Raw genomic sequence first — 57,360 nt, 5'->3', positions numbered from 1 at the left:
CGGCTCGACCTCGTCGATCGGGACCGGCTCGCGGACGCCGTCCCTGAACTTGAACAGGCCGCGCAGCGTCATCAGCTTCTCGGCCTGGGAGTCCACCAGGCCGGTGTACTCCTTGAAGATCTCGTAGCGGCGCGAGCGGGTGGCGTGCTGCAGCTTGAACACGGTCTCGGGGTTGAACAGGTGCGGTTCGCCCTCGCGGCGCCACTGGTACTCCCCGCCGACCTCCAGGCGGCGGTGGGCGTTCTCGGCCCGGGGGTAGGCCCGGCCGTGGCGGAGCGCGACCTCCTGGGCCAGGACGTCGAAGCCGACGCCGCCCAGGCGGGAGGTCGTCCCGGCGAAGCAGGAGTCGATGACGTCCTTGCCGAGCCCCAGCGCCTCGAAGATCTGCGCACCGGTGTAGGAGGCGACGGTGGACACCCCCATCTTGGACATGACCTTCAGCACGCCCTTGCCGTACGCCTTGATGAGGTTGCGCACGGCCTTGTGCTTGTCGATCCCCAGGGCACCGGAGTCGACCATGTCCTCGACGGTCTCGATGGCGAGGTAGGGGTTGACCGCGCCCGCGCCGTAGCCGACGAGGAGCGCCATGTGGTGGGCCTCGCGGGCCTCGCCGGTCTCGATGACCAGGCCGGCCCGGGTGCGGGTCTTCTCGGCGATGAGGTGGTGGTGGACCGCTCCGGTGAGCATCAGCGACGGGATCGGCGCCAGGACGCCGGAGGAGCCCCGGTCGGAGAGCACGATGATCCGCGCCCCGCCCTCGATCGCGGCCGAGACCTCGGCGCGGATCTCCTCGATGCGGCGCAGCAGCGCCTCCCCGCCGCCGGCGACCTCGTACAGGCCGGAGACGACATACGGATGGAAGCCCGGGAGCGCGCCCTCGTCGTTGATATGGATGATCTTCGCGAGCTCGTCGTTGTCGATCACCGGATACGGCAGCACGAGCTGGCGGCAGGAGGCCGGGCCCGGGTCCAGCAGGTTGCCCTCGGGGCCGAGCGTACTGGCCAGGGAGGTGACGAGTTCCTCGCGGATGGCGTCCAGCGGCGGATTGGTGACCTGCGCGAACAGCTGGCTGAAGTAGTCGAACAGGAGCCGGGGCTTCTCGCTGAGCACCGCGACCGGGGTGTCGGTGCCCATCGAGCCGATCGGCTCGGCACCCGCCTTGGCCATCGGCGACAGGATGATCCGCAGCTCTTCCTCGGTGTAGCCGAAGGTCTGCTGCCGCTTGATCAGCGCCTCGTGGGTCGGGATCTCGCGCGAGCGGGCGGGCAGTTCCTCGAAGCGGACCAGCCCGGCGTGCAGCCAATCGCCGTAGGGCAACTCGGCGGCGAGCTCCGCCTTGATCTCGTCGTCTTCGATGATCTTGCCGAGCTCGGTGTCGATCAGGAACATCTTGCCGGGCTGCAGGCGTCCCTTGCGGACCACGTCCTGAGGGGCGATGTCGAGCACGCCCGCCTCGGAGGCCAGCACGACCAGGCCGTCGGCGGTGACCCAGAACCGGCCGGGGCGCAGGCCGTTGCGGTCGAGGACCGCGCCGACCAGGGTGCCGTCGGAGAAGGTGATCGAGGCCGGGCCGTCCCACGCCTCCAGGAGGGTGGAGTGGAACTCGTAGAACGCCCGCCGCGCGGGGTCCATCTCGGTGTGGTTCTCCCACGCCTCGGGGATCATCATCAGCACCGCGTGCGGCAGCTTGCGCCCGGCGAGATGGAGCAGTTCCAGCGTCTCGTCGAAGGAGGCGGTGTCGGAGCCGTCCGGGTCGCAGATCGGGAAGAGCCGCGACAGCTCGCCGGGGAGGGCGGCGGTCTTCAGCATGGCCTCGCGGGCCCGCATCCAGTTGCGGTTGCCCTTGACCGTGTTGATCTCGCCGTTGTGGGCGACATAGCGGTAGGGGTGCGCCAGCGGCCACGACGGGAAGGTGTTGGTGGAGAAGCGCGAGTGGACCAGCGAGATCGCGGTCTCGTAGCGCTCGTCACTCAGGTCGGGGAAGAACGACTCGACCTGCAGCGGGGTGAGCATGCCCTTGTAGACGAGCGTCCGGGCGCTCAGCGAGGGGAAGTAGACGTCCGCCTCGTGCTCGGCCCGCTTGCGCAGGCAGAAGGCCAGGCGGTCCAGTTCCAGGCCGCTCTCGCCACCCGGGGAGCTCACGAAGAGCTGCCGGAAGGACGGCATCACCGCGCGGGCGCTCGGCCCGGGGAGGGTCTGGTCGACAGGCACGTCACGCCACCCGAGAACCGTCAGGCCCTCCTCCGCCGCGATCTCCTCGATCATCCGCACGGCGATCTCGCGGGCCTCGGCGTCGGAGGGCAGGAAGGCCATGCCGACGGCGTAGGCGCCCGTCGCGGGCAGCGGGAAGGCCGTCACCGCGCGGAAGAAGGAGTCAGGGATCTGCGTCAGGATTCCGGCTCCGTCGCCGGTGTCCGGTTCGCTACCCTGGGCCCCTCGGTGATCGAGATTGCAGAGGGCCGTCAGAGCCTTCTCGACGATGTCGTGGCTGCGGCGTCCGGCCACGTCCGCGACCATGGCGACACCACAGGCGTCGTGCTCGTGCGAGGGGTGGTACAGGCCCTGGGGCTCGGGGAAGCCGAGGTGGGCAGCAGGCATTGAATCCCTCCCGTCGTCTTGCTTCTCTGGACAAGCAAAGGGACGACGTTGGCCCTGCTGCGTAGTGTGTAGACATTACCGTACCCTGCCGGAAACGTGCCTACTCAGTCCATATAGCGAGCATTTGGTACGCATCTACCTGCTTGGTGTAACGACGCGGCCGGGCAGAACATTCCAGGTGGGGGATCTAGGGTGGCCCCATGGAAGCGATTGCGGCGCTCATCGCGCAGGCGGGTGTGGACGGCAGGCGGCTGCGGACGGTGCTGGCGTTCCTGGGCGACGGCCGCTGGTGGACTCTGGCCGATCTCGTCCGGGAGAGCGCGACGTCGCGGCGGACCGTCGAGTCCCTGCTGCGCGAGGTCGAGCTGGAGCGCTCAGGTGACCGCTTCCGGCTCCGGGAGCCACTGGTCGGCCTCGTGGGAGGCGGGATGCCGCCGGCCGACCCGGTGGCACACCTGCTGCCCCATCACACCGATCTGGTGACGCGGATGGAGGAGCTCGTCGCCAAGGCGCCCCGCGGCCGCCAGGCGCTGGACCACGTGGCCGCGACCGCCGACACCGTGGTCCGCAGGGCCCTGCTGCTGGACGCCCGGTTCTGGCTGGACGGAGCCCGGCTCCTGTGCGTGGGCGACCACGACCTGACCTCGCTGGCGACCGCGATGCTGCACCCGGGCGTCGAGGTGACCGTGGTCGACATCGACGAGCGCATCCTGGCCTACATCGCCGAGGAGGCCGACCGCTCCGGTCTCAACGTACGGACCCGCTGGGCCGACCTGCGCCTGGGCCTGCCCGCGTCCGCGCAGTCCTGGGCCGACCTGGCCCTGACCGATCCGCCCTACACCCCCGAGGGCGTCGGGCTGTTCACCGCCCGCGCCGTGGAGGGGCTCCGCGACCGCGAGCGGGGCAGGATCCTGCTGGCCTACGGGGCCAGCGAACGCACCCCGGCCCTCGCTTTCAAGGTGCAGCACGCCCTGTCCCAGCTCAACCTCGTCAACGAGGCGATCTATCCCGACTTCAACCGCTACCACGGCGCCGAGGCCATCGGTTCGGCCGCCGACCTCTACATCCTGCGCCCCACCACCAAGACCTGGCCCGCCGTGGCGGCCCGCGTCGACGGCTTCGGCGCCGCCATCTACACCCACGGCCCCCAGTCCGTCGAGTCCGCAGCCCCGGCCTCCCCCACGCTGGCCGCCCTCGGCCAGGCCTCGGACGCCCCCGGCGTGCTCGTCGGCGACTGGCCGAAGGACCTGCTCCCCAAGACGCCCCGGGCTCGCCTGACGACCTGGCTCGCCAAGCCCTACGCCAGCGACCCCGCCAGAGTGGCGATAGCCGTACCGGCCGGTCTGGAGGCGGCGCTCCCCCGGCTTCTGCTGGCCACCCGCGCCCAGCACGTCCTCCTCACCCTGGCCGGACCGCCGCAGGGCCTCACCACCGGCCCGCTGTCGGCGGTCTACGAGCTGACCGCCGAGGGCGCGACGGTCCATGCCGTACGGCTGCCGCCCCCGGCGACGGACTCCGGGCGGATCCTGCGCCGCATCCTGGACAACGCCCACGGCAAGCTCGCCAACACCTGGCGTGAGGGGCTCATCAAGGCCCGGGGAGACCTGACCAAGAAGCAGGCCAGGGCGCTCGTCACCGACGTCGCGCCCTGGGCCGACGACGTCACCGTCCTCGAACTGCCCGCCCACCGCCTGGAGGAGCTCCCCGCCGCGGTGACGGCCTCCCTCACCGCAGCAGACGCCGCTGGATCACCAGGCTGAGGCTGTCCACCGCGACCTGCGGGTAGGTGAGGTCCACCCGGCTCGCGCGCCCCACCGGGGCGACCCAGCTCACGGTGACGTAGTGTCCCAGCGCCCGCGCCTGCGCCCAGCTGCGGGAGGCGTCGAAACCGGCGGGGGTGCCGGGAGCCGGCCGTACGAAACCGCCGTCTCTGAGAGCGGTCACAAGCCTGTCCGCCGCGGCGGAGTCGGCCAGGTTGAAGATGAGGAACTGCCCGGAGACCCTGTCGTCCGGGGAGGCGTAGCGGGCCCGCAGCACCTGGGTGCAGCCCGTCACCGCGTCCTCGGCGCTCCCCCACACCACCGAGGCGCAGTCGGTGATCGTCTCGGTCTCCTTGCTCGCGAGCGTGGTCTGGCCCGAGGTCACCGATCCGCCGGGGAACATCTCCGCCTCGGTCAGCGGCTCGGGGTCGGCGGCGCGGGTGGCGATCGGTGCGTAGTGTGCCGTGGTCGGCTCGCTCCGGAAGGCGGCCGGGCGCGGGGCGTCCCCGTCGCCCCCTAGCAGGAGGAACGCCGCCCCCGCGATGACGACGACCAGCACGGCGGCGACGGCGATCCACTTGCGCATGACCGATGAGCCTACTGCGACCGCTGGTGTCGCGCAGGTCTAGGAGGGGGGAGTGGCCGCGACGACGCGGCGGAACACCACCTTCTCCGCACCGCGGACCGCCAGGGACAGGGAGACGAAGTCGTCCTTGGGCCCCGGTTCGGCGCCGTCGGTCCGGCCGATCCAGACCAGGCCCGCGTAGTGGCCCATGGCATGACCGCTGGCCTCGGTGTAGCCATCGGCCGGGAAACGCGCCCTGCCCGACTCCAGCGGATTGGTCCAGCCGCCCCGGTGCAGGGCCGTCAGGGACTGGACGAGGGCGTCGGCGGAGGCGGTGTCACGCAGGTTCAGCAGGGTGTACTGGGCGACGTAGCGGCCGTCGGCGCTGGCGTAGACGCCCCGGGCCGCCTGGGTGCAGCCGGACTGGGCGAGCTGGTCGACCAGGCCCTGTCCCCAGACCGCCACCGAGCAGTCGGCGTCCAGCTTGGTGCCCGCCGCCAGCTTCAGGGTGATCTTGCCCTCCTTGAGGACCCTCTCGGCGAAGATGTCCTTCAGGGTCAGCGGGGCCGGGTCGGCCTTGCTCTGCGCGATCGGCGCAAACAGCTTCGGCGAGACCCAGCCCTTGTAGGCGTCCGGCCGTGGCTGGGTGGAGATGGCCGCGGCGGTGGCCCGCTGGGGCACGAAGTCGTTGCCCAGCGAGCCGACGACGAAGGTCAGGACGACCGCGGCGACCAGCACGCCGGCCACCGACGCGATGATCACGAGCAGCCGCTGCTGGCCCCGGCTCAGCCCCCACTCCTCCAGCCGGGGGATGCTCCAGGTCTGCTCCTTGGCCGGGGTGCGGCGGCGCTTGCGGGCAGGGGTGCCCATCACAGCCCACCCCCTCCCAGCAGATGACCGAGGGCGAAGGTCAGACTCGCCGCGACCACGCCGACGACGAGCTGGCGCAGCCCGCTGTACCACCAGCTGCGCGCGGTGACCCGGGAGACGAGCGCCCCCGCGCCGAACAGGGCCACGCAGGAGATCACCGCCGAGCTCACCAGGCTGGTGACCCCCAGCAGATAGGGCAGGAGCGGCAGGACCGCGCCCACGCCGAAGGACAGGAACGACGAGACGGCGGCGGTCCTGGGCGAGGGCAGGTCGTCCGGGGTGACCCCGAGCTCGGCCAGGGCGTGCACCTCCAGCGCCTTCTCGGGGTCGCGGGAGATCTGCCTGGCCACCTCGGCCGCCAGGTCGGGATCGACGCCGCGCGACTCGTAGAGCTTGGCGAGCTCCTCCTGCTCGGATTCGGGGTTGCGCTGGAGCTCGCGCCGCTCGATGTCGATCTCGGCCATGGCGAGCTCCCGCTGACTGGCCACCGAGACGTACTCACCGCCGGCCATGGAGAACGCGCCCGCGGCAAGCCCGGCCATCCCGGCCAGCACGATGACCTTGGTGCTGGCCGTGCCGCCGGCGACACCCGCGATCAGGGCGAAGTTGGAGACCAGCCCGTCCATCGCACCGAACACCGACGGCCGCAGCCAGCCGCCGTTGACGTCACGGTGTGCGTGATGGATCTCCGCGCGTCCGCTGGACCCGCCTGTGCTCATCGGCTACCGCTTCTCTTTCTCTCCCCCGGATACGGTGTGCGGCGTGATCTCCTCCTGGGAGGCCGCGGCCCTGCCCGGTCCATCGTCGTGCTCGTCCTTCTCGGCCTCGTCGGCCTGGTCAGACGGGTGCGCCGGATCGACGGCGTCCTCACCGTCCGGCGCGAGCTCCGGGGTGGCGCCGACGGACTCCTCGCCGGTCTTCCTTCCGGCGTACCAGAAGTAGGCCAGCGCCGCGACGAACAGGATGATCGAGGTCCACTGGTTGAGCCGCAGGCCGAGGATGTGGTGGGCGGCGTCGATCCGCAGGCCCTCGATCCAGAACCGGCCCAGGGTGTAGCCCGCGACGTAGAGGGCGAACACCCGGCCGTGACGGAGCGCGAGCTTGCGACCGGCCCAGATCAGGACGAGGGCCAGGCCCAGGTCCCAGATCGACTCGTACAGGAACGTGGGGTGGTAGGTCGACACGCCCGCCACCGTGCCCGGCCGGTCGGGGTCGATCTCCAGGCCCCACGGCAGGTCGGTCGGGCTGCCGAACAGCTCCTGGTTGAAGTAGTTGCCCCAGCGGCCGATGGCCTGGGCGACGACGATGGCGGGGGCCACGGTGTCGGCCACCGCGGACAGGGAGAGTCCCCGGCTGCGGCAGCCGAACCACACGCCCAGGGCGCCGAGCGCGACGGCACCCCAGATGCCCAGCCCGCCGTTCCAGATGAACAGCGCCTCAATGGGCCTGTTCGGCGCGTCCGGCCCGAAGTAGAGCTGCCAGTCGGTGATGACGTGGTAGAGACGCCCGCCGACCAGGCCGAACGGCACGGCCCAGACTGCGAGGTCCACGATGGTGCCGGGCGCGCCACCACGGGCGCGCCAGCGGCGCTCACCGATGATGACGGCCACGATGACACCGAGCACGATGCACAATGCGTAGGCCCTGATGGGGACCACGCCGAGGTACCAGACCCCCTGGGAGGGACTGGGAATCGAGGCGAGGGGCATGTCAGGTGACGTTACCGTGTCCCGGGCTACTTGGCCGCATCAAGGACGGCCTTGCGCAGATCGCCCGGTTTGAAAGCGACGTCGTTGTCCACCTCGGTGCCGTTGAGCTTCAGCGTCGGGGTGCCCTTGAGCTTCGCCGACTCCAGGACCTTGGTGCTGTATTCGATGTGCTGGGCGGCCTTCTCCTGCTTGGTCACGCAGGTGTCGAAGCCTGGAGTGGTGACCCCCGCGTCCTTGCCCCAGGCGACCAGGTCCTCGATCTTGAAGCCCTCGACCGTCTCCGACGGCTGCTCCTTGAACAGTCTGTCGTGGTATTTGGCCCACGGGGCGCCACCGGGGATGCAGCGGGAGGCCGCTCCGGCGCGGACGGAGTTAGCGCGGGTCACGCCCTTGTTCATCTCCTGAGGGAAGATCGTGATCGAGTGGTAGACCACCTTTGCCCTGCCCTCGGCGGCCAGGTTCTTGATCGTGGCGCCGCTGGTCTCCTCCAGCGCCTTGCAGGCGGGACACTGGAAGTCCTCGTAGACGTCCAGCACGGGCTTCTCCACACCCGGCTTGGCCATCACCACGGAGCCGTCGGCGGCGACGGTGATCGGCGCCAACGCCTCGGCGACCTGCTCGGACTTGCTCCCCTGGGCGGCGTACCACCAGCCGGCCCCGACGGCACCGAGCGCGACGACCGCCACCGCCGTGATCGTCACGATGCGCCGGAGCCGCTCCTTCTGCCGCTGCTCCTCGCGCTGCGCCTTGATTCGGTCACGCGCCGACTGATCCCGCGCGGCCTTGCCCATCAGTGGTTCTCCTTTTCGTAGGGTTTCTCGTCGTCGCCCTCGATGTCGTCATCGTCGTCATGCGACCGCTGCTCGGGGGCCAGCCCCAGCGCGGAGTCCAGAGCGAAGCGTCCCGGCGGCAGCCAGGCGACGACGACACCGAGCACGAAGAGACCGGAGTCCCGCAGGATGTCGATGAGGTAGTCGGGCTCCACCCCGGCCTTGAGCTGACCGCCGCCACCGAAGCAGCCGCAGTCGATCCGCAGCCCGCGCGCCCACACCGAGGCGATGCCGATGACGAACGCCAGCATGAGCAGCGCGGAGACGATGCCCGCCACACGGCTGAGCAGCCCGACAACCAGCAACACCCCTATGACGATCTCCAGGATGGGCAGGCCGTAGCCGACCACCGTGGCGAGCGAGTCCGGAAGCAGTTCGTATGCCTTGACCGACTGTACGGACAGCACAGGGGTGCCGATCTTTCCCCAGCCGGCGAAGATCAGGACGCCCGCCAGCACCAGCCGGGAGACGGTCGTCACCCAGGGTAGCGCCGAACTCGCCGAACGCGACCGACGAAGCACGGGCTTGTCAGAAGTCACGAGCACCATCGTCTCCTATTCCGGGCCCCCATTTATGACATACCCCCACGGATACGGGTATATCTGGAGAAAACCCCATCACGAGCTAGATAAGCGTCGAATAAGTTATTTACCGGACAGGAAACCGGAGGGTCGCCCTACCGGAAACACGCAGGTGAGGCCCGGCACAGCAGGCAGCATCCTACGGCGAACTACCGCTCCAGTAGGGTCAGACGGCACCTTCGCCCTGCCGTACGGCACACGGCGGAGCCACATTCAAGACGACGGGAAACGAGGATGCGACCATCCCATCGGACGGCCGCATCACAGGGCGGAGGTTTAGCCTCTGACGCCCGCCGCCAGCTCGGCGCCCAGCTCGCGGACCGCCGCCAGGCCGGAGGCCTCGTCGGGGGCGTCCAGGAGACGGCGGATGAACGCCGAGCCCACGATGACGCCGTCGGCGTAGCGGGCCACCTCGGCCGCCTGCTTGCCGGTGCCCACACCCAGCCCGACGCAGATCGGCCTGTCGGTCTGCAGACGGGTCCGCTCCACCAGCCCCTGAGCGGCCTCGCCGACCGACTCACGGGCGCCGGTGACGCCCATCAGCGAGGCCGCGTAGACGAAACCGGTGCAACAGTCGACGACGGCCTTGATGCGGCTCTCCGGAGAGCTCGGCGCGACCAGGAAGACGGTGTCGATCCCGGCAGCGGAGGAGGCCGCACGCCAGGGCTCGGACTCCTCCGGGGTCAGATCGGGGGTGATGGTGCCCACCCCGCCCGCGTTCGCCAGGTCACGGGCGAACCGGTCGGCGCCGTAGCGGTCGATCGGATTCCAGTAGGTCATGACCAGCGTGGCGGCGCCCGTCCGGGCCACACCCTCGACGGTGCGCAGCACGTCGGCGATGCGGGTGCCGTTGGTCAGCGACCGGTGCACGGCGTCCTGGATCGTCGGGCCGTCCATGAGCGGATCGGAGTAAGGGAGGCCGATCTCGATCACGTCGCAGCCCGCCTCCACCATGGCGGCGGCGGCCTTGATCGCGCCGTCCTTCGTGGGGAATCCGGCCGGCAGGTAGCCGATGAGGGCGGCACGATCATCCGCCTTCGCCTTGGCGAACACCGTCTGAAGAGTCGTCATCTTGGGTTCCGTTGCGGTTCGGGCCTTTTAGTCCCCTCCGGCCACGCCGGAGGGGAAGCAAGCGGTCGTCAGAGGTTGAAGTACTTCATGGCGGTGCCCATGTCCTTGTCACCACGGCCCGAGAGATTGACCAGGATGGTCGCCTCGGGGCCCATCTCGCGGCCGAGCTTGAGTGCGCCGGCGAGCGCGTGGGAGGACTCGATCGCCGGGATGATGCCCTCGGTGCGGGCGAGCAGCGCGAAGGCCTCCATCGCCTCGGCGTCGGTGATTCCGTGGTAGGAGGCGCGGCCGGTGTCCTTGAGCCAGGCGTGCTCGGGACCGACGCCCGGATAGTCGAGGCCGGCGGAGATCGAGTGGGACTCGATCGTCTGGCCCTCGTCGTCCTGCAGGACGTAGGTGCGCGAGCCGTGCAGGACCCCGATGGAACCCTCGGTGAGCGTGAGGGCGTGCTTGCCGCTCTCCAGGCCGTGGCCGGCCGCCTCGTAGCCATGGAGCCGGACGCCCTCGTCGCCGATGAAGGCGTGGAAGATGCCGATCGCGTTGGAACCGCCGCCGACCGCGGCGGCGACGGCGTCCGGGAGCCTGCCGGTCAGCTCCAGCATCTGGCGGCGGGCCTCGACGCCGATGATGCGGGCGAAGTCGCGGACGATCTCCGGGAACGGGTGCGGGCCCGCGATCGTGCCGAACAGGTAGTGGGTGCGGTCGACGTTGGCGACCCAGTCGCGGAAGGCCTCGTTGATGGCGTCCTTGAGGGTCTGGCTGCCGTTGGTGACCGGGACGACGGTGGCGCCGAGCAGCTTCATGCGGGCGACGTTGAGCGCCTGGCGCTCGCAGTCGACGGCCCCCATGTAGATCACGCACTCCAGGCCCATCAGGGCGGCGGCGGTGGCGGTGGCCACACCGTGCTGGCCCGCACCGGTCTCGGCGATCACCCTGGTCTTGCCCAGGCGCTTGGTGAGCAGGGCCTGGCCGAGCACATTGTTGATCTTGTGGGCGCCGGTGTGAGTCAGGTCCTCACGCTTGAGGATGATCCGGGCTCCACCCGCCTGCTCGGCGAAACGGGGCACCTCGGTGAGCGTGGTCGGCCGCCCGGCGTAGGTGCGCAGCAGGTGGTCGAACTCGCGCAGGAACGCGAGGTCGTTCCTGGCCTTGTCGTACTCGGCGGCCACCTCGTCCAGCGCCGGGATGAGCGCCTCGGGGACGTAGCGTCCACCGAAGATCCCGAACTTGCCGTGGACGTCCGGATCGTCACCGTGGACGCCGTTGCCCGCCAGGTCGGCCGGGGTGAGAAGGATTCCGTCTGTCGCTGCCACTGCTTACTGCCCCTCTGGTCGGGATGCGGGGTGGGCGCCGGCGGTGACCAGGTCCACCACGGCGGCCCGCGGGTCCTTGCCGGTGACCAGGCTCTCGCCCACCAGGACGGCGTCGGCTCCCGCCCTGGCGTAGGCGAGCAGGTCGTGGGGGCCGCGCACGCCCGACTCGGCGATCTTGATGACGCCGTCGGGGATCTTCGGGGCCAGCTTGGCGAAGACGTCGCGGTCCACCTCGAGGGTCTTGAGGTTGCGCGCGTTGATGCCGATGATCTTGGCTCCGGCCTCGATCGCCCGGTCGAGCTCCTCCTCGGTGTGCACCTCGACCAGCGGGGTCAGCCCGATCGACTCGGCCCGCTCGATGAGCGAGACCAGCGCGTTCTGGTCCAGCGCGGCCACGATCAGCAACACCAGATCGGCTCCGTAGGCGCGGGCCTCCCAGAGCTGGTAGGAGGTGACGACGAAGTCCTTGCGCAGCACCGGGATGTCGACCACGGCGCGCACGGCGGCGAGGTCGTCGAGGCTGCCGCCGAAGCGGCGCCTCTCGGTCAGCACGCTGATGACATGGGCGCCACCGGCCTCGTAGTCACCGGCGAGCGCGGCGGGATCGGCGATCGCGGCCAGCGCGCCCTTGGACGGGCTGGAACGCTTCACCTCGGCGATGACCGCCACCTGGTCGCCCCCCAGCGCCGCGTAGGCGTCACGGGGGGTGGGCGCCCGACCGGCCCGCTCCTTGAGCGCGGTCAGCGACACCGCCTCCTGCCGTTCGGCCAGATCGGCTCGGACTCCTTCGAGGATCTCCTCCAGCACGCTCACTTGCCCTCCTCGCGAACCTCGGAGGTCAAGTCCGCGAACGCTGCCGTGCCCATGGTCCGCTCGCTCCACTCGCTCACGAGTAAGGCCCCTCCCGATCGATTGCCTTGTCCAGCCGATGCTATCGGCCTTGCCGAGGTCACCCCGCCACGGGGTGACGCCTATCGGTGACTATGGAGCCAAGAATTCCCCAATGGGAATATTTCGTACTATCCAAAACAGGATCATCGACACGAGGAACGCCCACACATACACAGGGCGTACGGCCCTCCCGTCGAACGGCCCGCCCCGCCAGGAGCGCAACGTCCAGCGCCCCCAAAGGAAGGCCAGGAGCGGGACCATGGCCACGAGGAAGGGATTGAGCCCGAAGGCGGTGACGGGGTCGCCGTGGGCCAGCGCGTACACGGCTCGCAGGCCGCCGCAGCCGGGACAGTAGAGGCCGGTGAGCAGCAGGAACGGGCACGTGGGGTAGTGTCCCGGCACGTTCGGGTCCACCGCGCCCACGAACGCGACTGCGGCGCCGGCCGCCAGCGCGACGCCGGCCGGGACCAGCAGGGCCCTCGCCCTCCGCACATCTGTCGCGTTCCCCGTCGTCATCGGCCCGTCCGCACCCCTTCACCGGCGACTGAGCTTCTCCCCGTCACCGGCCACGATACCCAGCAGGGACGCGGATGGCCGTCAGTAACCCGACAGCGAGGCGGAGCCGGCCAGAACGCCGATCGCGACGAGCCAGACCACCAGCACGACCAGCCAGCAGGCGACGCCGAAGTAGGACAGGACCAGGCCGGCGATGGCCATGCCCCGCCCCTCCTCGCCCGTCCGCTTGATCTGGTTCAGGGAGACGTGACCGAGCACGACACCCACGACCGAGGTGACGCCGCACAGGAACAGCCCGGCGATGCCCATGATCAGCGCGGCGATGGACATGCCGTTGTTGCCGCGGGGCGGCGGAGCTCCGTAACCGTAGGGGTCGTAGCCACCGCCGGGCGGCGGGCCGTACCCGCCGGAGGAACCGTATCCGCCGGAGGAGCCGTATCCGCCGCCCTGCGGCGGTCCGTAACCACCGGACTGATTCCCGTAACTCATCAACACTCCCCTTATGCGAGTTGCGGGGAAATCCTAACGAAACCCGCCTCTCGCCCAAGGAAGCCCACTGGCTCCGTAGGCAAGTTGTGACCGGAGGGCAGCGCGGATGGTTGTCATTGATCCTTTTTGTCCGGCTCAACCGTGTCATCCGGCCCGACCGTCGGATCGTCGCCGAGGTCGATCGCGTCCCACAACGCCCGCTCGCTCTGGACGCCACCGCCGGTACGGCCCGCGGAGCCCGGCCCGCGGCGGTCGTAACGGTCGGACATGCCGGGCCAGCCGGCGCCCCGCAGTGCCGCCACCACTCCCCCGCCCACCAGCAGCAGCCCGCCCACCGCGGCGACCAGCGGCCAGACGGCGACGGGCGCGGCGTGCAGGGCGCCGGTCTCGGCCATGGGGATCCGCTCGGCGGCCGCCCGCAGCGCCGCGTCCGTACGGCTCGCCTGCCAGGCCCAGGCGAGGGTGCCCGCCCCGCAGAGCGCGATCACGGCACCGATGACCCTGCGCCACGCGCCCCGGGTCGCGAGCACGGCGACCACCGCGGCGAGCGCCGCCCACGCCGCCGGGCCGAGGGCGGGGGCCAGCTCCGCGGCGGAGACCGCCACCGTGCGCGTGCCGTGGGTGACGGTGGACCAGTCGCGCCCGGCGGCGAGCAGCACGAGCGCGGCGCCCGCCACGCAGGCGGCCACCCAGGTCCACAGCGCCCGCCTGGCCGTCACCTCGGGTCCACCGCCAGCGGGTCGGCGTCGAAACAGGTCCGGTCGCCGGTGTGACAGGCGGCGCCCACCTGGTCGACCTTGAGCAGGATCGTGTCGCCGTCGCAGTCGAGGGCGGCGGACCTGACGTGCTGGACGTGACCGGAGGTGTCGCCCTTCACCCAGTAGGCTCCGCGGCTGCGCGACCAGTAGGTGGCACGGCCGGTGGTGAGCGTGCGGTGCAGGGCCTCGTCGTCCATCCAGGCGAGCATCAGCACCTCGCCCGTGTCGTGCTGCTGGACGATCGCGGGCACCAGCCCGTCAGCGGTGCGCTTCAGCCGTGCCGCGATGGCGGGGTCAAGGGACATGCGGCAATTGTGCCGCAGCCAGGGGCAGGGGTGACGTCCGGCCCGGCGCCACCGGCTCAGCGCGTGCGGTCGTCGTCGAACAGGTCGGCCGCCTGGACGACGATCCTGGGGTCGGGCTCGCCCACGACCTCGTGGTCCTTGTTGTCGTACTCGAACCGGCTGAGAAGGTGACGCATGGCCTCGATCCTGGCCCGTTTCTTGTCGTTGCTCTTGATCACCGTCCACGGCGCGTCCTCCGTGTCGGTATAGAGGAACATGTCCTCCTTCGCCTGGGTGTACTGCTCCCACTTGTCCAGTGACTGCAGGTCCATGGGCGACAGCTTCCACTGGCGCACCGGATCGACCTGGCGGATCACGAACCGGGTGCGCTGCTCGGAGCGGGAGACCGAGAACCAGAACTTCACCAGGTGGATGCCGTCGCGGACGAGCATGCGCTCGAACCCGGGGGCCTGCTCCATGAACTCCAGATACTCCTCGGGAGAGCAGAAGCCCATCACCCGTTCCACTCCCGCGCGGTTGTACCAGGAGCGGTCGAAGAAGACCATCTCCCCCGCGGCCGGCAGGTGGGAGACGTAGCGCTGGAAGTACCACTGGGTGCTCTCGCGCTCGCTGGGCTTCTCCAGCGCGACCACGGCGGCCCCGCGCGGGTTGAGGTGCTCCATGAACCGCTTGATCGTGCCGCCCTTGCCCGCCGCGTCGCGCCCCTCGAACAGGACGACCAGCCGGCCGCCGGTGTCCTTGATCCAATACTGCAGCTTGAGCAGCTCGATCTGGAGCAGCCGCTTGAGGCGGTCGTACTCGGCCCGGCTCATCCGCTCCCCGTAGGGATACCTCTCCCGCCAGGTGTCGACCGGGGTGCCGTCCAGCCGCACCAGAACGGGATCGTCGTCATCGTCGTCCAGGACCCGCAGGTTCGACAGCTCGTCCAGCAGGTCACTGCGGGCCACGGCCGAGCGGACGTCGAGCACGGGGAACTGCGTCTTCTTGGGGTCCTCCCCCAGCACATCCGACATGATCCCTACCCCCGAGGAGACTTCGCGCTCACCCCGCTCCTTACCTCCCCTGGAAGCCGTTAACCCTCCGCACCACCCTCGGCGGGGTCTCTCCCACGCGACGCGGGATACGACCTGGGGGCCGATCCCGAGACGATCGGCCCCCACCCCTTCGAGAAAACCCTTGACGAAGCCGCCCGCTACGAGCGGGCGGCCGAGACCCAGGAGGCGTGCAGGTCGGCGTAGACCCCGGGCTCCTCGACGAGCTCGGCGTGCGGACCACGCTGCACGATGCGCCCCCGGTCGAAGACGAGCACCTCGTCGGCGGCCTCCGCCGTCGACAGCCGGTGGGCGATGGAGATGGCGGTACGGCCCCGCGTCACGCCCTCCAGGGCACGCGCCAGCCGTACCTCCGTCGCCGGGTCCACCGCGGAGGTGGCCTCGTCGAGCAGGAGCAGGTCGGGGTCGGCCAGGTAGGCGCGGGCCAGCGCGACGAGCTGGCGCTCCCCCGCCGACAGCGACTCCCCGCGCTGGCCGACGGGGGTGGAAAGGCCCGCGGGCAGGCCCTCCAGCCAGTCGGTGAGCCCCAGCTCGGTCATGGCCAGCCGGATCTCCGCCTCGGTCGCCGACGGGCGGCCGAAACGGATGTTCTCCTCCAGGGTCCCGTCGAACAGGAAACCGTCCTGCGGCACCATGACGATCCGCTCGCGCAGCGAGGAGAAGCGGACACCGCGCAGATCCTCACCGTCCACGGTGACCCGGCCGGAGACCGGGTCCATCAGGCGGGTGAGCAGCTTGGCGAAGGTCGTCTTCCCCGAGCCGGTCTCCCCCACCACCGCGATCCGCGAGCGCGGCCGGATGTCCACCGACACCTCGCTGAGCACCGGCACCCCTCCGGGGTAGGCGAAGCCGACCTCCTCGAAGGAGACCGAGATCGGCCCGCGGGGCAGCTCGACGCCCTGCGGGCCGGGGTCGGCGACGTCGGGTGGCGTGTCGAGCACGCCGAGGATGCGCCGCCAGCCGGCGATCGCGTTCTGCGCCTCGTTGAGCACCTCGGTGGCGGTCTGCAACGGCGAGACGAACAGCGTGATCAGGAACAGGAACGCGATCAGGCGCCCGGCGGTGATCTCACCGGCGACGCCCAGCTTCACCCCGAGCACCACCACCCCGGCGATCGCCACCGACGCGACGATCTCGGTCAGCGGGAACACGGTCGCCACGATCCGCTGCGTGCGGGCCTGCGCGGCCTTGTTGGCGTCGATCGCGGTGTCCAGCCGCTCGGCCGTACGGGCCTCCGAACCGTGGGCCCGGACCACCGCCGCCCCCACCACCGACTCGCTGACGGCGGCGAGCATGTCACCCGCGCGCTCGCGGACCAGCGTGTAGGCGCCCGACAGCCACCGCTGGAAGCGCGGCAGCACGACCATGAGCGGCAGGAAGCAGACCCAGACCAGCAGGGCCAGCTGCCAGGAGTAGATGAACATCAGCACGGTGGCGACCAGAAGCTGCCCCAGGGCGACGATGACCATCAGCCCGCCCCACTGCATGAACACGCTGATCTGGTCCACGTCACCGGTGACCCGGGAGACCAGGGCGCCGCGCCGCTCGGAGTTCTGGGTGAGCACCGACAGGTCGTGCACATGCCGGAAACCGCGTACCCGCAGCCCGGCCAGGGAGGTCTCGGTGGCCTTGTAGAGGCGGACGTTCATCAGATACGCGCACAGCGCGGTGATCACCACGGCGGCGGCGCACAGAAGCACGGCGGTGCGGATGTAGGGCAGGTCGGGGACCTCTCCCTTGAGTCCCCGGTCGATGGTCTGCTGGACGGCGATCGGCACGATCACCTTGCCCAGCGTCGCCAGCACGGCCAGCGCGAGCGTGCCGGCCAGTCCTTTGCGGAACTCCGGCGTGAGTGACAGCCCATGCCTGACGGTGGCCAGCGCCGACCGCTCGACCCCGTGGAGCGAGCTCACACGCACCCCCCGGCAGAGGGCCCTACGGTCCGCAGGCTCACCGGCGCACCATCTTCTCGTCGGTGGTCGTGAGAGTGCTCACGCGTTGACCTCTTCCTCTTCCTCTGCCCCGAGCGCCTCGCGCTCGGCCTCTTCGCGTTCGTAGGCGGTGACCAGATTGCGGTAGCCCTCGCAGCGGACGAGCAGCTCCTGGTGGGATCCCCGGTCGACGACGCTGCCGTGTTCGAGGTAGACGACCTCGTCGGCCAGGGCGATGGTGGCCATCCGGTAGGCGACGACCAGCACGGTCGAGGCCTGGGCCGCGTCCCGCAGGCCGTACAGGATCCTGGCCTCGACCTGGGGGTCCACGCTGGAGGTGGCGTCGTCCAGGATGAGCAGCCGGGGGCGGCGGACCAGCGCGCGGGCCAGGGCCAGACGCTGGCGCTGGCCGCCGGACAGGGTGGTGCCGCGCTCGCCGACCTTGGTGTCGAGCCCGGAGGGCAGAGCGCTGACGAAGCCGTCGGCCTGGGCCAGGCGCAACGCCGCCCAGACGTCCTCGTCGCCGACCGGCAGGCCCAGGGTGACGTTGCCGCGCACGGTGTCGTCGAACAGGAACGTCTGCTGCGGCACCAGCGCCACCGCCCCGCTGACCCCGCCGCGGGCGACGTCGCGCAGGTCCACCCCGTCCACCAGCACGGCTCCGGCCGCCGGGTCGACCAGGCGGACGAGGGTCTGGGTGAGGGTGGACTTGCCCGAGCCGGTTGGGCCGACCAGCGCGAGCGTACGGCCCGGCTCGGCCTCGAAGCCGACCCCCCGCAGGACCGGGAAGCCGTCGTAGCCGTAGTCGAGGTCGCGGACCTCCAGCCTGGCCGGGAGCGTGCCGGGCAGCGTGGCGGTGCCGTACTCCATGGAGCCGGTCGCGGTCAGGACGGCCTGCACCCTCTCGTAGCCGACGACGGCGCGGGGCAGCTCGGCGAGCACCCAGCCGAGCGCGCGGATCGGGAAGGCCAGCAGGGTGAACAGGTAGGCGACCTGGATCAGGACGCCCGAGCTGACCGCGCCGCTCTCCAGCCTCCACGCGCCGACGATCAGCACCGCGAGCACGCCCAGGGTGGGCAGGGCCTCCAGCATCGGATCGAACAGGCCGCGGACGCGGCCGACGGCGATGTTGGCGTCGCGCAGCTCCTCGGCCCTGGCCTGGAACCGGGCGGTCTCCTCGTCCTCGCGTCCGAGGGTCTTGACGACCAGGGCGCCGTCGAAGCTCTCGTGGGCGATCTCGCTGACCTCGGCGCGCAACTGCTGGGCGCGGGTGGCCAGGGGACTGAGCCTGCGCTGGTAGATCAGGTTCAGCACGGCGATCGCCGGGAAGATCAGGAAGCCGACCAGGGCGAGGACGGGATCGGTGAACACCAGCGCGACGGCGGCGGTGACGAGCATGACGACCACGCCGACCGCCATCGGCAGCGGAGCCAGCGGAGCCCAGGCCGCCTCGGCGTCGGAGCTGGCGTTGGACAGCAGCTGGCCGGTCGGGTGCCGATGGTGCCAGGCCAGCGGGAGCCTGAGGTACTGGCGGGTGACCTCCCGGCGGGAGCGGGCCTGCATCCGGTACTGCATGACCCCGGCGAAGAACCGCCGGCCGGCCACGCCGAGCGCCTTGAGCAGCGCGACGCCCAGGATGAGAAGCGCGCCCGAGACGAGTGTCCCGGCCGCGACGTCCCCCTTGGCGAAGGCGGGTAACACGACGTTCTCGGTGGCCCAGCCGAGCGCCCACGCCGACCCGACCGTCATGACGCCGTAGAGTGCGCTGGACAGGGTGGCTGCGGCGAAGACCGCCTTCTCGGCCCGGATGGCCACCCCGAGTACGTGGAATCCCTTACGCATGACGGCGGGAGTCACCTTGCTCGCCACTCGGGGGGTGTCCTTTCGAAGATGAACATTGCTACGTATGTCACTATCACGCGCGATCGCGTCCTTATTCCCCGAGGCCCTTTCCGGAGTGTCGTCTCCCGCCCCGATCGGAGGCGATTGCCCAGATGACGGCATTGTTAGGATGATCAGATGAATCATGCCCGCGCCGAACGCGCCGCTCTCGGCGACCTGCTCCTCCAGCTCGGCCCGGACGCCCCCACGCTCTGCGAGGGCTGGACCACCTTCGACCTCGCCGCCCACCTCGTCCTGCGCGAGCGCCGCCCGGACGCCGCGGGTGGCATCGCGCTCCGGCCGCTGGCCGGATACACCGCCTCCGTGCAGGAGGCCCTGAAGGCCAGATACGGCTACGAGGGCCTGGTGAAGCTGATCCTCTCCGGCCCGGCCGGGCTCTACGGCCTGGTGCCCGGCATGGACAACGCCGTCAACGCGATGGAGTTCTTCGTCCACCACGAGGACGTACGGCGGGCGCAGCGGGTCTGGGAGCCGCGCGAGCTCCCGGCCGACCTGGAGGAGACCTTCTGGAAGCGGATCCGCGCCGGCAGGCGGGTGTTCCTGCGCAGGTCCCCGGTCGGCGTCGTCCTGCACCGCATCGGCGGCGGCGTCGCCCTCGGCGGCACCAGGGACGCGGCCGTGGTCGAGGTGACCGGCACGGCCGGTGAGCTGCTGCTGTTCTGCTTCGGCCGCCAGTCCCACGCCCCGGTCGACGTCGCCGGCCCCGAGGAGGCCGTGGCCGCGCTGATGGACGCCCGGCTGGGCGTCTGAACGGCCCCGGTGCCGGGGCGCGACTCCGACAGCCGCCTCTCCAGCAGCGGCTTGCCGGTCTTCGCGGCCAGGAAGTAGGTCATGAGGGCCGCGACTCGCCGACCAGCGCGACGGCCTCGGCGTGGCGGGAATCGAAGGTCCGGCACCACTCGTGCACCGTCCGGACGTAGTGCCCGCCCATCTCGACCGAGCCGATCGCGTCGTAGGGGCCGTCGGCGCCGCGCTGGTGGCGCGTCCTCCGTGCAGGATCAGGACAGCAGAGGCAGGTCGGGTCATATAGGCGTTCCTTGCGGTGTCTTGACCTGTTATCCGGAGCTGCCGGGGCTATGGATGCGCCAGTTGCCAAGAACCCTTAGCTTTTTTTGGGGGGTGGCGCCCACCCGCCCTCCCGCCGGACGGGCGGCGATCCCCCACCGGGTGGCGATCCGCCCCCGCCTACCCCTAGCGGTACATATGGCAGTAAGGGTTGGACATGCGTCCCTCCTCACCGCACGATGGCGTGGGGGGACTCATGCCAATCCAGCGATCTGGCCATGGATCGCCCCGGCCGGGCAGGTATGATCAACAAAATCCGGGAGCCACCCGGGCCGAAAATGCCAAAGGTCCTTAAAATCCGGGTATATAAGGCTGGGACTGGAACTGCAGGAGGCCCCCAATGCAGGTCAAGAAGGTCGCTACCTACGTAGCGGTGGCGTTCGTGGCCTTTTATCTGTTCACCAAACCCGCCCAGGCGGCGGACGCGGTGACCGGAGTCTTCGACGGGATCGTGAGGGGAGCGGACCAACTGGCCCTGTTCTTCACACGTGTGCTGAGCTGACCGCCGGCGGAGGTTTGCTCCGCCCCTGACCCACGTTGCCGACCTTTCTCCCGGCGCTCCCGCCCGATCCATGCGGGAGCGCGCAATCAGCGCAACCCGAGCCATCCCGCAATGTGCTTTGCCTGCCCGCACAGACGTGTTACGCAGAGAGCATGGGAGATCGTCACAGCGCCACCGGAGTCCATCGGCTCGGCCCGGCGGCCCTCCGCGCCGTCGAGCACGCCGAGACCGAGCACATCGAACTGACCCGTTTCCTCTACGCCGACCACGGCGGAGTGATCCGGGGCAAGGCCGTCTCCCGCTCCCGGCTCGCCGAACGGCTCACCACCGGCGTCGGCCACACCGTGGCCATGATGGCGATGAACATGCTCGACCAGCTCCAGGACGTCGAACACCTCGGCCCGGTCGGCGAGGTCCGCCTCGTTCCCGACCCGACCACCTTCGTCCCGCTGCCCTACGCCCCCGGCGCCGCCGCCATGCTGTCGGACCTGCGCCGGACCGACGGCTCCCCCTGGCCCTGCTGCCCGCGCACCTTCCTGCGCGAGGCGATCGCCGCCCTGGCCGCCGAGGGCCACGTCGCCGTCGCCGCCTACGAACCCGAGTTCACCCTCGGCCACCGGGTGCCCGACCCCGCCGGCGGCCTGGACCGGCTGGTCCCCCTCGACGACAGCCTCTGCTACGCCACCACCGGCTTCGACGCGGCCCACGACTACACGATGCGCCTGATCCACGCCATGGAGACCCAGGGACTGCGGGTCGAGCACTACCACCCCGAGCTCGGCCACGGCCAGCAGGAACTCTCCATCCGTCACGCCACCGCCATGCGCGCCGCCGACAACCAGGTCCTCTACCGCGAGACCGTCCGCGGCGTCGCCCTCGGCATGTCCATGTGGGCCTCCCTGGCCCCCAAACCCCTCGCCGGCCAGGCCGGCAACGGCGCCCACCTGCACCTGTCCCTGTGGGACCCCGAGCTACAGATCAACGTCTTCAGCGACCCCGCCGACCGCTACGGCCTGTCGGCCACGGGCTACCGCTTCATCGGCGGCCTGATCGCCCACCTCCCGGCACTCACCGCGCTGACCTGCGGTTCGGTCAACAGCTTCCGGCGGCTGGCACCGAGGATGTGGTCGAGCGCCTACGCCTGCTACGGCATGGACAACCGCGAGGCCGCGGTGCGGATCTGCTCTCCGACAGGACAGGACGCCGAAGCCTCGGCCAACCTGGAGTTCAAACCCTCCGACTCCTCGGCCAACCCCTACCTCTCCCTCGGCGCCGTCCTGCACGCCGGCCTCGACGGCATCCGCCGCGGGCTCGACCCCGGAGACCCCGTCGACGTCGACCCCGCAACCCTCCCCGAAGGGCGCGTCCCCCGTCTCCCCACCACCCTGGACGAGGCCCTCGACGCCCTGGAGGCCGACGAGGTCCTCATGGACGCCCTGGGCCCGCTGCGCAGCTCCGCCTACCTGGCCGTCAAACGCTCCGAAGCCCGCGCCTTCACCGCCCAGGGCGCCGCCTACGAGCTGTTCCACCACTTCCGCGTCTTCTGACAGGCCCGGGGAACCGCACCAGGTGTCCGATCAGCCTCTCAACCGGTGCCCGGGTCGCCGGCGGCTTCCCGCGGGAGCGGGATCCACTTGTGCGACCAGGTGATCACGGCTTCCAGCACCGGTGCGAGGTCGAGGCCCTTCTCGGTGAGGTGGTACTCGACCTGGACGGGGGAGGACTGGACGACGTGGCGCTCGACGAGCCCCTCGACCTCCAGGGTGCGCAGCCGCTCGGTCAGCATGGTGTCACTCAGTCCCGGCACGGCGGCCTTGATCTGCGCGTACCGGCGATGGCCGGTGAACAGGGCACGCAAGATGGCGCCGGACCAGCGGGCGCCGATCAGCTCGACCGCCGCGTGGTACCGCACGCAGACGCTGTGCACCTCGCTCATGGCTCTCCCCTCACCTCCTCACGGGGGCGATGCCCTCGCGCAGCACCCGCAGGACCTCGCTCACCCTGGCCAGCTCGTCGAGCATGGCCTTGGCCGACGCGACCATAACCTCGTTCGGGATCAATCTATTCTCGTCGTCGACGAACTGACCGACGAAGGGGATGGCAACCGCCTCGAAGATCGGGGTCATCTTGAGCGTGGTGACCACCTGCTTGATCATCTGGGCAGCGCGGGTGCCGGCCGCGACACCGCCGTAACTGACCAGGCCGACGGGCTTGTAGGACCACTCCTTGTGCAGGTAGTCGATGGCGTTCTTGAGCTCGGCGTTGTACCCGTAGTTGTACTCCGGCAGGACGAAGACGAAGGCGTCGGCCTCGGCGACCTTCGCGCTCCAGTCGCGGGTGTGCTGGTGGGTGTACTGGCCCATCCGCGGGTGGTTGGGCTCGTTCATGAACGGCAGGTTCACCTCGGCGAGATCGACAAGCTCAACCTCCGGGAAACCGTCGTGCGCCACCGCCTCCGCTTCGATCCACTGCCCGATCGGCAGGCCGACCCGGCCGGGGCGGGTGCTCGCGACAATGATCTCAAGCTTGGCCATGACTCGTCTCCTCGTATCTCGTGTGATCGCACATGGCCGGGGGCCGGCTGGACCGTCCTCCGGACGGGCACAGACTACACAGGAATACTGAGTAGATAAGCAAAGCTTAGTTTGGCCGCCAGGAGACCGGCCATCCGCGACAAGGTCCGCGTCCCCGGCGAGGCGGGCAGGGCCTGGCGCTCGGCCGTGCCGTACAGGCCACTGCCGAACGAGGTCAGCCCACGGTCGCTCGGACCGCGGCCGACCTCGCCCAGCGGCTCAAAGCCCTGGCCGATCCCGTACGGCTGCGCATCCTGAGCATCGTGCCGGCCCGCGCCGAAGGCGAAGCGTGCGTGCGTGTGCGACATCACCGACCAGAGGCCGAGAGAGCAGAGGGCAGCACCCGGGCAACCGCCCGCGTCGACCGTCGACACCAGAGGACAAGGACGTCCGGAAGCCACGGCGGGAAGCCCGCAACCCTCCCCCATTGCCGAAAACGCATGACCGGAACACGCGAAGACACACGCCGTTAACGATCTCTACCTAACATGGCGCCCGCTGCGGTGCGCCCGCGCGCGCGGACACGATCGACGTCCTGGTGGGAGAGATCAACTCTTCCTGGAGCGTCGACAACGACCCGCCCGAACTCGCCCACTGCGGCAACATCGGCACCGAACCCTTCCAATACCGCAACGCCGCGATCTGGTGGGTGGCCAGCGTCTGGGGCCACCTGCTGAAGGCCGGCGCCAAGGGCTCCGTCTACGGCGACAAGAACGGCGCGCTGGGCCTGCTGTACGACCAGGAGAACGACGAGCGCCCCGCCTACGCCCGCAACGGGGCCGGACTCAGCGAACGCATGCCGATCTACCAAGGAGTGGGATTCTTCACCGGACAGCAGGACACCTCCCTGGCCCGTTTCGGCAGCTCCCTCGTACGCGCCCAGACCACCCTTCCCGACGTCGAGGTGTACGCCTCGGCCAACCCGAAGGTCGTCGTCCTGATCAACAAGGGCACCGCGCCCGCCACCGCGGTCGTCGGCGCCGGAACCGGGGTGACGCAGGCCGCCGCCATCCAGAAGACCGGCGCCACGGCCGGCTACGCACTGCCCGCCTCGCTGGGCACGCTGCCCGCCTCCCAGGGCACCGTGACGATGAACTTGCCCGGCCCCTCGGTCACCCAGCTGGCGATCTCGTAAGGCACTGGAACAGCACGGGATCTGCGCTGACGTCCATGACGGCTACGGCGTCGCTCTGGTGTCGGTCTGGGTTGATCTTCTGGTCTGGACGGACGGCTTCGTCTACCGCTGGTGGACGGGGCAGATCTCGGGGCGGACGGGCCGACGGCTCTACACGGTCTACAACGTGGATAACCCGGCTACCGTCGCCCGTTGCGTGGCCCGTCGGTACGAAGAACTACACCAAAGCCACCCGCTGTCGGAGCCGGTCCACGGAGGCATGTCGTGATGCCGCTGGAGGAGTGCCTGAGCCCGCACGTGGCCATGGCTCAGCGCGATCACGCGCGGCTGGAGCGGCGGGATCCGTACCGGACTCCTGACCGCATAAGGCCAGTGAACTGGACCTGTGTCTGCCACGCCACGGTTTACGAACTGTGCCAGGGCGGTGGACAGGCGTTCATCCGGCGAACCGTTCAACTCGACCGCAAGCACGAGATCCACGAGACCAGCCGATGGTCTCTCGCCGAAGCTCGGGTGATCTGGACAGCGCTCCTGTCCGGTAGAGCCCGGTAGAACGGGCGTGGCGGCGTGGGACTTGGAGGGACGGCGTCGCCACGCCTACCAGGGTGTCAGGGGTCAACCGGGTGACTCCTGGCCGCCCGTGTCACGTACGTCGGCAGGCTGATCGAGGGATGCCCTGACAGGTTGGCCAGGAACGCGTAGCACGACCAGTTCTGCATGCGGGTCGCCTCGGTGGCTGTGTCGACCTCGGTGAAGTATCCGACAGGTACCGCTGGCGTGACGGCAGCCGGCGACAGGACGGCGTCGTATGGGTCGACGTCGATGATCATCCGGGAGATGGCCTGGGCGAGGTGCTCGTAAGCGATGGCCAGGTCTGTGGCGGTCGCTCGACCGGTGATTCGTCCTCCCCGCAGCAGCAGGGCGTGTGGGTCGCGCGGGGAGAACCAAGAGGGACGTGTCCGGATCAGGCGGCCTTCGAGCAGCATGTGGATGCTGCGGGCATCGGCCCAGATGGTCACGGTCCGCCCGGCATATGCGGCGGCGAACTTGATCTGCTTGCTGCCGGGCAGGCCCAGCCCGCCCGGCAAGAGGGATCACGGCGTCCCACTCCACCGCCATCACGCCGGCTTCATAGACCGTGTCCCTCATGCTCGCCGGCGCTCTCCGCCCGGGCCGGTAGGAGCAGGGCGGTGACGACCACAGCCACGGACAGCACCGCGCCGATGATGAAGGCCAGCCGCATGCCGCCGAGGTTGGCGAGCACCTCGGTGGCTCCCTCGGATTTCAGGGCATCGGCTCGCGCGCTCATCACGGTGATCACGAGCGCGGTGCCGATGGCCGCGGCGACCTGCTGGAGTGTGCTCAGGATCGAGCTGCCGTGGGAGTAGAGGTGCGAGGGAACCGCTCCGAGCCCGAGGGTGAACACCGGGGTAAAGGTCGCGGCCAGACTCACCATCAGCAGCGCGTGCAGACCGAGGAGCTGCCAGTACGGCATGGTCATCGTGACCTGGGTGAAACCAGCGAGCGCGAGCATGATCCCGATCGCGCCGGGGATAACCAGAACCCGGCCGCCGAACCTGTCGAACAGGCGGCCGACGGTCGGACCGAGCAGACCCATCGCGAGGCCGCCCGGCATCACGAGGAGTCCGGTCTGCAGGGCGCTGAGTTCGCGGACGTTCTGCAGATAAAGCGGCAACAAGATCATCGAGCCGAGCATCGCCATGAAGGCCACCGACATCAGAATCAGCGCGACCGTGTAGGTGCGGTGCCGAAGGGTCCGCAGGTCCATCAGCGGCACGCCGCGCTTCTGCAACGACAGCTGGCGAACGATGAAGACGGCGATGGTGACCAGGCCGGCCGCCACGATTCCGGCGGCAACGCCGACGTTACCGCTGTCGAACCGGCTAAGCCCGTAGACCAGGCCGCCGAAGCCAGCCGCGGCGGTTGCCACACTGAACCAGTCGATGGTGCTGAACTGGGGCTGGCCAATGTTCTTGAGCTGCCTCAGGCCGCCCCAAGTGATCACGGCGGCGATGGGGAGCACCACGGCGAAGAGCAGGCGCCAAGACCCGAACTGAAGGATCACCCCCGAGATCGCTGGGCCCATTGCGGGCGCGACCGAGATGGCCAGGGTGACGGTGCCCATCACCCGGCCCCGGTCTTTCTCGGGCACCACCTGCATCAGCGTCGTCATCAGCAACGGCATCATCACAGCTGTCCCGGACGCTTGGATGATTCGGGCGCCCAGCAGCACCTCAAACGACGGCGCGACGGCGGCCAACGCCGTGCCGAGCAAGAACAGGCCCATCGCCGTGGCGTACGCGTGGCGCGTGGACACCCGCTGCAGGAACCACCCGGTGATCGGGATGACCGCGGCCATGGTCAGCATGAAGGCGGTCGAGAGCCACTGCGCGGTCTGCTCGGTGATGTGCAGCGCCCCCATCAACTGCGGGATCGCATTGATCATGATCGTCTCGTTGAGGATGACCACGAATGTGGCGAGCACCAGCAGTCGGATCACGGCCGGGGTGCGACCTGAAACGGTGGCCGCGGATTTGGCAAGCGAGTCGAGCTGTGGACTGGACACGGAACCTCGTTCGGGGTTGTCGGGCACAACGTGGTCATGGCTGGCGTCGCAGCCTTCGGTCTCACGAGCAGTCATAGTCATTCAGCACATACTGACTGCAGCCACCGACAAAACTCATCGACCGCGACCAGCCTTGCGGCAAGCGATGTAAGACGTCACCTGGTTTTCACCGACAGCGCCATCCGTGAAGAGCTGATCACGAAGAACGTCGCCGGTCTTACTGTCATGCCGAACGCCAGCAAGTCGACGAAGAAGCGCCGCCAGCACACCACCTGGAGCGTCGACGAAGCCCGCCGCTTCCTCGAACACTCCGCAATGTCTGCGACCCCCTGTACGCCGCCTACGTCCTGGTGCTCCTCCTCGGCCTGCGTCGCGGCGAAGTGCTTGGCCTGGTCTGGGACGGCGTCGACTTCGACGGCGAAGAGCTGTCGATCGACCACCAACTCACCCGCGTCCACGGAAGACTGCTCCACCGCGACAACACCAAGACGGAAGGCTCGGCGACCCCTCTACCACTCCTGGGGCTCTGCATAGCAGCGCTGAAGGACCGCCAGCAGATTCAGGCCCAAGCCCGCCAGGACGCCGGCGACGCGTGGCACGAGAGCGACCTCGTCTTCACCACCAAGCACGGCACCCCGATCGAACCCCGCAACTTCAACCACTCCTTCGACATGCACTGCCGCAAGGCGGGCGTCCCCCGCATCCGCGTCCACGACACCCGCCACACCTGCGCCTCGCTCCTGGCCGCCCTCGATGTCCATCCGCGGGTCGCGATGCGCATCCTGCGCCACTCGCAGATCTCGGTGACCATGAACGTCTACACGCAGGTCCCGTCCCCCGAAACCCGCAAGGCGCTGAAGCGCCTGAACAAGCGACTGACCCCGTAGCTGTATCTCGCAGCTGTACAAGATCAGAAAAGGCCCACCGCAATCATCGCGAGGGGCCTTTCACCTGCGGAGTCGCCTTCGGGATTCGAACCCGAGACCTCTTCATTACGAGTCAACGGCAGGTCCCGGGTCGGAGAGCTCATGCCTTGGTCAGGCGGTAGATGCGGTTCGGTGGGATGTGATCGCGTAAGACGGTGTTGCTGTACAAGGCTGCTGTACAGCTGTGTCCCTGGATCATGCCCAGGCCGTCGCAGACAGATCTGTTGGTGATGAGCAGGCCGCTGTCCCAGGTTGATCGGGTGGAACAGCCGCACCCGGCCGCCTCAGGTCATGATGCGTCGATGCGCTCAGGCCCGTATCGATCACAGGCCCAGCGTCTGGTCGCGTTCGCGCTCTGGGCGGCGAGTCCGAAAGCCACGGGGATCGGCCAGCTCGGCTGGTCTATACCGTGAGCGCGAAGGAACGCGTCGACGCCGGTAAGCAGCGGAACGATCAGCATGAACCGCAGGAACGGGGTGTGGAAGAAATACAGCTTGCTGTGGAGGTCGTCGCGGACCCACATCCGGTATCGGTCGGGTACGGGCCTGCCGAACAGCCGGTACAGGATCCACTGCCCGGCAGGGGGACGGTCCCCGAGCCGGGTGAGCAGCCCGCCGCGGACGATGTCGAAGCTGTCGCGCAGGGTGGGTCGCGTCTGCCCTGGTGCGGCGAGGTCCAGCAGGATGCCCAGCAACTCTTGGCCCCGGTGCTCGCGGAAGCGCGGCGGGTAGGCGCACATCAGCAGGCGGCAGCGCCGCTCGTAGGCGTTCATCATGCTCCCGTTCCGGGTTGAAGGCGGAGCCGGCGCTGTGCGGTGGTGGCCAGGCGGGTGAGCCGGATGGTCTCCTCGGCCAGGAGGTGACGGCCGTGTCCGGTCAGGTCGTAGTAGCGACGGTGGCGGCCGTCGACGACTTCTTCCTTGACTACGGTGACCAGGCCTTCGCCGGCCAGCCGGTCCAAGGCGCCGTACAGGGCGCCCGCGCCCAGCCGGACGCGGGCCTCCGACAGCTCCTGGACCGTTTTGATCACGCCGTAGCCGTGAAGGGGGCCGTCGGAGAGCGCCAGGAGCACGAGGTAACTCTGCTCACGTAGTGCCATAGCTGATATATATCGCTCAGCGAGCTATAGGGCAAGATCAGACTACGATCCTACGGAGTACAGAATGCGCCCTGAGCGCCAGATCGGCTCCCCGGCGGGATCTTCCGCTTTTCAGTCCATACCCCCGCCGGCTCCCCGGGCAACCACCCACCCCCATCCACCCCGGGAGCCAAAAGAGGCAACGCCATGGAGGACACCACCCACGAACCGCTCGAACTCATCGACCGCGTCGCCGCCATCGACATCGCCAAGGCTGGCCTGGTGGTGTGCGTGCGCGTCCCGCACGAGGAACGGCCCGACCGGCGCCGCCAGGAAGTCCGCGAGTACTCCACGCTGGTCTCCTCGCTGCCGGCCCTGGCCGACTGGCTGCGCCGCCAAGCCGTCACCCTGGTCGCGATGGAAGCGACCTCCGAATATTGGAAGCCCGTCTACTACCTGCTGGAAGCCGAAGGCTTCACCTGCTGGCCGCTGAACGCCAAGCACGTCAAGAACGTCCCCGGCCGCCCCAAGACCGACAAACTGGACGCGGTCTGGCTGGCCAAGGTCGTCGAGCGCGGCATGTGCCGGCCCAGCCTGGTCCACCCCAAACCCATCCGGCAACTGCGCGACCTGACCCGCTACCGGCGCACCCTGGTGCGCGAGCGCACCCGCGTGAAGCAGCGCGTGGAAAAGCTCCTGGAGGCGGAACGACATCGGGAGAACCAGCCGCCCTGGGAGCATATCCGAGCAGGCACCTGTTCCAACGACGGAACAACTGCGGCGGCCGCCCGGAACACCCACCCACCGCGGCGCCAACCACGCCCGGGCCCACCGGCCCGCCAGAGCGGGAACATGTCCGGCAGTGCTGACCGGCGGAATCAGCGCACAGGATGCCCCGCCGCGCGCAAGGCGTCCTTCACCTCGCCGATCCGCAACTGCCCGAAGTGGAACACCGACGCCGCCAGCACCGCGTCCGCCCCCGCCTCCACCGCCGGCGGAAAGTCCTCCAGCGAACCGGCCCCGCCACTGGCGATCACCGGCACCGACACCGCCGCCCGGACGGCACGGATCATCTCCAGGTCGTAACCGTCACGGGTGCCGTCACCGTCCATGGAGTTGAGCAGGATCTCCCCCACCCCCAGCTCCTCACCCCGGCGGGCCCACTCCACCGCGTCGATGCCGGTGCCCCGGCGGCCACCATGGGTCGTCACCTCGAACCCCGACGGCGTCGCCGGGCCGTCGACCACCCGGCGGGCGTCCACCGACAGCACGATGCACTGCGCGCCGTAACGCCGCGACACCTCGGTCAGCAGCTCCGGCCGGGCGATCGCGGCGGTGTTCAACCCCACCTTGTCCGCCCCCGCGCGCAGCAGCCTGTTCACATCCTCGACCGTCCGCACCCCCCCGCCGACGGTCAGCGGGATGAACACCTGCTCGGCCGTCCGCCTGACCACGTCATACATCGTCGACCGGTCGGAACTGGAGGCCGTGATGTCGAGAAACGTCAGCTCGTCGGCCCCCTCGGCGTCATAGCGGCGGGCCAGCTCCACGGGGTCCCCGGCATCGCGGAGATTCTCGAAGTTGACACCCTTGACGACCCGCCCGGCATCCACGTCCAGACAGGGGATCACCCGTACCGCGACACTCATCTCTCTACAGCTCCTCATTCACGGTAAGCCTCGACCTCGGCCTCGACAAGCATGCGCGGATCGATCAGACCCGCCACCCGCACCCCGGTGCACGCCGGGCGGACGTCGCCGAACAGCTCGGCGTGCGCGCGACCGACCTCGTCGTAATGGGCGTCGTCGACCACGAAATAACGGACCCGGACCACGTCATGGCGCGACAGCCCCGCCTTCTCGATCGCGTCCAACGCGATGCCGAAGACGGCCAGCGCCTGCCGATAGGCGTCACCCACATGCTGAACCTCACCGTCGACGGTCGCGGTGCACCCCGAGACGAGCACCCATGGACCCGCCACCACCGCACGGGCATAGCCGTACCGCTCCTCCCAGACACCACCGCTGAACACCCGCGTGCCGGAGCAGTGAGTCACCGCGTTTCCCCCCATGTGACGCAACCTACGAGCTCACCGCGGCCAGGGCCTCTTCAAGGGTGAAGGCCTGCGCGTACAGGGCCTTGCCGACGATCGCCCCCTCCACACCGAGCGGGACCAGCTCCGCCAGGGCACGCAGATCGTCCAGAGACGAGACGCCACCGCTGGCGACCACCGGCCGATCGGTACGGGCGCACACCTCACGGAGCAGATCGAGGTTGGGGCCGCGCAGCGTGCCGTCCTTGGTGACGTCGGTGACGACATAACGGGAACAGCCGTCGGCCTCCAGGCGCTCCAGCACCTCCCACAGGTCACCGCCGTCCTTCGTCCAGCCACGGGCGGCGAGAGTGGTGCCGCGGACGTCGAGACCGATCGCGATCCGGTCACCGTACTCAGAGATGATCTTGGAACACCAGGCGGGATTCTCCAGCGCGGCGGTGCCGATGTTCACCCGGCGACAACCGGTCGCCAACGCCAGCTCCAGCGAGGCGTCGTCGCGGATGCCACCCGACATCTCCACCTTGACGTCGAGCGCGGCCACGACGGAGGCCATCAGCTCCCGATTGGAGCCCCGGCCGAAGGCGGCGTCGAGGTCGACCAGATGGATCCACTCGGCACCGGCCTCCTGCCAGGCGAGCGCAGCCGAGAGAGGGTCGCCATAGGAGGTCTCGGTGCCGGCCGCCCCCTGGACCAGGCGGACCGCCTGGCCGTCGGCGACGTCCACGGCGGGCAGCAGCTCTAGCGACATCTGATCAGGACCTCCGGTCGAAAACAAGGGTGACGAAAAGCGGCACGAAAAGCACCGAAAGAACAAACACGCCGAGCCGCGCGGTCCACGAGGACCACAGTAGCCAGGCGATGGCCTGAACAATGAAGAACAGAACGGCCACCAGACCGTTCTGCGCACGCCGGCGACGGGCCATGATGCCGCCCTGAACCGCGATCCGCACGGGCCTGCCGGGCAGCAGCGCGGTCAGCCGGCCCACCCGCTGCCGCCGCCGGACCAACCGGGCCTCACGCTCGGCACGCAGAGCCGCCTGACGCGCCTGCTCCGCCTCCCGCTCGGCCCTACGCCTGGCCCGCTCCTTACTCACCGACACTCACCGGCGGCTCGCCGACAGCCAACCCGACAGCCCGTCTGGCGGCCCGCTGAAGGACTCACTTGACGGTCCCCAGCCAGTTCGTGAGCAGCTGCGCTCCGGCGTCACCCGACTTCTCCGGGTGGAACTGGGTGGCCATCAGCGGACCGTTCTCCACCGCCGCGACGAACGGGACACCATGCTCGGCCCAGGTGACCAGAGGATCGGTGAACCCCGGCCCCGCCCGCAGCTCCCAGCTACGCACCCCATAGGAGTGGACGAAATAGAAACGCGTGTCACGGTCCATGCCCTCGAACAACACCGTGCCCTCAGGCGCCCGGACCGTGTTCCAGCCCATGTGCGGCAGGACCGGCGCGTCCAGACGCTCCACCGTCCCCGGCCACTCACCACAGCCCTCGGACGTGACACCGTGCTCGACACCCACCTCGAACAGGATCTGCATACCGACGCAGATACCCAGAACCGGCCGACCGGCCGCCAGGCGCCGGTCGATGATGCGGTCACCGCGCACAGCACGCAGCCCGGCCATACATGCCGCGAACGCGCCGACACCCGGAACGACAAGACCGTCGGCCTCCATCGCCGCCTCGTAGTCAGAGGTCACCGTGACCTCCGCCCCGACCCGGGCCAGCGCCCGCTCAGCCGAACGGAGATTGCCCGATCCGTAGTCAAGAACCGTTACGTTCACCACCAGAGCCTCGCCGCGATAGTCGCCAGGACCGCGAGGACGGCCAGCAGCAGCGCGCCCTTCTTCAGCCCCTGTTTGAAAAAGGAGATGACCCCGCCCACCAGGAAGAGCGCCACGAAGGCCATGGCGACAGCGGTCCCGTTGTCACTCACAGAGCCCTCCCCACCGGACGGACCCGCCCGCTCACAGCACGCCCTTGGTGCTCGGCACACCGCTCGCGCGAGGGTCGAGCTCGGAGGCCTCACGCAGCGCCCTGGCCAACGCCTTGAACTGGGCCTCGACGATGTGATGGGCGTTACGGCCATAAGGGACACGGACATGCAGGCAGATCGCCGCCTGAGCGACGAACGACTCCAGGATGTGCCTGGTCATCGTCGTGTCGTACTCCGCACCGATCATCGGGGCCATGCCCTCGGGCTCGGCGTGCACGAGATACGGCCGACCGGACAGATCGACCGTCACCTGCGCGAGCGCCTCGTCCAGCGGACAGGACGCGCTACCGAACCGACGGACACCCGACTTGTCACCCAGCGCCTCACGGAACGCCGCTCCCAGGGCGAGCGAGGTGTCCTCGATCGTGTGATGGGAATCGATGTGCAGATCACCCTCGGTCTTGACGGTCAGATCGAACAGACCGTGCTTACCCAGCTGGTTCAGCATGTGGTCGTAGAACCCGACACCGGTCGACACCTCGACATGCCCACTCCCGTCGAGGTCGACCTCCACCAGCACCGAGGTCTCCTTCGTGACCCGCTCGACCCGGCCGAAACGCCTGACCGAACCGTCTCCACCGATGCTGCTCACAGGGTCTCCTCCAAAGCGGCGCGGAAGGCCGCCATCTCCTCGGACGTTCCGATCGAAACTCTCAGCCACCCCGGCGGCCCCACCTCACGGATCAGCACCCCGCGCTCCAGCACACCCCGCCAGACCGCATGCCGATCCTCGAAGCGCCCGAACAACACGAAGTTGGCATCGGAGTCGGCGACCTCCAACCCCCTGCCACGCAGCCACTCCACGGTGGCGTCCCGCTCAGCTCGCAACGCGTCGACCGTACCGAGCAGCTCAGCCCGGTGGGCCAACGCGACCCGCGCCGCCGTCTGGGTGAGCGTCGACAGGTGATACGGCAGGCGGACCAGGAGCAACGCCTCGATCACCGCCGGATGGGCGGCGAGATAGCCGAGCCGGGTGCCCGCCATCGCGAACGCCTTGGACATGGTCCGCGTGACGATGAGACGGGGATTCTCCGGCAACAGGGTCAACGCCGACGGAGTGCCGGTGCGCGCGAACTCGAAATAGGCCTCATCCACCACGACCATACCCGGCGCGGCCGCGACGATCCGGGCGATCACCGCCGGATCGAGCGCGGTACCGGTCGGATTGTTCGGCGAGGTCAGGAAGACCACGTCCGGCCGGTGCTCACCGATCGCAGCGACGGCCTTGTCCGGGTCGATCCCGAAATCCTCCTCGCGCGCCCCGGAGATCCACTCGGTCGAGGCAGCCGTGGTGATGATCGGATGCATCGAGTAAGACGGCTCGAAGCCCAGCGCGGAACGGCCGTACCCGCCGAAGGCCTGCAGAATCTGCTGGAGCACCTCGTTGGAGCCGTTGGCCGCCCAGACCTGCTCGACCGTCAGACCATGACCCAGATACCCGGCCAACTCCCCACGCAGGGCGACCGCGTCACGGTCCGGATAACGGTTGAGTCCGGCCGCGCCGTGCCGTACCGCCTCGGCCAGGTCGGTGACCAGCGACGCCGAAGGCCCATAGGGGTTCTCGTTGGTGTTGAGCCGCACCGGGACGTCGATCTGGGGGGCGCCATACGGCGACCGCCCGCGCAGATCATCCCGGATCGGCAGGTCCTCAAGCTTCACGCGGGCGTCTCCCAGTCAAACCTTGCGCGGATCACGGACACCGGACGGGCACTCCCCGGCGGAACACCTCCCGGACACAACGGAAACGGCACCAGCACGGGCCGGCAGGTCCTCACGAAGGCACCTCCCAGTCGAACCGCGCGCGGACCGCCGCACCGTGTGCCGGCAGGTCCTCGGCATCGGCCAGGACGCACACGTGCTCCGCGGCGCCTGCCAGAGCCTCACGGGTGTAGTCGACGACATGGACGCCGCGCAGGAAGGTCTGCACCGACAGCCCCGAGGAGTGGCAGGCACAGCCACCCGTGGGCAGCACATGGTTGGACCCGGCGAGGTAGTCGCCGAGCGAGACCGGCGCGTAGGCGCCGACGAAGATCGCCCCGGCGTTGCGGACCCGGGCCGCCAGCGCGGGCGCGTCAACAGTGTGGATCTCCAGGTGCTCGGCCGCGTAGGCGTCGACGACCCGCAGCCCCGCCTCCATGTCGTCGACCAGCAGAATCGCCGACTGGCGACCCGACAGAGCCTCGGTGATGCGCTCGCCATGCTTGGTCGCGGCGACCTGACGGGGCAGCTCACGCTCCACCGCGTCGGCCAGCCCCACCGAGTCGGTGACCAGGACGGCCGCGGCGATCGTGTCGTGCTCGGCCTGGCTGATCAGGTCGGCGGCCACGTGCACCGGGTCGGCCGTCGCGTCGGCGAGGATCGCGATCTCGGTGGGCCCCGCCTCGGAGTCGATGCCGATGCGCCCCTTGAGCAGCCGCTTGGCGGCGGCCACCCAGATGTTGCCAGGACCGGTGACCATGGTCGCCGGCGCGCACTCCTCGGTGCCGTAGGCGAACATCGCCACGGCCTGGGCGCCGCCGACGGCATAGACCTCGTCCACGCCGAGCAGGGCGCACGCGGCCAGGATGGCCGGGTGCGGCAGCCCGCCGAACTCCTTCTGCGCGGGCGAGGTGACCGCCAGGGAGGGCACCCCCGCCTCCTGCGCGGGGACGACGTTCATCACCACGCTGGAGGGATAGACCGCCCGGCCACCGGGGACGTAGAGGCCCACGCGCTCGACGGGGATCCACCGCTCGGTGACGGTGCCCCCGGGCACGACCTGGGTGGTGACGTCGGTGCGCCGCTGGTCGCGATGGACCAGGCGGGCACGGCGGATCGACTCCTCCAGGGCCGCCCGGACCCTGAGGTCCAGCTTCTCCAGCGCCTCGGTGATCGCCTCGGCGGGCACGCGGGTGGAGCCGAGCTCGACGCCGTCGAACCTCGCGGTCAGCTCCCGCACCGCCTCGACGCCACGATGATGCACGTCCTCGCAGATCGGCCGCACCTTCTCCAGGGCGGCTTCGACGTCGAGTTCGGCACGGGGCAGCACGTCGCGCAGGTCCTCGGGGAGGGCTCCGCGCAGGTCGGTACGGGAAATCACCTATCTAGTCTACGTAGGTCCGGCGCCGAGTCCCGTTCTGTCCGCCATCCGGACATCGGCTTTACGATGTAGATTTTCTTCAGCCGCTAGGCTTCCCCTGTGAGCAAGAGCAGGAACAAGGGCGGCCAGGGCACCCCGGCGACGGTGGCGCTGACCCAGGCCGCGGTCGATTTCACCCTCCACCCCTACGAGCACGACGCCTCCGCCCAGGCCTACGGCGAGGAGGCCGCCGACGCGCTCGGCGTGCCGTACGGGCAGATCTTCAAGACGCTCGTGGCCGAGGTCGAGAGCGGGCTGGCCGTCGCCGTGGTGCCGGTGTCGGGCAAACTGGACCTGAAGGCGTTCGCGGCGGCGCTGGGGAGCAAGCGGGCGGCGATGGCCGACGCGGCCAAGGTCGAGCGGGTCACCGGTTACGTGGTGGGCGGGATCAGCCCGCTGGGGCAGCGCAGGCGGCTGCCGACCGTGGTCGACGCCTCGGCACTGGACTTCGCGACGGTCTACTTCTCGGCCGGACGGCGCGGGCTGCAGATCGAGACCGCCCCCGCGGAGCTGGTACGGCTGACCCAAGGGATCACCGCGTCCATCGGCAAGGCGGGCTAGACCTCCCGGCACCCGCGTTGTCAAAGGTTGCCGACGCGTCCGGGGCGCCCTTCGGCGAGACTCGGCGCAGACCGCACCCGATCGGGGGACCACATGCACTACCTGACCGCCACCGAGATGCTCGAACTGCTGCGCACCAGGCAGGTGAGCGCGACCGAGCTGCTCCAGGCGCACCTGGACCGGATCGAGGAGGTCAACCCCCGGGTCAACGCAATCGTCACCCTGGCGACCGACCGCGCCCGGCAGGAGGCCGCGGAGGCCGACCGGGACCTGGCGAGGGGGCGCCCGCGCGGGCCGCTGCACGGCCTGCCGGTCGCGCACAAGGACCTGACCGACACCGCCGGGATCCGCACCACGTACGGCTCGCCGCTCTTCGCCGACCACGTCCCCGACACCGACTCCCCCATCGTGCGGCGGATGCGCGGAGCCGGGGCGATCACGATCGGCAAGACCAACACCCCGGAGTTCGGCACCGGCTCGCACACCGTGAACAAGCTGTTCGGCGCCACCCGCAACCCCTACGACCTGTCGCGGTCGGCGGGCGGCAGCAGCGGCGGCGCCGCGGCGGCGCTGGCGACCGGGATGACGGCGCTGGCCGACGGCTCCGACATGGGCGGCTCGCTGCGCAACCCGGCCTCGTTCTGCAACGTGGTGGGGCTGCGGCCGACACCCGGCCGGGTGCCGGCCCCCTCACCCACGGCGGCGTGGTTCACCCTCGGCGTGCCGGGCCCGATGGCCCGCACCGTGGAGGACCTGGCGCTGCTGATGAGCGTGATCGCCGGGTTCGACGCCGCCTCCCCCCTGTCCATCGCCGAGAGCGGCACGGTCTTCACCGAACCGCTGGAGCTCGACCTGACCGGGCTGCGCGTCGCGTGGAGCCCGGACCTGGGCGGCCTGCCGGTCGACGCGGAGACGGCGAGGGTCACCGCCGAGGCCCCCGCGGTGCTCACCGGACTGGGCGCGCGGGTGGAGAGAGTGGAGCTGGACCTGTCGGACGCCGAGGACGCGTTCCGGATCTACCGGGCGTGGTACTACGCCCTGTCCTTCGGCGACCTGCCCCAGGACGCCCTGGGAGAGAACGTCCGCTGGAACGTCGAGCGGGGACGCGCGGTGACCGGGGCGGACCTGGCCAGGGCCGAGCGGCTGCGCAGCGGCCTCTACCAGCGGATGACCGGCTTCTTCGGCACCTACGACTTCCTGATCGCGCCGGTCAGCCAGGTGCCGCCGTTCCCGGTGGACGCGCCGTACGTCTCGGAGATCAACGGACAGGAGCTGCCGGACTATCTGGCGTGGATGCGCTCGGCCTACTGGATCAGCGTGCTGCACGCCCCCGCGGCGTCCGTGCCGTGCGGGTTCACCGCCGACGGGCTGCCGGTGGGCGTGCAGATCGTCGGACCGCCCTTCGCCGACCTGGAGGTGCTGCGGCTGGCCCACGCGTTCGAGCGGGCCACCGGGCACGGCACGCGCAGGCCCGCCGGGCTCTGAGGGCGCGCGGTCACCTGTCGCTGATGTCGTAGGAGGACATCGGCCCGTAGGGGTCCTGCCCGCCGAACGGGCGGCGCAGCGGCGAGTCACGGTAGCCCGCGATGCCCTCCAGCCCGAAGAACACGCCGACGGCCAGCAGCGGCCAGGCGCACATCACCCCCGGGGCGGTCAGGCCCAGCGGGCCGGGGATCAGGGACACGGACGCCCCGGCGGCGGTGACGCTCCCCGCCCCCAGGTTGACCGCCTGTCCGACCACCAGCGTGAGGTAACCGCCGAGCAGGCCGCCCGCAGCCAGGCCGAGCACCACCGCGAGCGGGCGCCCCCTGCGCGACAGGCCGTAGCCGATGGCCCCGCAGGCCAGCCCGAGCGCACCGGTGACGACCGCGAACCAGCCGTCGGCCGCGATGAGCGCCTGGGTTGAGGGGTCGGCCAGCAGCGGTCCCTGCTTGGTCATGACGTACGGCGGGCGCGGCGCGAGAAGGGACCACAGGGCACCGGAGCCCACGCCCAGCAGGCCGAGCACCAGCACCGTGACGGCGAAGTCGCGCGCGTGCCGCAATGTGTTTCCCCTCACCCTGTGCACTGATGTGCCCGATGTTACCGACCCCCCGGCCTGTGCTCCCCGAGACTCCGCCCGAATCCCGTTAGTCTGTCCGGGTGAACGAAGAGGTATGGCTGATCGAACCGTCCGGGCCGCTACGTGGCGACGTCGAGGTCCGCGGGTCCAAGAACGGCGTCTCCAAGCACATGGTCGCCGCGATGCTGGGCGTCGGCGAGAGCACGATCCACAACGCCCCCGACGTGGGCGAGGTCGGGATCACCGCGCAGATGCTGCGGGCCCTCGGCATCGACGTGGAGATCACGCCCCGGGAGATCAGGATCGCCCAGGGATCGCAGATCAACCCCCACGTGCCCGCCGCGTTCACCGGTCTCAACCGGATCCCCATCCTGATGCTGGGTCCGCTGCTGCACCTGGCCGGCGAGGCGTTCGTGCCGCTGGTGGGCGGCGACCCGATCGGGCGGCGGCCCGTCGACTTCCACGTCGAGGCGCTGCGCGCCATGGGGGCCGAGGTCGAGGTGAGCGACACCGGCGTCTACGCCAGGGCCAAGCGCCTGCGCGGGACCCGGATCGAACTGCCCTACCCGAGCGTCGGCGCGACCGAGACGATCCTCATGTCGGCGGTGCTCGCGGAGGGCAAGACCGTGCTCAAGGGCGCGGCCATGGAGCCCGAGGTGGTGGAGCTCGCGCTGTTCCTGCAGCGCATGGGCGCGCGCATCGAGCTCAGCCCGGACCGGCGCATCGTGATCGAAGGCGTGGAGCGGCTGCGCGGCGCCTCCACCTGGCTCAACGGCGACCGGATCGAGGCGTTCTCCTACCTGGCGGCCGGTCTGATCACCGGCGGCGAGGTCCGGGTGCACGGCTGCCCCCAGGACCGGCTGGTCACCGCGATCACCACACTCGCCCGGATGGGCGCCGAGATGGACATCACCGACGACTACGTGTCGGCGTCCGCGCCGGACGGGCTGCGGGCGGCGGCGGTGCAGACCGACACGCATCCGGGCTTCATGACCGACTGGCAGACACCGCTGATGGTGCTGTTCACACAGGCCCAGGGCATGTCGGTGCTGCACGAGACGGTGTTTGAGAACCGGCTGGTCTACGTGCCCGCCCTGCAGCGGATGGGCTGCGAGATCGAGGTCTTCGACGTGTGCCTCGGCGGCCCGGCGTGCCGCTACCACGACACCAACGCCAAGCACTCGGCGGTCGTGCGCGGCGTGTCCAAGCTGCGCGGCGCCGACGTGACGCTGCCCGACATCCGGGCCGGGTTCTCCGCGGTGCTCGCGGCCGCCGCCGCCGAGGGCATCTCCACGCTGCGCGGGGTGCACCACATCGAGCGGGGCTACCATCGCCCCTTCGAGCAGTTCGCCTCACTGGGCCTGAAGATCAGCAGGGCGGAGGCCCTTCAAGAGTAAAATCTTCCACCCGGATGTTTATGGCTGATCATCCGGTTGCACCTTACTATCTGTGATATCGCGACGACACGAGGTAAGGCACAGTCCCGCCGTGTGCCTGCAGGCGCTGCTGGCCTGCGGCGTGCTCGGCGGGCTGCTGGCGGCCGCCGCACTCCTACCGGTGGTCGGCAGCGTCGGGATCACCACCAACAGCGTCGCGCGCACCCTGACCGACCTGCCCCCCAGCCCGCATGAGAACCCGCTCCCGCAGCGCACGGTGCTGCTGGATCGGAACGGCAAGCAGTTCGCCCAGTTCTACACGGAGAACCGGCAGATCGTCCCTCTCCGCAAGGTCGCCCCGATCATGAGCCAGGCGATCGTGGCGATCGAGGACTCCCGGTTCTACGAGCACGCCGGTCTGGACATCAAGGGGACGCTCCGGGCGCTGGTGACCAACGCCCAGGCCGGCGGGGTGCGGCAGGGAGGGTCCTCCCTCACCCAGCAGCTCGTGAAGAACATCCTGGTCGAGAACGCCCAGACCAGCGCCGAGCGCGCCCAGGCCCGGGCGCCGAGCCTCAAACGTAAGATCATCGAGCTGCGGTACGCCCTGGCGATGGAGAAGAAGTACAGCAAGGCCGAGATCCTGGAGCGTTATCTCAACATCGCCTACTTCGGCGCGGGCGCGTTCGGGATCGAGGCCGCGGCCCAGCGGTTCTTCTCGGTCCCGGCCGCCAGGCTGTCCCTGCAGCAGGCCGCGACCCTGGCCGGTGCGGTGCGGACGCCGTACGCGACGGACCCGTCGCTGGACAGGCAGCGCCGTACGCGCCTGCGCGAGCGCAGGGACATCGTGCTGGACCGGATGGCCCAGGTGGGATACATCACCCAGGCCCGGGCCGACACCACCAAGAAGAACCCCCTGCGCCTCCGGCTGAAGCCGGAGCCCGGTGGCTGCGCCGAGAGCGCCTACCCCTACTTCTGCATCTATGTCCACAAGGAGCTGCTGAACAACCCGGTCTTCGGCAACACCCGCGCCGAGCGGGAGCGCCGCCTGGCCAAGGGCGGCGCCGTGCTGCGCACCACCGTCGACCCGATCGCCCAGCGGGCGGCACAGCGGGCCATCTCCTCGCGGGTCGGCGCCAAGGACACCGAGGTCGCGGCCGAGGCCATGATCGAGCCGGGGACCGGGCGGATCCGGGCGATGGCCGCCAGCAAGAAGTACGGCCGCAACCCCGGCAACACCAACAACGGCTCCCGGACCACCTACAACCTGCCCGCCGACATGGCGCACGGCGGCGGGCAGGGATTCCAGGCCGGCTCCACGTTCAAGGTGTTCACGCTGGCCACCGCCCTGAGCCGCGGCTGGCGGTTCGACCAGGGCTACATGACGCCGGGCAGCTTCGTGCCCGACTCGGGCTACGTCGACTGCCGGGGCCACAAGGTCAACGACCCCAACACCGAGATCTTCAACGCCGGCGGCGAGGGCTCGGGCGGCCCGTACAGCCTCTCCACCGGCACCTGGAAGTCGGTGAACATCTTCTACATGATGCTGGAGCAGCGGGTGGGCCTGTGCCGGGTGGTCAGGACCGCCAAGGCGCTCGGCATCGTCCGCGCGGACGGCAAGCCGCTGCACGAGGTCCCGACCTTCACCCTCGGGGCCAACGAGATGGACCCGGTGACGGTGGCGGGGGCGTTCGCCGCCTTCGGCGCGCGGGGCCGCTACTGCCGTCCGATGGCCATCAGCGACATCGTCGAGCGGAACGGCAGGCGGATCCAGGTGCCGCCGAGCTGCGACCAGGCGATCGACCGCGGGGTGGCCGACGCGGTCAACCACATCCTGACCGGGGTGTTCACCAAGGGCACCATGACGGGCCAGGGTATCGACCGCGAGGCGGCCGGCAAGACCGGCACCAACAACGGCTACACCTCGGCGTGGTTCGCCGGATACACCCCCGACCTGGCCGCCGCGGTCAGCCTGGGCGACATCCGCGGCTCCTACCGCCATCCGCTGCGGGACGTGGAGATCGGCGGCGAATACTACGGCGAGGTCCAGGGCGCCTCCCTGCCCGGCCCCATCTGGGTGTCGTCCATGTCCGCCGCCCTGCGGGACGTCCCCCCGTCGTCCTTCCACCATCCCGACATGGGGCGTTTCGGCGGCGGTCACACCCCCGGCCTGGAGAAGGACGAGAAGGACAAGAAAGCCGAGGAGGCGGGACGCCGCGCCGGGGAGCGCCACACCGTCGAACGCGGGCTGTACCGCCGGCAGCGCATCTTCCTCAGGGAGCGGCAGAACCGCAGATACCGCGAGTGGAGAAGGTGGATGGACGACCGCTGGTGAGCGCTTTCGACGCCTGGCTCTTCACCGTGCCCGCCGAGCAGCCGAGGATCTCCGCGGTCTGGGTCTCGCTGAGGTCCTCCCAGTAGCGCAGGACGACCACCGCGCGCTGCCGGGGAGGCAGCGCCCGCAGGGTCTCCATCAGCACGTGGCGCAGGTCGAGGTCGGCCTCCCGCGCCGACCGTTCGGGCGGGGCGTGCGTCGGGATGATCCGCAGGATCGCCCGCCGCCGGGCACGGTTGATCGAGTCGTTGACGATGATGCGGCGGACATAGGGCTCGGGGTTGTCGTGGCGCACCCGGTCCCAGCTGCGGTACGCGCGCTCCAGCGCCGTCTGCAGCAGGTCCTCGGCGTCCCGTGCGGCGCCGCACGCGAGGTAGGCGACCCGGAGCAGGCTCGTGCCGCGCGCGCTTCGCCTGGTACATCCGCGTCCGCGAGCTGAGCGCCCGCGATTGTCCGGCAGAGCGGGGGATACCTCTGTCCCGGCGGGAAGTATGACATTGGACCCGCCGCCTTCTATCTACGGAAAAGAGCACTGACATCGACACGAACGGAACATGACGTGTCTTTCCTACGTCGCATCGTCGCGAGGGCACTCCTTGGGGCCCTGGAGGCGTGTGACCGGCAGCGCGCCCGGGCGGCGTCGCCTCCCGACGGCCACGAGGTGCGCATCCTGCTGTTGCACGCCAACGGCATGGGCGGCACGATCCGAACCGTTTTCAACCTCGCCGGGCACCTCGCGCGGACGCGCGACGTCGAGATCGTGAGCGTGTTCAGGGAGCGTGAGCAACCTTTCTTCCCCGTTCCCGACGGTGTCCGCGTCCGCTACCTCGACGACCGGCTGATCCGCGCCTGGGCCCACGGGCACGACGGCCTGCTGGTCCCCCCGGGCAGGATCACCGCGCCAGCCGAGGGCGTCTGCCGCCTGATCGAGGACGAGGAGCTGCGCCGCGCACTCGGCGCCAACGCGCTGCTCACCGCGGTCCGGCATGACAACGGCAGGCCGTTCACGCCTCGGGGCGTGAACGGCCTGCCTCGGGGCGTGAACGGCAGGCCGTTCACGCCCCGAGGCAGGCCGGGCCCAGGAGCTGCTTCAGATCGCCCATCAACGCCGGAGAGGGTGCCACGCGCAGGCGGTCGTCGAGGCGGACAACGGTGGTCTTCGGGCCGTTGTGCACCTGCAGATGGACCTCGGTGGTGCCGGGGTGGGCGATCATCACCTCGATGGCGCCCTCCAGGTCCTCCAGCATGGTCAGGACCCAGGTGTCGCCCTTCTTGGTGACCTTGCGCTGGACGCCGCTCAGGATGCCGCCGACCGTGACGACCTGCCCGTCGGGCCGGTTCTCACCCTGGAGGGCGGCGATCGAGCAGTCGGCGCCGGAGGCGAGGATGTGCTCCACACCGAAGAGCGGGTGGTCGGAGACGTAGAGGCCGAGCATCTCCCGCTCGAACGCCAGCAGGGTGGTCTTGTCCCACTCGCCCGGCGGGATCTGCACGTCGAAGGTCTGGTCCTCGGCGCCCTCGATGGCGCCGAACAGGGAGTCCTGGCCCTGTGCCTCGTTCTTCTTGATCCCGATGATGCTGTCGACGGCCTGCTCGTGGACCATCACCAGGCCCTTGCGCTCGTGCGTGAACGAGTCGAAGGCGCCCGCCTTGATCAGCGACTCGATGACCCGCTTGTTGCAGACCACCATGGGGACCCTCCACAGGAAGTCCTTGAAGTCGGCGAAGCGGGTCTTCTCCTTGCGCGCCGAGATGATCCCGTCGACCACGTTGCCGCCGACGTTGCGGATGGCCGACAGGCCGAACCGGACGTCGGAGCCGCGCGGGGTGAAGTCGAAGTCGGAGTCGTTGACGTCCGGCGGGAGCACCTTGATGCCCATGCGCCGGCACTCGTTGAGGTAGAGGGCCGACTTGTCCTTGTCGTCCTTGACGGAGGTCAGCAGGGCGGCCTTGCCGAGCGAGAACCCGGCGACCTTCTGCGCGATGGCCATGACCTGCTCCTGATAGATGATCAGGCCGTAGGTCGTGCCGAGGATCTCGGCGAGCGGCTCCTCGAACTCGGGGTGGATCGGGGTGATCTCCTGCATGCCGGTCTTGCGCAGCGCGTAGTTGGTGTGGGAGTCGGCGCCCATCGGCCCCGGCCGGTAGAGCGCGATGAGGGCGGAACAGTCCTCGAAGTTGTCGGGCTTCATCAGCCGCAGCAGCGACCGCATGCCGCCGCCGTCCAGCTGGAACACGCCGAGCGTGTCGCCGCGGCCCAGCAGCTCGTAGGTCTTGCGGTCGTCCAGCGGGAGCTTGAGCAGGTCGATGTCCTCGCCCGTGGTGGACTTGATCGCCTTCAGGCGGTCGTCGAGGATCGTCAGGTTGCGCAGGCCCAGGAAGTCCATCTTGAGCAGGCCGAGCGTCTCGCAGGTCGGGTAGTCGAACTGCGTGATGATCACACCGTCGGAGTCGCGGCGCATGATCGGGATGTAGTCGGTCAGCACCTCCGAGGACATGATCACGCCGGCGCTCGTCGAAGTCGATGTCGACGTCGGGCATGGAGACGCGGTCGGGGTTGAGGAACCGCTCGAAGATCAGGCCGTGCGGCAGCGGGTCGAGGTCGGTGATGCCCAGCGCGTACGCCGCCAGCGAGCCGGCCGCCGAACCACGGCCGGGTCCCACCCGGATGCCGTTGTTCTTCGCCCACATGATGAAGCCGGCGACCACGAGGAAGTATGAGGGGAACCCCATCTGCAGGATGACGTTCATCTCGAACTCGATCTGGGCCCGGTGCTCCTCGTCGACGCCCTCGGGGAAGCGGCGCTCCATGCCCAGCCAGATCTCCTTGCGGAACCAGCTCTCCTCGGTGTCCCCCTCGGGGATCGGGAAGGTGGGCATCAGGTTCTTGAACCCGAACATCCCTGTCGGGTCGACCTTCTCGGCGACCAGCAGCGTGTTGCGGCACCCCTCGGCCCACAGGTCGGAGGAGTCGACGGCGCGCATCTCGTCGGCGGCCTTGATGTAGTAGCCGCTGCCGTCGAAGCGGAACCGGTCGGGGCCGGACAGCTGCTTGCCGGTCTGGATGCACAGGAGCGCGTCGTGGGAGGTCGCGTCCGGCCCGTAGGTGTAGTGGGAGTCATTGGTGACCAGCGGCGGGATGCCCAGCTCCTTGGAGATGCGGGTCAGCCCGTCGCGGACCCGGCGCTCGATGCCGAGCCCGTGGTCCATGATCTCCAGGTAGTAGTTCTCCTTGCCGAAGAGCTCCTGGGACCGCGCCGCCGCCGCGACCGCCTCGTCGTACTGCCCAGGCGCAGGCGGGTCTGGACCTCGCCCGACGGGCAGCCGGTGGTGGCCATCAGCCCCTCGGCGTGCTCGGCGAGGATCTCGGCGTCCATCCGGGCCCACTTGCGGACGAAGCCCTCGGTGTAGGCGCGCGAGGAGAGCTTCATCAGGTTGGTCAGGCCCGTGGCGTTCTTCGCCCAGATCGTCATGTGGGTGTAGTAGCCGCCGGCGGACACGTCGTCGCGCTTCTGGTGCGGCTCACCCCACAGGACCGGCTTCTTCTGGTGCCGGGAGGCCGGGGCGACGTAGGCCTCGATGCCGATGACCGGTTTGATCCCGGCCCCGGTGGCCTGCTTGTAGAAGTCGTAGGCGCCGTGCATGTTGCCGTGGTCGGTGATCGCGATGGCGGGCATGCCCAGGTCACCGACCTGTTTGAACATCTGCTTCAGCCGGGCGGCTCCGTCGAGCATGGAGTACTCGGTGTGAACGTGAAGATGCACAAACGAGTCGGACATGCGGCCTCGTTCCTCCCCCTAGGCGCGTGTCGGCGTGGGAAGCCTACGCGCGTTTGCCGCCCTTCGGGGACCCCACCCCCGCACACTCTGAGCAACGATCGGCTACTTTGAGTAATGCTCTTTCTGAGCTGGGCAAACGGAGGGACGTCGTGAAGACCGACGAGGGCTACAGCCACGCGCTCGGCAACCGCCAGGTGCAGATGATCGCGATCGGGGGCGCGATCGGCGTCGGGCTGTTCCTCGGGGCCGGAGGGCGACTCCACGCGGCCGGTCCAGCCCTGGTGCTGTCGTACGCGGCCGCCGGGCTCGCGGCGTTCTTCGTGATGCGGGCTCTCGGCGAACTGGTGCTCTACAAGCCGACCTCGGGGTCGTTCGTCGACTACGCCGCCGACTTCGTCGGGCCGTGGGCGGCCTTCGCCAGCGGCTGGATGTACTGGATCAACTGGGCGTTCACCGGCATCGCCGAGCTGACCGCGATCTCCATCTACGTGAGCATGTGGGCGCCGCAGTTCCCCCGGTGGCTCACCGCGCTCATCGCGCTGGCGTTCGTGCTGACCGTCAACCTGCTGTCGGTGCGGCTCTTCGGCGAGCTGGAGTTCTGGTTCGCGCTGCTCAAGGTGGTGGCCATCTGCGCGTTCCTGGTGATCGGGCTGGTGCTGGTGATCTTCGGGCTGGACCTGGGCGGGAACAGCGCGGGGATCGCGAACCTCACCGCCCACGGCGGTTTCTTCCCCCACGGGTTCCCCGTGGTGCTGATGAGCCTCCAGTCGGTGATCTTCGCCTATGCCTCGATCGAGGTGATCGGCATCGCGGCCGGCGAGACGAAGAACCCCCGGCAGGTCATCCCCAGGGCGATCAACGGTGTGATCTGGCGGATCGCGATCTTCTACATCGGCTCGGTCCTGCTGCTGGGCATGGTCCTGCCGTGGACCTCCTACGGCCCCGACCAGTCGCCGTTCGTGACGGTCTTCGCCGCGCTCGGCGCCCCCTGGGCCGCCGACGCCATGAATCTGGTCGTCATCACCGCGGCCCTGTCGTCGTGCAACTCCGGCCTCTACTCCACCGGCAGGATCCTGCGCGCCATGGCCCGCAAGGGCGAGGCCCCCGCCTTCGCCGGGCTGCTCAGCTCCCGCCACGTCCCCTACGGCGGCATCCTCATCACCGCGACCGTGTTCGTCGCCGGGGTCGTCCTCTACTACTTCGTCCCGGAGCGCGCCTTCAACATCGCCACCGCCATCGCCTCCCTCGGCGTGGTCACCACGTGGGGCACCCTGGTCCTCTGTCAGATCCGGTTGCGCCGCGCCGCCATGCAGGGCCTGCTCGAACGCCCTCCCTTCCGGATGCCGGGCTCGCCGTACACCGGCTGGCTGACCCTGGGTTTCCTCGCCCTGGTGGTGCTGCTCATGCCGTTCGCCGACGCCGACCAGCGCATCGCCTTCTTCTGCATCCCCCTTCTGGTGGTCACCATCGCCGCCGGCTGGCGGATCGTCGGCTCCCGGCACCGCGCCGAGGTGCCTGTTGAGTGAACGCGCCGGGCGTGGTCCGGGGCACGGCCGACAGGTCCGGGACGCCGTCACGGCCTCCGGACCGTCATGGACGGGAGGTCAGGCCTGACCGCTCGCCCGCCGCTCCTCGGCCAGGTGGAGCCCCGCCTCGATGACGGCGTTCATGATGGGGGCGAGCCGTGCCTCCCCGAGCGCGGGGGCGCGGCGGGCCATCTCGGCGACCAGACGGCGTTCGCGGTCCATGTCACGGCCGGCGAAGCCGCCGACGGGCTTGAGACGCTGGACGGTGCCGGCGAGCTCGGCTCGTCGCTCCAGGAGGACGGCGAGGGCGGCGTCGACACGGTCGATGGCACCGCGGGCGGCGAGGACGGAGCCGGGCGCCTCGGGGCGGGTGAGCGCCCCGACGACCTTCGCGGCCTCCTGGGCGGCGAGGGCGGTCTGCTCGGTCGCGTCCGGGGCCAGAAGAAGGCCGTCGGCGCCGGCGGCGATCGCGGCGCCGGCCAGTGTGGGATCCTCTCCGAGGTCGACCAGGACGGGGCGGCCCGACCGGGACCGGGCGGCCCGCATCAGGGCCAGGTCCAGGGTCACCCCGGCCAGGTGCGTACGGCTGCCGCTCTCGCAGAGCAGGATCCGGTCGTTGCCCTCGGCCACGCAGTAGTCGGCGATGGCCAGCCACTCCTCCAGGGTCGCCGCCGGACCGCGTTGGACGAGCACGGGCAGGCCCAGCCTGGCGACCGCGCGGACCAGCTGGAAGTCCTGCATCCAGGCCGCGCCGACCACCACGCCGTCGGCGTGCTCCGCGATCTCCGCCAGGTCACCCGCGGAGAACGGCTCCACCAGGACCGGCCCCGGCCAGCCGGCGCGGACCGCCGCCACGGCCCCCGCGGCACCCACCCGTCCGTGATGGTCACGCAGGCTGACCCAGCGGGCGTCCGCGCCCGGCCCGCCGATCACCACGGCCGGTCCGGCTCCCACCGCGAGCGTCCCCAGATTCACGGCCCCGCGCTCCAGCTCTGCGGTCGACAACGACATCTCGGCTCCTCGTGCTCAGCCGGCACACATCCCGCGAGCCGGCGAATCGTAAGAAACAAAAAAGGCAGAGACGTGGTCTCTGCCTGGTGCCGGCTCCGGATGGTCGCTACATCACGCTGTCACGACCGGCCCTCCCGGAACCGGCTCGATAAACACGAAATAGCAAGTCATGGGATCGACGATATGCCATCTCCGGAGCAGGCGCCACCCATTGGACAATCCGTCTCGAATTGTGGACACCCGGTTCCCGCGACAGTCGATCGTCGTTCTCGGCCTATGAGAGTATTCGGGGGTTTAGAAAGGGGTAGGTGCGGTTGATGGCCGAAGCACAGTCTTCTGAGGGACGACGCATTGCCGCCCGCTACCACCTGCGCGAGCCCATCGGCCGGGGTGGCATGGGCATCGTCTGGCGGGCCCACGATGAGCTCCTCGACCGTGAGGTCGCGGTCAAGGAGGTCCGCTATGCCGACATGCTCGGCGAGGACAACCAGGAGGACTTCAACCGGCGCACCAAGCGCGAAGCGCGTGCCGCCGGGCGGCTGACGCACCCGAACGTGGTCGTCGTCCACGACGTGGTCGAGGAGGACGGGCGCCCCTGGATCGTCATGCAGCTGGTGGAGTCCCGGTCGCTCGGCAAGGTCATCCGGCAGGACGGGCCGCTGTCGCCGGAGCGGGTGGCGGAGATCGGGCTCCGGGTGCTCGACGCCCTGCGCGCCGCGCACGCGCAGGGCGTGCTGCACCGGGACGTCAAGCCGGAGAACGTGCTGCTGGCCGATGACGGCCGGGTCGTGCTGACCGACTTCGGCATCGCGACGCTGGAGACCGAGACCGCGCTGACCATGACCGGCATCGCGGGCACGCCCGCGTTCATCCCGCCGGAGCGGATCAAGGGCGGCAGCGCGCAGCGCGAGTCGGACCTGTGGTCCCTCGGAGCGACGCTGTACGCGGCCGTGGAGGGCAAGCCGCCCCATGACCGGGGTGGGGCGCTGCCGACCATGCACGCCGTACTGAACGACGAGCCCGAGCCCCCGGTCCACGCGGGCCGCCTGCTGACCGCGGTGCTCGACGGCCTGCTGCGCAAGGACCCGGACCTGCGGATGTCCTACGACGAGGCCGCGCGGCTGCTGCGCGAGGTGGCCGAGGGCGGCAGGCAGCGTCCCGCCAGACCGGCCACGCCCGCCAAGACGGCCGTGATGCCGGCCGTGGGCGCCTCGCCGACCGACGAGACCGACCCCGGCATCCAGTACGGGGCGGCGGGCTTCCCCGCGACCGGGGCGAAACTGGAGCCGGCCGTGACGCCGCCCGGCAAGAGTCCGGCTCCCGTCGCACCGGCACAACGGCCGGAGCCGCAGAAGCCCGCCGCCGTACGGCAGAAGCCCTCTCCCCCGCCCGCGGAGGCCCCCAAGGCGGCTGGAGAGGCGCCCAAGGCCGGACGCGCCCCCTTCCCCCCGGTCCGGAGAGATCCCGTCCCCCTCCCCAGGGCCGAGCCGCTCGCACCGCCCCGGCGCGAGCCCGCCCCCGTTCCGGCTGCACGGGACTCCGATCCCGGTGACCGGGCTGCCGCGCCGGTGGCGGAACACCACTCCACCTCGCCGACGGTCACCTCCGCGTCCCGGGGGTCCCGGTCCCCGGTGAAACGCGGCCTGCTGGTGCTCGTTCCCGCGGTCCTGGTCGTCGGGGCGATAGCGGGCTGGCTCGGGATGCGCAGCCGCGAGGCGGACCCCCAGTCGGCGCTGCGCCCGAGCAAGCAGGCCGGATCGGCCGAGCCCGCACGGACGGAACCGAGTGCGGCGCCCTCCGCGTCCACCTCGCCGACCACCGACTCCACTCCCAGTCCCAGTCCCAGTCCCACCAAGACGGAGGAGAAGTCGAAGCTCCCTGAGGGCTGGCACATGCACAAGGACAGCAACGACTTCTCGATCGGCCTGCCCAAGGGGTGGTACGTGGAGAGGCGGCAGGGGACGCAGGTGCGGTTCCGCGGGCCGAACGACCCGGTGAGCTACATGATGGTCGAATACGTCGACAAGGCCGGCCCCGACCCGAAGAAGGACTGGGAGAATCAGGAGCCCTACAGCCGGGGCAACTTCCCCGGCTACAAGCGGGTCCGGATCGAGAAGGTCGACTACATGGAGAAGGCCGCCGACTGGGTGTTCACCTGGAACATGCGTGCGGGCAAGGCCCGGGTGATCAACCGGGGGTTCGTCACCAAGGGCGGCCGAGGTTACGCGATCTACTGGCACACCCTGGACAAGGACTGGAAGAAGAACCTCCCGCTCTTCGAGGGATTCACCCAGACCTTCTCCTCGAAAAAGTGAGGTCCGCCCCGACCGGCTACGATTCGTGCGTTTGGGAGGGGCGGAAGAATGACCGAACGGAAGGTGGCGGGCCGTTACCGCCTGCTCGAACCCATCGGCGAGGGTGGGATGGGCGTCGTCTGGCGGGCCCACGACGAGCTCCTCGACCGGGTGGTGGCGGTCAAGGAGGTCCGTTATCGCGGGGTCGACGAGGCCGAGCGCGCCGACCTGAACCGGCGGACGATCCGGGAGGCCAGGACCGCCGGACGGCTCGACCACCCATCCGTGATCATCGTGCACGACGTGGTCGAGGAGGAGGGGCGCCCCTGGATCGTCATGCAGATGGTCCGGTCGCGCTCGCTGGGACAGGTCGTCCGCGAGAACGGGCCGCTGGCGCCCGAGCGGGTCGCCTCGGTCGGGCTGCAGGTGCTGGGCGCCCTGCTGGCAGCGCACGCCGCCGGGGTGCTGCACCGGGACGTCAAACCGGAGAACGTGCTGCTGGCCCATGACGGCCGGGTCGTGCTGACCGACTTCGGCATCGCCTCGATGGCACAGGAGACCGGGATCACCCGGACGGGCGGGATGGTCGGCACCCCGGCCTTCCTCCCTCCGGAACGGCTCCACGGGCTGGCCGCCACCCCCGAGTCCGACCTGTGGTCCCTCGGGGCGACGCTGTACGCGGCCCTGGAGGGCCGTCCCCCGTTCGAGCGGGCCACGGCCGCGGCGACCATGATGGCCGTCCTTCACGGCGAGCCCGCTCCCCTGACGCACACCGGCCCCCTGGCCGACGCGGTCCTCGGCCTGATGGCCAAGGACCCCGCCACCCGGATGACCGCCGAACACGCCACGGCTCTGCTCGGCCGCGCGGCCGCGGGCGGCTCCCCCGGGCACCGGAACCTCGCCGGCGCGGGGTCGCCGCCCGCCCCGGCGGCCCGCCACTTCCAGTCCTCTTCCCCGGAGGACGCCGCACGTCCCGGCGGCTCCCCGTACGACGCCCGGTGGCCGCGCACCGGGCAGCACTCCCCCCAGGCGGGGCTGTGGCATGCGGGGCACGCCGGGCAGCAGCCCCCTACCGTCGAGCCGGTGGGGCCGCCCCACCTGGGCGGCCCCACCCACACCGGGCAGCCCTACCCGGACCCGGTGCGGCCGCCCCACCTGGGCGGCCCCACCCACATCGGACAGCCCTCCTCCGGTCCGGCGCGGCCGGAGCAGTGGCCGGACCGCGGCCGGCCCACCGACGCCGGCCGGTCCGCCCCCCGGGTGCGGCGGCCGGGGGCGGGGCGGGTGGCGCTCGCGACCGGGGCGCCCCTGCTCGCGGTCGCGGTCGGGGTCGGCGCCTGGCTGGTCCTCCGCGACCAGGGCGACCCGGCGGCCGCCTCACCGGCGGCCACCGTGGCGGTCCCCGGCGAGACGACCGTCCCCACCGCCCCCTCCAAGACTCCCCGGGCGACCGCCACCTCCTCCCCGGCGATCCCCAGAGGCTGGCAGCTCCACCGGGACCCGATGGGCTTCACCGTCGCGGTGCCCCGGGGCTGGGCCGTCAAGCGGTTCTCCGACCGCGACAGGGTCGAGTTCCGGCCTCCCGGGAGGAACGGCTTCCTGTGGATCGAGTCGACCGAGGATCCCGAGACGGACCCGGTCAGACACTGGGAGAAGGTGGAGCGGGGCGGGCTGGCCAAGAAGATCTGGCCGGGCTACGAGCGGATCGGCATCACCCCGCTGAGATACCGCGGCCTCCCGGCCGCCGACTGGGAGTTCACCTACCTGAAGGACAAGGTCAGGGTGCGCGTCCTGGACCGGGGCTTCCGCACGTCCGCAGGGCGTCCGTATGCGATCTACTGGGAGGGTCCGGACGACAGCAGGTCGCAACGGGTGTTCTTCGACACGTTCACGGAGACCTTCCGGCCGTGACCGAGCGGGAGGCGGCACGCTTCTGGCGCAGTCCGGGGCTGCCGGGGGTGGATCTGCTCAAGGCCAGATACGTGACCCACCGGTTCACCCGGCACGCGCACAGCGGCTACGCGATCGGCGTGATCCTGTCCGGGGTCGAGGAGTTCGACTACCGGGGCGCCCGGCACCGCGCGGGGAGCGGGAGTCTGGTCCTGGTCGATCCCGAGCAGGTGCACACCGGCCACGCCGGCGAGCCCGGCGGCTGGGCCTACCGGATGCTGTACCCGTCGATCGAGGTCATGACGGACGTCGCCGCCGAACTGCTGGCCGGGCGCGGCACACCTTACTTCCCCGAGGCCGTCGTCTCCCACCCGCACGGCGCCGCGCTGCTGCGGGCCGCGCACGCCGCCACCGAACACGGTGACGACCTCGCCTCGTCCACGCTGGCCCGCACGGCCTTCGGAGTCCTGCTGCGGCACCACGCCGCCCGCCGCCCGGCGGACGCCCGGCCCCCGGCGGGCGGGCACGCGGTACGGCTGGCACGGGAGATCCTGCACGAACGGCTCGTCGACCCGCCCACGCTGGAGGAGCTGGCGAACGCCGTACAGGCGCGGCCGTTCGCGCTGATCCGGGCTTTCAAGGCCGCCACGGGCCTGCCGCCGCACGCCTACCTGACCACGCTCCGGGTCCGGCGCGCCCGGGTGCTGCTCGACTCCGGCACGTCTGCCGCGCAGGTCGCCACCGAGGTCGGATTCACCGACCAGGCCCATCTGAACAGGCACTTCAAGCGGATCATGGGCGTACCACCCGCCACCTACCAGCGCGCAGGAACGTACAAGACGGGACCTCAAGACCAGAAATAACCTCGCTTCCATGGATTCAACCACTCGTTCCTCGGCAGTCAGGGACGGACTGGGCGTGGGGATCGCCGTGGGACTGTCCGGGCTGGCGTTCGGCGCCGCCGCGGTCACCGCCGGGCTGAGCGTCGCGCAGGCGTGCGTGCTGAGCCTGTTCGCCTTCACCGGAGCCTCGCAGTTCGCCATGGCGGGGGTCGTCGCGGGGGGCGGCAGCCTGATCGCGGGCACGGCGGGCGCGCTGCTGCTCGGAGTCCGCAACGGACTGTACGGGCTGCGCATGTCCGATCTGCTGGGGGCCCGCGGCTGGCGCAGGCTCCCGACGGCCCACGGCGTGATCGACGAGACGACGGCGGTGGCCCTGGCCCAGCCCGACGACCGGTCGGCCAGGACCGGGTTCCTCGTCACGTTCGTCAGCCTCTACCTGACCTGGAACGCCACCACCCTGCTCGGCGCGGTGGGCACCTCCCGGGTGGCCGACCCCGCCGTGTTCGGTCTGGACGCGGTGGGCCCGGCGACGTTCCTGGCCATTCTCTGGCCCCGGCTGGCCGGAGGCGGCCCCGAGAGCCGCACGTTGCGGCTGATCGCCGGCGGCGGCGCGGCGATCGCACTGGCCGCGACCCCGTTCGCCCCGCCGGGCGTACCCGTGCTGATCGCGGCGGTGGCCGTGCTCGCCGTGATCCTGAGGAGCCCGAAGTGAGTGTCTGGTGGGCCATCGTCGTGACCTGCGCGGGCTGCTACGCCCTGAAGCTCGCCGGGCTGTCGGCCCCGCGCCGGGTGCTCGACCATCCGACGGTGCAGCGCTTCGCCGCCCTGGTCCCGGTGGCGCTGCTCGCCGCGCTGATCGCGGTGCAGACCTTCGCTCACGGTCAGGCGCTCCACTTCGACCTGCCGCGCACCGCCGGGCTCGGGGCCGCCGCCGTCGCCCTGCTGCTGCGCGCCCCCTTCCTGGTCGTGCTCGCCACGGCGGCCGTCGTCACGGCCGCGCTACGCTGGCTCGTCGCATGATCGGAGGCGGGGATCGGCCCGCCTGAACTCTCCGCCGCGCACCGGTCTCACGGGTAAATTTTTTGCCATATCACCACAACATTGCCCATACGGTGTGACAGGTACGGATTGTCCACGTCAAACGCGGGTAGGCGGAAACCCATGTCCGACTCTCAGGTGATCATCGGCGCTCGGTACCGGCTGCTGGAACGCATCGGCCGCGGGGGCATGGGCACCGTCTGGCGGGCCCGGGACGAGGTGCTCGGCAGGGACGTGGCGGTCAAGGAGGTCATCCCCTCTCCCGACCTGACCGGCCCCGAACGGGAGGTGTTCACCGTGCGGACGCTGCGGGAGGCCCGCGCCGCCGGGCGGATCGGCCACCCGGGTGTCGCGACGGTCTACGACGTGTTCGAGGAGGACGGGCGTCCGTGGATCGTGATGCAGCTCGTGGACTCCCGGACGCTCGGAGCCGTGGTCCGGGAGGACGGGCCGCTGCCACCCGCCCGGGCGGCACAGATCGGATTCGAGGTGCTCGCGGCACTGCTCGCCGCGCACCGGGCGGGCGTGCTGCACCGTGACGTGAAGCCTGACAACGTGCTGCTCGCCAAGAACGGGCGGGCCGTGCTCACGGACTTCGGTATCGCGGTGCTCGAAGGCGACTCGTCGGTGACGCGGACCGGAGCCCTCATCGGCACCCCGGCTTTCATCGCGCCGGAACGGGCGAGCGGGGGCCCGGCGGAGTTCGCCTCCGACATGTGGTCGCTGGGCGTGACGCTCTACATGGCGGTGGAGGGCCGTTCTCCCTTCGAGCGCGCCCATCCGCTGGCGACGCTCAGCGCGGTCGTGCACCAGGATCCGGCTCCGCTGAGGTCCGCCGGGCCACTGGGGCCGGTGATCTTCGGCCTGCTCCGCAAGGACCCCGCGCAGCGCATGTCGGCCCAGGACGTGCAGGTCCGCCTGCGGGCGATCGTCAACGGGACCGAGCCGCAGCCCACCGCGCCGATCCAGCTCCCGGTCCAGGCGACCGCGCCGGTGGCCGAGCCCTCCCCGGCCCCCTCCGCCGACGCCCCCGTGGCCCCCGTCGCGGGGCGGCGGAGGCGTCCGGCCGTCGTGGCCCTGACGGCGACGGTGGTCGCGGTCGTCCTGACCTCGGGCGCTGCGGCCTGGGTGGCCCTCAACTCCCCCACGGGGACGTCCACGAAGCCCCCCGCCTCCGCGAGCGTACCGGCCGAGGACGACACGCCGGCGAAGGAGAAGACCCAGCAGGCGCGGCTGCCCGCGCAGCGGAAAGAGCCCACACCGGACAGGAACGGGGCCGGGGGATACCGGCCGTCCGACCGTCCGGCCCAGGAGAAGCCCTGGCAGAACGGGCCGTCTCCGTCGAGCACGCCGACGCCGGCGCAGAAGGGCCCGGAGGACGACTCCGGGAAGAAGCCCGACAGAGACCCGGCCCAGGATCCCGGGCAGAAGCCCGGCAAGGGCTCTCAGGAGGGCTCCGACCAGGGCCAGGGCTCGGGAGACAACCCGGACCAGGGCCCCGGCACCTCCGGGGACGACGTCACCCAGGACCAGGGGCAGGCTCCGGACGGGTCGGTGGCCGAGCAGGCCGCCTTCCGCGGCGGAACGGACTCCCCCGGAAAGGGCGAGACCACGGCGGAGGGGAAAGCGAACGGCGGGTGACCCGCGCGGAGGCGGGTGACCGCTAGGACTCGCTGCCGACGACCTTCAGCGCGTGGGCCAGGTCATCGGGGTAGTCGGTGACGAAGGAGACCCACTCGCCCGTCGCGGGATGCTCGAAGGCCAGGGAGACCGCGTGCAGCCACTGCCGGGACATGCCCAGCCGCACGGCCAGCGTGGGATCCGCGCCGTACATCATGTCGCCGACGCAGGGGTGGCGCAGCGCCGACATGTGCACCCGGATCTGGTGGGTCCGGCCGGTCTCCAGCTTGATGTCCAGCAGCGACGCCGCGCGGAACGCCTCGATCGTGTCGTAGTGGGTGACCGACTCCTTGCCCCCGGCCACGACCGCGAACCGGCCGTCTCCGGAAGGGTGCCGGTCGATCGGCGCGTCGACGGTGCCGCGCAGCGGATCGGGGTGGCCCTGGACCAGCGCGTGGTAGCGCTTGTCGACGGTGCGCTCTTTGAAGGCCCGCTTGAGATGCGAGTAGGCGTGCTCGCTCTTGGCCACGACCATCGCGCCGGTGGTGTTGGCATCCAATCGGTGCACGATCCCCTGGCGCTCGGCGGCGCCGCTCGTCGCCACCCGGTGCCCGGTGCCGAGCAGCCCGCCGATCACGGTGGGCCCGGTCCACCCGGTGGTCGGATGGGCGGCCACGCCGATGGGCTTGTTGACGACCACGATGTCGTCGTCCTCATAAATGATCTTCATGCCGGGGACGGGCTCCGCCACGGGCATCGGCGCGGTGGGCGGCGGCGGCAGGCTGACCTCCAGCCACGCGCCGGCGTGGACCCGGTCGGACTTGGCGGCGGGCGAGCCGTCCACCA

At 70.2% G+C, this 57,360-nt stretch carries 54 protein-coding genes and 2 pseudogenes (2 of these 56 running past the window's edge); 18 read left to right on the top strand and 38 right to left on the bottom strand.

The genetic code is table 11. The features are described 5' to 3' along the window. On the bottom strand, positions 1-2,598 hold the 5' portion of the coding sequence (gene gltB, locus FHR32_RS28510) for a glutamate synthase large subunit (protein WP_184757593.1). The gene continues 1,908 nt to the left of window position 1, outside the view; the window shows 2,598 of its 4,506 coding nt (coding positions 1-2,598); its start codon is at positions 2,596-2,598; its stop codon lies beyond the left edge, outside the window. A gap of 200 nt (positions 2,599-2,798) precedes the next feature. On the opposite strand from gltB, the gene FHR32_RS28505 reads away from it, so the two are divergent. Continuing rightward, a complete protein-coding gene (locus FHR32_RS28505) occupies positions 2,799-4,358 on the top strand; it encodes a bis-aminopropyl spermidine synthase family protein (RefSeq protein ID WP_184757592.1) in 1,560 nt (519 codons plus the stop codon). On the opposite strand, the gene FHR32_RS28500 is transcribed toward FHR32_RS28505, so the two are convergent. From FHR32_RS28500 to FHR32_RS28425, 16 genes are all read right to left on the bottom strand, one after another. After that, a complete protein-coding gene (locus tag FHR32_RS28500; RefSeq protein ID WP_184757591.1) occupies positions 4,324-4,944 on the bottom strand; it encodes a hypothetical protein in 621 nt (206 codons plus the stop codon). The two genes, FHR32_RS28505 and FHR32_RS28500, sit on opposite strands and share 35 nt — an antisense overlap. Before the next feature lie 39 nt (positions 4,945-4,983). Further along, positions 4,984-5,796: a hypothetical protein gene (locus FHR32_RS28495; protein WP_184757590.1), complete on the bottom strand. Its 813-nt coding sequence runs from the start codon at positions 5,794-5,796 to the stop codon at positions 4,984-4,986. Beyond that, positions 5,793-6,512, bottom strand: coding sequence for a VIT1/CCC1 transporter family protein (locus FHR32_RS28490; protein WP_184757589.1), 720 nt, complete (start codon positions 6,510-6,512; stop codon positions 5,793-5,795). The genes FHR32_RS28495 and FHR32_RS28490 overlap by 4 nt, the downstream gene beginning before the upstream one ends. Before the next feature lie 3 nt (positions 6,513-6,515). Then, entirely contained in the window at positions 6,516-7,502 is a 987-nt protein-coding gene (lgt, locus tag FHR32_RS28485; RefSeq protein WP_246467455.1) for a prolipoprotein diacylglyceryl transferase, read from the bottom strand. A gap of 26 nt (positions 7,503-7,528) precedes the next feature. Continuing rightward, positions 7,529-8,293: a DsbA family protein gene (locus FHR32_RS28480; protein WP_184757588.1), complete on the bottom strand. Its 765-nt coding sequence runs from the start codon at positions 8,291-8,293 to the stop codon at positions 7,529-7,531. Beyond that, positions 8,293-8,880, bottom strand: coding sequence for a DoxX family protein (locus FHR32_RS28475; RefSeq protein ID WP_184757587.1), 588 nt, complete (start codon positions 8,878-8,880; stop codon positions 8,293-8,295). Before FHR32_RS28475 ends, FHR32_RS28480 begins: the two co-directional genes overlap by 1 nt. 309 nt (positions 8,881-9,189) lie before the next feature. Then, positions 9,190-9,984, bottom strand: coding sequence for a tryptophan synthase subunit alpha (gene trpA / locus FHR32_RS28470; protein WP_184757586.1), 795 nt, complete (start codon positions 9,982-9,984; stop codon positions 9,190-9,192). A 68-nt stretch (positions 9,985-10,052) separates the two neighbouring features. Then, positions 10,053-11,258, bottom strand: a complete 1,206-nt coding sequence (trpB, locus tag FHR32_RS28465) for a tryptophan synthase subunit beta (RefSeq protein WP_221466418.1) — start codon at positions 11,256-11,258, stop codon at positions 10,053-10,055. A gap of 42 nt (positions 11,259-11,300) precedes the next feature. Further along, positions 11,301-12,110 (bottom strand): indole-3-glycerol phosphate synthase TrpC, encoded by an 810-nt coding sequence (trpC, locus tag FHR32_RS28460; RefSeq protein ID WP_184757584.1) that lies wholly within the window; start codon positions 12,108-12,110, stop codon positions 11,301-11,303. Positions 12,111-12,278: 168 nt separating this feature from the next. Beyond that, positions 12,279-12,704 carry a DUF2752 domain-containing protein gene (locus FHR32_RS28455; RefSeq protein ID WP_184757583.1) on the bottom strand — a complete coding sequence of 142 codons (426 nt, stop codon included), beginning with the start codon at positions 12,702-12,704 and terminating at the stop codon, positions 12,279-12,281. 81 nt (positions 12,705-12,785) lie between these two features. Continuing rightward, positions 12,786-13,193 (bottom strand): DUF4190 domain-containing protein, encoded by a 408-nt coding sequence (locus FHR32_RS28450; protein WP_184757582.1) that lies wholly within the window; start codon positions 13,191-13,193, stop codon positions 12,786-12,788. A gap of 113 nt (positions 13,194-13,306) precedes the next feature. After that, a complete protein-coding gene (locus tag FHR32_RS28445; protein WP_184757581.1) occupies positions 13,307-13,912 on the bottom strand; it encodes a Trp biosynthesis-associated membrane protein in 606 nt (201 codons plus the stop codon). Then, entirely contained in the window at positions 13,909-14,256 is a 348-nt protein-coding gene (hisI, locus tag FHR32_RS28440; RefSeq protein WP_184757580.1) for a phosphoribosyl-AMP cyclohydrolase, read from the bottom strand. Before hisI ends, FHR32_RS28445 begins: the two co-directional genes overlap by 4 nt. A 56-nt stretch (positions 14,257-14,312) precedes the next feature. Then, positions 14,313-15,269, bottom strand: a complete 957-nt coding sequence (gene ppk2 / locus FHR32_RS28435) for a polyphosphate kinase 2 (protein WP_184757579.1) — start codon at positions 15,267-15,269, stop codon at positions 14,313-14,315. Positions 15,270-15,448: 179 nt separating this feature from the next. Next, positions 15,449-17,221, bottom strand: a complete 1,773-nt coding sequence (locus FHR32_RS28430) for an ABC transporter ATP-binding protein (RefSeq protein ID WP_184757578.1) — start codon at positions 17,219-17,221, stop codon at positions 15,449-15,451. Between the two features lie 78 nt (positions 17,222-17,299). Beyond that, positions 17,300-19,081 (bottom strand): ABC transporter ATP-binding protein, encoded by a 1,782-nt coding sequence (locus FHR32_RS28425; protein WP_221466415.1) that lies wholly within the window; start codon positions 19,079-19,081, stop codon positions 17,300-17,302. Positions 19,082-19,258: 177 nt separating this feature from the next. Here FHR32_RS28425 and FHR32_RS28420 point away from each other — a divergent pair, with 177 nt between their 5' ends. The 3 genes from FHR32_RS28420 to FHR32_RS28410 all read left to right on the top strand — a co-directional run bounded on the left by FHR32_RS28420 (position 19,259) and on the right by FHR32_RS28410 (position 22,255). After that, positions 19,259-19,891, top strand: a complete 633-nt coding sequence (locus tag FHR32_RS28420; protein ID WP_184757576.1) for a TIGR03085 family metal-binding protein — start codon at positions 19,259-19,261, stop codon at positions 19,889-19,891. 655 nt (positions 19,892-20,546) lie between these two features. Further along, the gene (locus FHR32_RS28415; protein ID WP_012889618.1) at positions 20,547-20,708 is read left to right on the top strand and encodes a hypothetical protein; all 162 of its coding nucleotides are present in this window, start codon (positions 20,547-20,549) and stop codon (positions 20,706-20,708) included. A 152-nt stretch (positions 20,709-20,860) separates the two neighbouring features. Then, a complete protein-coding gene (locus FHR32_RS28410) occupies positions 20,861-22,255 on the top strand; it encodes a glutamine synthetase family protein (RefSeq protein WP_184757575.1) in 1,395 nt (464 codons plus the stop codon). Between the two features lie 38 nt (positions 22,256-22,293). Here the strand turns inward: FHR32_RS28410 and FHR32_RS28405 are convergent, their stop codons facing one another. From FHR32_RS28405 to FHR32_RS28395, 3 genes are all read right to left on the bottom strand, one after another. Next, entirely contained in the window at positions 22,294-22,644 is a 351-nt protein-coding gene (locus FHR32_RS28405; RefSeq protein ID WP_184757574.1) for a winged helix-turn-helix transcriptional regulator, read from the bottom strand. A gap of 10 nt (positions 22,645-22,654) precedes the next feature. Then, positions 22,655-23,242 (bottom strand): NADPH-dependent FMN reductase, encoded by a 588-nt coding sequence (locus tag FHR32_RS28400; RefSeq protein WP_184757573.1) that lies wholly within the window; start codon positions 23,240-23,242, stop codon positions 22,655-22,657. A 74-nt stretch (positions 23,243-23,316) separates the two neighbouring features. Beyond that, positions 23,317-23,655 (bottom strand): hypothetical protein, encoded by a 339-nt coding sequence (locus FHR32_RS28395; protein WP_184757572.1) that lies wholly within the window; start codon positions 23,653-23,655, stop codon positions 23,317-23,319. A gap of 164 nt (positions 23,656-23,819) precedes the next feature. Between FHR32_RS28395 and FHR32_RS28390 the strand changes: the two genes are divergently transcribed. Further along, on the top strand, positions 23,820-24,416 hold the full coding sequence (locus FHR32_RS28390) for a hypothetical protein (protein ID WP_184757571.1): 597 nt from the start codon (positions 23,820-23,822) through the stop codon (positions 24,414-24,416). 608 nt (positions 24,417-25,024) lie between these two features. Here the strand turns inward: FHR32_RS28390 and FHR32_RS46795 are convergent. Together FHR32_RS46795 and FHR32_RS28380 are read right to left on the bottom strand one after the other, a co-directional pair. Next, entirely contained in the window at positions 25,025-25,504 is a 480-nt protein-coding gene (locus FHR32_RS46795; RefSeq protein ID WP_184757570.1) for an amidase family protein, read from the bottom strand. Positions 25,505-25,545: 41 nt separating this feature from the next. Beyond that, positions 25,546-27,030 (bottom strand): MDR family MFS transporter, encoded by a 1,485-nt coding sequence (locus FHR32_RS28380; protein ID WP_312882734.1) that lies wholly within the window; start codon positions 27,028-27,030, stop codon positions 25,546-25,548. Between the two features lie 245 nt (positions 27,031-27,275). Between FHR32_RS28380 and FHR32_RS28375 the strand changes: the two genes are divergently transcribed. Then, positions 27,276-27,890 carry a site-specific integrase gene (locus FHR32_RS28375; protein ID WP_312882761.1) on the top strand — a complete coding sequence of 205 codons (615 nt, stop codon included), beginning with the start codon at positions 27,276-27,278 and terminating at the stop codon, positions 27,888-27,890. A 328-nt stretch (positions 27,891-28,218) separates the two neighbouring features. On the opposite strand, the gene FHR32_RS28370 is transcribed toward FHR32_RS28375, so the two are convergent. Together FHR32_RS28370 and FHR32_RS28365 are read right to left on the bottom strand one after the other, a co-directional pair. Further along, positions 28,219-28,704, bottom strand: coding sequence for a hypothetical protein (locus FHR32_RS28370; protein ID WP_184757567.1), 486 nt, complete (start codon positions 28,702-28,704; stop codon positions 28,219-28,221). Further along, a complete protein-coding gene (locus FHR32_RS28365) occupies positions 28,701-29,027 on the bottom strand; it encodes a PadR family transcriptional regulator (RefSeq protein ID WP_184757566.1) in 327 nt (108 codons plus the stop codon). Before FHR32_RS28365 ends, FHR32_RS28370 begins: the two co-directional genes overlap by 4 nt. A gap of 186 nt (positions 29,028-29,213) precedes the next feature. Here FHR32_RS28365 and FHR32_RS44805 point away from each other — a divergent pair. Then, a pseudogene (locus FHR32_RS44805) lies at positions 29,214-29,696 on the top strand (IS110 family transposase); the annotation flags it as partial. A 188-nt stretch (positions 29,697-29,884) separates the two neighbouring features. Here FHR32_RS44805 and hisF read toward each other — a convergent pair. From hisF to hisD, 9 genes are all read right to left on the bottom strand, one after another. Continuing rightward, a complete protein-coding gene (hisF, locus tag FHR32_RS28355) occupies positions 29,885-30,655 on the bottom strand; it encodes an imidazole glycerol phosphate synthase subunit HisF (protein WP_184757565.1) in 771 nt (256 codons plus the stop codon). Between the two features lie 14 nt (positions 30,656-30,669). Then, positions 30,670-31,062 carry a RidA family protein gene (locus tag FHR32_RS28350; protein WP_312882733.1) on the bottom strand — a complete coding sequence of 131 codons (393 nt, stop codon included), beginning with the start codon at positions 31,060-31,062 and terminating at the stop codon, positions 30,670-30,672. 25 nt (positions 31,063-31,087) lie between these two features. Beyond that, positions 31,088-31,810 (bottom strand): bifunctional 1-(5-phosphoribosyl)-5-((5-phosphoribosylamino)methylideneamino)imidazole-4-carboxamide isomerase/phosphoribosylanthranilate isomerase PriA, encoded by a 723-nt coding sequence (priA, locus tag FHR32_RS28345; protein ID WP_184757563.1) that lies wholly within the window; start codon positions 31,808-31,810, stop codon positions 31,088-31,090. Between the two features lie 4 nt (positions 31,811-31,814). Continuing rightward, positions 31,815-32,156 carry a hypothetical protein gene (locus FHR32_RS28340; RefSeq protein ID WP_184757562.1) on the bottom strand — a complete coding sequence of 114 codons (342 nt, stop codon included), beginning with the start codon at positions 32,154-32,156 and terminating at the stop codon, positions 31,815-31,817. 64 nt (positions 32,157-32,220) lie between these two features. After that, entirely contained in the window at positions 32,221-32,850 is a 630-nt protein-coding gene (hisH, locus tag FHR32_RS28335; RefSeq protein WP_376773399.1) for an imidazole glycerol phosphate synthase subunit HisH, read from the bottom strand. Further along, the gene (locus FHR32_RS28330) at positions 32,847-33,002 is read right to left on the bottom strand and encodes a CG2302 family histidine operon protein (protein WP_184757908.1); all 156 of its coding nucleotides are present in this window, start codon (positions 33,000-33,002) and stop codon (positions 32,847-32,849) included. The genes hisH and FHR32_RS28330 overlap by 4 nt, the downstream gene beginning before the upstream one ends. A gap of 31 nt (positions 33,003-33,033) precedes the next feature. Next, positions 33,034-33,654: an imidazoleglycerol-phosphate dehydratase HisB gene (hisB, locus tag FHR32_RS28325; RefSeq protein WP_184757561.1), complete on the bottom strand. Its 621-nt coding sequence runs from the start codon at positions 33,652-33,654 to the stop codon at positions 33,034-33,036. Continuing rightward, entirely contained in the window at positions 33,651-34,721 is a 1,071-nt protein-coding gene (locus FHR32_RS28320; RefSeq protein WP_184757560.1) for a histidinol-phosphate transaminase, read from the bottom strand. Before FHR32_RS28320 ends, hisB begins: the two co-directional genes overlap by 4 nt. A 112-nt stretch (positions 34,722-34,833) precedes the next feature. Beyond that, positions 34,834-36,141, bottom strand: a complete 1,308-nt coding sequence (gene hisD, locus FHR32_RS28315) for a histidinol dehydrogenase (protein WP_184757559.1) — start codon at positions 36,139-36,141, stop codon at positions 34,834-34,836. A gap of 99 nt (positions 36,142-36,240) precedes the next feature. On the opposite strand from hisD, the gene ybaK reads away from it, so the two are divergent. Together ybaK and FHR32_RS28305 are read left to right on the top strand one after the other, a co-directional pair. Continuing rightward, complete coding sequence (gene ybaK / locus FHR32_RS28310) at positions 36,241-36,741, top strand: Cys-tRNA(Pro) deacylase (protein WP_184757558.1); 501 nt, start codon at positions 36,241-36,243, stop codon at positions 36,739-36,741. Between the two features lie 93 nt (positions 36,742-36,834). Next, positions 36,835-38,226, top strand: a complete 1,392-nt coding sequence (locus tag FHR32_RS28305) for an amidase (protein ID WP_184757557.1) — start codon at positions 36,835-36,837, stop codon at positions 38,224-38,226. Between the two features lie 10 nt (positions 38,227-38,236). Here the strand turns inward: FHR32_RS28305 and FHR32_RS28300 are convergent, their stop codons facing one another. Further along, complete coding sequence (locus FHR32_RS28300; protein WP_184757556.1) at positions 38,237-38,785, bottom strand: hypothetical protein; 549 nt, start codon at positions 38,783-38,785, stop codon at positions 38,237-38,239. Between the two features lie 98 nt (positions 38,786-38,883). On the opposite strand from FHR32_RS28300, the gene murA reads away from it, so the two are divergent. Both murA and FHR32_RS28290 read left to right on the top strand, forming a co-directional pair. After that, a complete protein-coding gene (gene murA / locus FHR32_RS28295) occupies positions 38,884-40,200 on the top strand; it encodes a UDP-N-acetylglucosamine 1-carboxyvinyltransferase (protein ID WP_184757555.1) in 1,317 nt (438 codons plus the stop codon). Between the two features lie 91 nt (positions 40,201-40,291). Further along, the gene (locus FHR32_RS28290; RefSeq protein ID WP_312882732.1) at positions 40,292-42,514 is read left to right on the top strand and encodes a transglycosylase domain-containing protein; all 2,223 of its coding nucleotides are present in this window, start codon (positions 40,292-40,294) and stop codon (positions 42,512-42,514) included. Here FHR32_RS28290 and FHR32_RS28285 read toward each other — a convergent pair. Next, positions 42,453-42,905, bottom strand: coding sequence for a SigE family RNA polymerase sigma factor (locus FHR32_RS28285; protein ID WP_246467836.1), 453 nt, complete (start codon positions 42,903-42,905; stop codon positions 42,453-42,455). The two genes, FHR32_RS28290 and FHR32_RS28285, sit on opposite strands and share 62 nt — an antisense overlap. 664 nt (positions 42,906-43,569) lie before the next feature. Then, positions 43,570-46,293 (bottom strand): annotated as a pseudogene (gene dnaE, locus FHR32_RS28280) (DNA polymerase III subunit alpha). A 149-nt stretch (positions 46,294-46,442) separates the two neighbouring features. Between dnaE and FHR32_RS28275 the strand changes: the two are divergent. Beyond that, positions 46,443-47,819 carry an amino acid permease gene (locus FHR32_RS28275; RefSeq protein ID WP_312882731.1) on the top strand — a complete coding sequence of 459 codons (1,377 nt, stop codon included), beginning with the start codon at positions 46,443-46,445 and terminating at the stop codon, positions 47,817-47,819. A 78-nt stretch (positions 47,820-47,897) separates the two neighbouring features. On the opposite strand, the gene FHR32_RS28270 is transcribed toward FHR32_RS28275, so the two are convergent. Continuing rightward, complete coding sequence (locus FHR32_RS28270; RefSeq protein ID WP_221466242.1) at positions 47,898-48,830, bottom strand: chorismate mutase; 933 nt, start codon at positions 48,828-48,830, stop codon at positions 47,898-47,900. Positions 48,831-49,147: 317 nt separating this feature from the next. Between FHR32_RS28270 and FHR32_RS28265 the strand changes: the two genes are divergently transcribed. From FHR32_RS28265 to FHR32_RS28240, 6 genes are all read left to right on the top strand, one after another. Further along, entirely contained in the window at positions 49,148-51,145 is a 1,998-nt protein-coding gene (locus tag FHR32_RS28265; protein WP_184757553.1) for a serine/threonine-protein kinase, read from the top strand. Positions 51,146-51,193: 48 nt separating this feature from the next. Beyond that, entirely contained in the window at positions 51,194-53,035 is a 1,842-nt protein-coding gene (locus FHR32_RS28260; RefSeq protein ID WP_184757552.1) for a serine/threonine-protein kinase, read from the top strand. Next, the gene (locus FHR32_RS28255; protein ID WP_312882730.1) at positions 53,032-53,877 is read left to right on the top strand and encodes an AraC family transcriptional regulator; all 846 of its coding nucleotides are present in this window, start codon (positions 53,032-53,034) and stop codon (positions 53,875-53,877) included. The genes FHR32_RS28260 and FHR32_RS28255 overlap by 4 nt, the downstream gene beginning before the upstream one ends. Before the next feature lie 10 nt (positions 53,878-53,887). Continuing rightward, a complete protein-coding gene (locus FHR32_RS28250) occupies positions 53,888-54,568 on the top strand; it encodes an AzlC family ABC transporter permease (protein ID WP_184757551.1) in 681 nt (226 codons plus the stop codon). After that, the gene (locus FHR32_RS28245) at positions 54,565-54,876 is read left to right on the top strand and encodes a branched-chain amino acid transport AzlD family protein (RefSeq protein WP_184757550.1); all 312 of its coding nucleotides are present in this window, start codon (positions 54,565-54,567) and stop codon (positions 54,874-54,876) included. The genes FHR32_RS28250 and FHR32_RS28245 overlap by 4 nt, the downstream gene beginning before the upstream one ends. 141 nt (positions 54,877-55,017) lie before the next feature. Beyond that, on the top strand, positions 55,018-56,535 hold the full coding sequence (locus tag FHR32_RS28240) for a serine/threonine-protein kinase (protein WP_184757549.1): 1,518 nt from the start codon (positions 55,018-55,020) through the stop codon (positions 56,533-56,535). A 22-nt stretch (positions 56,536-56,557) separates the two neighbouring features. Here FHR32_RS28240 and FHR32_RS28235 read toward each other — a convergent pair whose 3' ends face one another. Then, a protein-coding gene (locus FHR32_RS28235; protein WP_184757548.1) for an RluA family pseudouridine synthase crosses the window boundary here: on the bottom strand, positions 56,558-57,360 show its 3' portion. The gene runs 127 nt beyond the window's last position; 803 of the gene's 930 nt are visible here — the last part of the coding sequence; its start codon lies beyond the right edge, outside the window; it ends in the stop codon at positions 56,558-56,560.

The sequence above is a fragment of the Streptosporangium album genome (genome assembly GCF_014203795.1).
Lineage (GTDB): Bacteria > Actinomycetota > Actinomycetes > Streptosporangiales > Streptosporangiaceae > Streptosporangium > Streptosporangium album.
The sequence above is the reverse complement of the archived record's forward strand: the minus strand, read 5'-3'. Positions and strand labels throughout refer to the sequence as shown.

Excerpts from the sequence above, each read along its gene's own strand:
- FHR32_RS28505 (WP_184757592.1), top strand. The coding sequence starts at position 2,799 with ATGGAAGCGATTGCGGCGCTCATCGCGCAGGCGGGTGTGGACGGCAGG.
- FHR32_RS28500 (WP_184757591.1), bottom strand. The coding sequence starts at position 4,944 with ATGCGCAAGTGGATCGCCGTCGCCGCCGTGCTGGTCGTCGTCATCGCG.
- FHR32_RS28490 (WP_184757589.1), bottom strand. The coding sequence starts at position 6,512 with ATGAGCACAGGCGGGTCCAGCGGACGCGCGGAGATCCATCACGCACAC.
- lgt (WP_246467455.1), bottom strand. The coding sequence starts at position 7,502 with ATGCCCCTCGCCTCGATTCCCAGTCCCTCCCAGGGGGTCTGGTACCTC.
- FHR32_RS28480 (WP_184757588.1), bottom strand. The coding sequence starts at position 8,293 with ATGGGCAAGGCCGCGCGGGATCAGTCGGCGCGTGACCGAATCAAGGCG.
- FHR32_RS28475 (WP_184757587.1), bottom strand. The coding sequence starts at position 8,880 with ATGGTGCTCGTGACTTCTGACAAGCCCGTGCTTCGTCGGTCGCGTTCG.
- trpA (WP_184757586.1), bottom strand. The coding sequence starts at position 9,984 with ATGACGACTCTTCAGACGGTGTTCGCCAAGGCGAAGGCGGATGATCGT.
- FHR32_RS28455 (WP_184757583.1), bottom strand. The coding sequence starts at position 12,704 with ATGACGACGGGGAACGCGACAGATGTGCGGAGGGCGAGGGCCCTGCTG.
- FHR32_RS28450 (WP_184757582.1), bottom strand. The coding sequence starts at position 13,193 with ATGAGTTACGGGAATCAGTCCGGTGGTTACGGACCGCCGCAGGGCGGC.
- hisI (WP_184757580.1), bottom strand. The coding sequence starts at position 14,256 with ATGTCCCTTGACCCCGCCATCGCGGCACGGCTGAAGCGCACCGCTGAC.
- ppk2 (WP_184757579.1), bottom strand. The coding sequence starts at position 15,269 with ATGTCGGATGTGCTGGGGGAGGACCCCAAGAAGACGCAGTTCCCCGTG.
- FHR32_RS28425 (WP_221466415.1), bottom strand. The coding sequence starts at position 19,081 with ATGCGTAAGGGATTCCACGTACTCGGGGTGGCCATCCGGGCCGAGAAG.
- FHR32_RS28420 (WP_184757576.1), top strand. The coding sequence starts at position 19,259 with ATGAATCATGCCCGCGCCGAACGCGCCGCTCTCGGCGACCTGCTCCTC.
- FHR32_RS28415 (WP_012889618.1), top strand. The coding sequence starts at position 20,547 with ATGCAGGTCAAGAAGGTCGCTACCTACGTAGCGGTGGCGTTCGTGGCC.
- FHR32_RS28410 (WP_184757575.1), top strand. The coding sequence starts at position 20,861 with ATGGGAGATCGTCACAGCGCCACCGGAGTCCATCGGCTCGGCCCGGCG.
- FHR32_RS28405 (WP_184757574.1), bottom strand. The coding sequence starts at position 22,644 with ATGAGCGAGGTGCACAGCGTCTGCGTGCGGTACCACGCGGCGGTCGAG.
- FHR32_RS28400 (WP_184757573.1), bottom strand. The coding sequence starts at position 23,242 with ATGGCCAAGCTTGAGATCATTGTCGCGAGCACCCGCCCCGGCCGGGTC.
- FHR32_RS28370 (WP_184757567.1), bottom strand. The coding sequence starts at position 28,704 with ATGATGAACGCCTACGAGCGGCGCTGCCGCCTGCTGATGTGCGCCTAC.
- FHR32_RS28365 (WP_184757566.1), bottom strand. The coding sequence starts at position 29,027 with ATGGCACTACGTGAGCAGAGTTACCTCGTGCTCCTGGCGCTCTCCGAC.
- hisF (WP_184757565.1), bottom strand. The coding sequence starts at position 30,655 with ATGAGTGTCGCGGTACGGGTGATCCCCTGTCTGGACGTGGATGCCGGG.
- priA (WP_184757563.1), bottom strand. The coding sequence starts at position 31,810 with ATGTCGCTAGAGCTGCTGCCCGCCGTGGACGTCGCCGACGGCCAGGCG.
- FHR32_RS28305 (WP_184757557.1), top strand. The coding sequence starts at position 36,835 with ATGCACTACCTGACCGCCACCGAGATGCTCGAACTGCTGCGCACCAGG.
- FHR32_RS28270 (WP_221466242.1), bottom strand. The coding sequence starts at position 48,830 with ATGTCGTTGTCGACCGCAGAGCTGGAGCGCGGGGCCGTGAATCTGGGG.
- FHR32_RS28265 (WP_184757553.1), top strand. The coding sequence starts at position 49,148 with ATGGCCGAAGCACAGTCTTCTGAGGGACGACGCATTGCCGCCCGCTAC.
- FHR32_RS28260 (WP_184757552.1), top strand. The coding sequence starts at position 51,194 with ATGACCGAACGGAAGGTGGCGGGCCGTTACCGCCTGCTCGAACCCATC.
- FHR32_RS28250 (WP_184757551.1), top strand. The coding sequence starts at position 53,888 with ATGGATTCAACCACTCGTTCCTCGGCAGTCAGGGACGGACTGGGCGTG.
- FHR32_RS28240 (WP_184757549.1), top strand. The coding sequence starts at position 55,018 with ATGTCCGACTCTCAGGTGATCATCGGCGCTCGGTACCGGCTGCTGGAA.